Origin of the sequence: Dankookia sp. GCM10030260, assembly GCF_042666655.1 — a bacterium.
In the GTDB taxonomy this organism is placed as follows: Bacteria; Pseudomonadota; Alphaproteobacteria; order Acetobacterales; family Acetobacteraceae; genus Paracraurococcus.
The window spans coordinates 1-46,759 of the sequence record NZ_JBHTDE010000018.1 but is presented as its reverse complement, the minus strand read 5'-3'; the positions used below and the strand labels follow the sequence as shown (position 1 = coordinate 46,759).

The window sequence follows — 46,759 nt, the reverse complement described above, 5'->3', positions numbered from 1 at the left end:
ACGTATGCTGGCCAATGCCGGTGCCGGGACCCTGCTGCTCCTGCTCTGCCTGCGCGGTCCGGGCCGGCGCATCCTGCCGCACCGGGAGGAGTGGCGCGGTGTGCTCGCGCTCAGCCTGCTGATCATGGTGATCTTCCCCTTCGCGCTCATCGCCGGCGTCATGCTGGTCGGGCCGGGGCAGGCCGCCATCCTGAACTACACGATGCCGCTCTGGGCCTCGCTGCTCGCGGTGCCGGTGCTGGGCGAGCGACTGGACCGCCGCACCCTGATGGCGCTCGGCCTCGGACTTGCTGCCGTGCTGCTGGTGCTGGCCGGCACGATAGGACCTGAGGGTCCGAACGGCCTCGGCGTGGGGCTGGGCCTGGTGGCGGGCGCCACCTTCGGCGCCGGCACGGTGCTCAGCAAGAAGCTGCGCTTTCGCAGCCCCGTGCTGCTGATCACGGCTTGGCAGCTGCTGCTGGGAACGCCGCCAGCCTTCGTGGTGTGGCTGCTGCTGCACGACCAGACTTACCTGCACCCGGATGCGGGGCGCGGGCTGTTCGGCCTGTTCTACATGATCGTCTTCGCCAATGCGCTGGCCTACGCCGCGTGGTTCCCCGTTGTGGGGCGTCTGAAGGCCAGCGTCGCCAGCCTCTCGCTGCTGGTGGTGCCCTGCATCGGAGTCGCCAGCAGCGCGGTGCTCGTGCAGCGCGCGATCGGCCCCTTCGACGTGGCGGCTCTGGCCTGCGTGCTGGGCGCGATCGCCCTGGTAGTCCGGCGCGCCGCAGCACCTCCAGCGTTGGAGGCGCATCAGCAGGCCGAATGAGCGATGTCTGTCGTGCCACCAGACACGAGGATGCCGTCGAGATAGGCGCAAACGCAGCATTGGAGCTCTGCGAGGGGCACGAGCTTGGGGGGCGGTGAAAGCGATTTGTTTCGCTGCTTCGACCGATAAAGGATGGGCTTACTGAATGGAGGACCAGTACGCCGCCTGAAGATTGCTTTATTTCAACGCGTTAAAGCTTGAGGATTAAATCACGCTACCCTCAAGGTTCGGAGACTCCCCAGCGTTTCGAAGAGAAAACACGCCCTAATTCCGGATCAGCACCATCAAGGTAGCGGCTAAAATCGGCCGGAAACCCGCGCCTTAGCGCGGAGTCTAACTTAGAAAAGACAGGTTGTCGGGATAACGACTGGAGCAGCGGTAGGAACCGGGGAACAAAATTCTCTGGGCCGCTCGGCTGACCAATGATTTGGCAGCGCGAAGTGCCGCAGAGGTTGAAGAACTTCGCCGCGGCAGCGGCCGCACGCTGCGCTTCGAGTGGCGAAGTACTTGGGAGCAAGGCGCGTCGCTGGGCTGACTGCTCAGAGCTCCCAACGCGGGCTCCGCACCAGCACCTTTGCGCTGATGCGAGCCATGCTGCACTTCAGCCGCCGCCGCCTTGCACCAGCGGGCAGCCACCCTGAGCGATTGGCCGGTAGGCCTCCTCCAGTGGCACCTCGCGAAGCAGGCTGTAGACATCGTAGCGGCTCGCAGAGTCGGCCGGGGCCTTAACCTGGAAGACATACACCGGGCTGATTCGGCGACCGTCCGGCCGGATCTCGCCTCGGCCGAAGATCATGTCCTCTGTCGGCATTGCCTTCATGCGGGCGACCACGGCCCGGCCGTCTGTCGAGGCGCCGAGCGCCGCCACCGCCTTCAGGTAATGTGTCACAGCGGCGTAGACATTGGCCTGCAGGTCGGTCGGCATCCGCCCGCCCATCCGCTCGGCGAAGCGCCGGCCGAAGCTGCGCGTCCCGTCGTTCAGGTCCCAATACCAATTGCCGACCACGACGGCGCCCTGCGTCGCTTCCAGGCCGAGCGACACGATATCCGAGATGTAGACCGCCAGGCCGACCACGCGCTGGCCACGCCGGACCAAGCCAAATTCAGAGGCCTGCTTCATGCTATTGATGAAGTCGGCCTGGGAATTCGCCAAGGCGACCACCGCGGCGCGCGAGGCCTGCGCCTGCAGCAGTACGGCGGAGAAATCCGTCGTGCCGAGCGGATGGCGGACCGAACCGACGACCCGCCCGCCCGCCCGCGTCACCGCATCGGCGGACTGCTTCTCCAGGTCGTGCCCGAAGGCGTAATCGGCGGTGACGTAGAACCACGTGGCGCCGCCCTGCTGCACCAATGCGCGGCTCGGCACGTTCGACATCGACCAGGTGTCGAGCGAGTAGTGCACCAGGTTCGGCGAACAGAGGTCGCCGGAAAGCCGGCTTGACACCGCGGCAGTGGGTATTGCCACGCGGTTGGCGTTGCGTGCCACCTCGCCGACCGCCAGCGCCACCGCGGAATTGGGCAGGTCGATGATGGCGTCAACGCCCTCCGTGTCGAACCAGCGGCGGGCAATGGCGGAGGCAGTATCGGCACGGTTCTGGTGATCGCCGGAGACGATCTGCACGGGCAGGTCCGCCGCACGGCCGCCGAAATCCTCCACCGCCAGCTGCGCCGCGATGACGGAACCCGGCCCGGCGACATCCGCAAAGCTGCCCGAGAGGTCGCTCAGGATGCCGACGCGGATGGCGTCACGCCGTGGTCCGGGCTGCGGCTGCGCTTCGGCCGGCAGGCTGGTCGCCATAACCGCCGCCAGCGCGGCGGCCCTCAGGATGGAGCGTCGCATGATGTGTTTCCCCCTGTTCCAGCCGGTTCGATCAGCGGCGGTCGTCGCCGCCGGAGAAGCTGCCTTCCGCCATATCCGTGACGCCGGCCGCTGCCCGTGCCTGCGCCAGCATCGCCGCCGGGGGCCGGGCGTAGTGGCCGGCGCGGCTGACCCGGAGCCCGAGCGCGGCACGCGCCCCAGCCATGAACCCGGCGTAGCGGAACAGCGTGCCCAGCGCGTCCATCACCACGGCCCCATGGCTCGCCCGCAGCCCGTGGCGCCAGACGAATTCGTTGAGGAAGCCATCGCCCGGGATCACCACCTCGGCGCCCATCGCCACCAGCCGGCCGCAGGCGGCATCGAAGGCGCCCAGCAGCGGTCGGGCGGTCTCCTCGCCGCCCTCTAGACTGTACTCGTCGATCGGCGGCTGCATCGCCACCACCCCGGCCAGGCGTTCACGCAGGCCGTAGGCGCGGGCCAATTCCTCGTGCTGGGTGCGCTGGCTGGCTTCCAGCGAGACCAAGCCGAAGCGCTGCCCGAGCGAGCAGGCAACCAGCATACAGGTCTCCGACAGGCCGACGCAGGGAATGTCCACCAGCGACCGCGCGGCGCGCAGCGCCGGATCATAGAAGCAGCCGAGGGCGAAGGCATCATACCCCTCGCGTTCCGCGGCCAGCGCCGCCTCGACCACCTGCGCCTCGTTCAGGTATTCCAGGTAGCGGTGACGGATGGTGTGGATTGGCGCGAAGTCGCTGCCGTAGGTGCCGGGGCGCAGGCCATGCAGCACCACGCTGTCGCCCGCCGGCATCACCGCCTCGGCGTGGCGAGCCAGGGTGGCGCGGTAGACCGGGGCGTGGTCGAGGTCGCTGAAGCTCTGGTGCCAGATGCGCATCTCAGCGTCTTTCGCGGTCAGTCGGCATTGCCGCGCCGCGCCGCATGGCGTCCCGCCAGCCGGCCGAAGACCAGCCCCTTCAGTACTGAGGTCGCGCCGGTATAGGTGCGGTAGTAGGTGCCGATGATCTCGCCGGCGGCGTAGAGCCCTTCGATTGGCCGGCCGTCGCCGTTCACCACGCGCCCGTCGCTGTCCACCTTCACCCCGCCGAAGGTGAACACATTGGCCGAGATGATCGGATAGGCATGGAATGGTGGCTCGTCCACCGGTATTGCCCAATTGGACTTGGGCGGGTCCAGGCCGCGGGTCGCCAGCCCGTCCAGTTCCAGCGGGCGCCAGTCGCCTGGCACGCAGGCAGCGTTGTAGTCCCGCAGCGTCCCCGCCAGGGCCGCGGCCGGCACCGCCAGCTGCGCCGCCAGCGCATCCAGGCTGTCGGCGACGATCGGTGGCTGGTCCGTGCGGATGGCGAGGCGGACGTTCGGCACGCGCTGATGTCTGGCATCCAGCACCACCCAGGCGAGGCCATCACGCTGCTCGAAGATCCGCCGGGTGACGCTTTCATAATGTGCATCCACCGTGCCCGGCGCCTCGTCGGTGAAGCGTCTGCCGTCCTTATTCACCAGGATGCCATAGGGGAAGACGAAGACCGAAGGCTCGGAGACGCCGGAGCGCGGGTCGATCGGCTCCGCGTGGTAGCTGCCGAAGTCGCCCGCGGTGGCCGCGCCGACATCCAGCGCCATGCGGATACCGTCGCCGCGGTTGAAGTTCGCACCCTTGCAGATGGGCCGCAGAAAGGCGGCGCGCGGGCCGATATAACGGGCCAGCATCTCGGCATTGCCTTCGAAGCCGCCGCAGGCCAGCACCACCTGGCCGCCCAGCCGCAGCCGCCCTTCCTGCCCGCTGCGGGCGACCAGGCCTGTGACCCGGCCGTCCTCGTCCTGCTCCAGGCACTCCGCCGTGGTCTCGTACAAGAACTCGATGCCGAGCGCCTCGGCACGCGCCGCCAGCCCGTCCACCAGCGCCAGCCCGCCGCCCACCGGCAGCAGGCGTGGCTGGGACTTGGTGAGGAACTGGGTCGGCAGGAAATCGAAGCGCAGACCGAAGCCCTTGAGCCAGGCGATGGTCGGGCCGGCCTGGTCGGCGAACGTGGCGATGAATGCCGGCTCAGCCATCGAGAGGGCCGCGGCATAGGCAGCGCGCTGTCCCGGCGGGCGGGCGCTTTCGGCGATCAGGTCCGGGTCGAGGGTTCCGCTGCTGTTCTCGGCAAGGTGGCTCTCGAAATCGTCGGTGACCTCGGCCTCGCTCTTCATTCGCAGATAAGCTTCGGTGTAGCGGCTCTGGCCGCCGCGTTCCTCGGCTGGGGCGCGTTCCAGCACCGCGACGCGCGCACCGGCCTCAGCCGCGGCGACGGCGGCGGACAGCCCGGCAACGCCGCAGCCGGCCACGACCACCTCGAAACGCTTTTCGCGCATTCGACGTTCTCCCTTGGGTGGGAGCATGGCACGGCGGCGGTGCAGGTCAAATGCACCGGCACAGGCCCGGGCAGGGGCCGGAACGGCGGTCCTCGCGCGCGCCTCGGCCGGGGCACCAGGCTGCTGGCCAGCCCGGTGCATTGCTCCTCTGGGTGGTCGCATGGACGTAGGTCCGACGACCTGATTATATTTCCAAAGATGAGGCGGCCTCGAGAACAACGCCTCGGAGCGAGGCGACGATGGACGATTTCGATCAATCCCTCCAGGAGTTCCAGATCACGGCGCAGGCCCGGCGCTCCGCCGCGGGCTGGCTCGACGCCTTCGAGGCGGCGCTTGCATCCCGCGATGCCGCGCGGATCGGCGCCCTGTTCCATGCGGACTCCCATTGGCGGGACATCCTGGCCTTCACATGGCACCTGACCCCCGTCGCCGGCCGGGACAGCATCGCCGCGCGCCTCGCCGCGGAACAGGCGCGCACGGCCGCGCAGGGCTTCCACCTGCCGCAAGGCCGGAAGCCGCCCCGCCAGGTGAAACGCCTGGGTATCGACAGCGTCGAGGCGATCTTCGAATTCACCACGGCGGATGGCCGTGGCGCCGGCCTCATCCGCCTGTCGCCGTCGCCGGCTGGCGACGGTACGATGAAGGCATGGCTCCTCTCGACGACGCTCGAGGCGCTGCATGGCCACGAGGAGAGGATCGGTGAAAACCGGCCGACCGGCGCTGCCTATTCGCGCAATTTCGGCGGCGACAACTGGGCCGACATGCGCCGCAAGGCTGCTGCCTATGCCGACCGGGAACCGGCGGTGCTGGTGATCGGCGCCGCCCAGGCGGGTCTCTCGATCGCGGCGCGGCTGAACCAGCTCGGTGTCGATACCCTTGTCGTCGAGCAATTGCCGCGCATCGGTGACAGCTGGCGGAAGCGCTACCACTCGCTGGCGCTGCACAACTCGATCCACCTGAACCACCTGCCCTACATGGAATTTCCGCCGACCTGGCCGAAATACATCCCGAAAGACATGCTGGGGAACTGGTTCGAATTCTATGCCGACGCCATGGAAATCAACTGCTGGACGGGGACCGAATTCGTCGCCGGCACTTGGGACGAGGCGGCGAAATGCTGGACGGCCCGGCTGAAGTGCGCCGACGGTAGCGAACGCATCGTCCGGCCCCGGCACCTCGTCTTCGCCAACGGCGTCAGCAGCTATCCCATGCTGCCGGAGCTGTCGGGCCTTGGCGATTTCAAAGGACAGATCCTCCATTCCGAAGGCTTCGACAGCGGCGCGGGCTGGGAGGGAAAGAACGCGCTGATTCTTGGCACCGGCAGCAGCGCCAACGACATCGCGCTCGACCTGCACAGCCACGGCGTGAACACGACGCTCATCCAGCGAGGTTCGACGACCGTCGTGTCGATCGACCCGAGTGCCAGGCTCAACGAGGCGATCTGGGATGAGGGCGGGCCGCTTGAGGATTGCGACCTGATTGTCTCGTCTGCCACGCCCCCGCTGATCATCAAGGCCTATAAATCCGTCACGAAACGTATGCTCGAGCTCGACCGCGAGATGATCGAGGGCCTCAAGGGCATTGGCTTCAAGCACGATGTTGGCGAGGACGAGACCGGCCACCAGATGAAATACTTCCGGCGCGGCGGTGGCTACAACCTGGATGCCGGCAGCTCCGAGCTCATGATCAAGGGCCAGCTCGGCCTGCTGCAGTACGACCGGATCGAACGCTTCACCGCTGCGGGTGCGCTCCTCAAGGATGGCTCGACGGTACCGGCCGATCTCATCGTCCTGGCGACCGGCTACTACCCGCAGGAGGAGCTCGTCCGCCGGGCGATCGGCGACGCGATGCTGGACCGCATCGGCCCGGTCTGGGGCATTGGCGAAGACGGCGAACTGAACAACATGTTCAAGCGTACGCCGCAGCAAGGCTTGTGGTTCATTGCCGGCGGCCTGGCGCAATGCCGCATCAACTCGAAGTACCTCGCGCTGCAGATCAAGGCGATGGAGCTCGGGAAACTCGGCCCGCTCTGAAGCATTCGCCGCGTCGGGCCCAGCCCGGAGATCGGCCATCGGCTTGCTGGAGGTGGTGAGGCGATTGCCAGCCGGTTACTGGTGACCTGCAACTGGGTGGACGGCGGCACGTGGTGCCGAAGCACCGGCCCAGTGCCTCACCTGCCCGAAGGGTGCATGGCCCGCTTCGCCCGACGCCATTGCCACGCAAGGCCAGGCAGCTTTCCAATCCCGGCGCAATGCCGCATGCTTCCGCCCGGCCGAGGCGCGGCATACGCGTTCATGGGCCGAGAAGGGGGAAACGAGCAGCCATGAGCGAGCTGTCGCCACGCCAGCGCGCGCTGAAGGAGGCGTTCACCGAGGCGCGCGGCTATTGGAGTCCGGTCTGGGACCAGGTGCTCGCACTCGACCCCGCCTTCTTCGAGGCCTACCTGAACTTTTCCGCGGTACCCTGGCGGCATGGCGTGCTGGAGCCGAAGGTCCGCGAGTTCATCTACATCGCCATCGACGCCTCGACCACGCATCTGCACGCCGCGGGCACCCGCACGCACATGAAGAACGCACTGCGCCACGGCGCGACGCAGCAGGAGATCATGGAGGTGCTCCAGCTCATCTCCGTGCTCGGCATCCACAGCGTGACGGATGGCGTGCCCATACTGGTCGAGGAGATGACCGCCGCCGGGCGTGGGGCGGAGCTGCCGAAGCCTGGCGCAGGCGGCGCGCGCGAGGCGCGACTGAAGGCCGAGTTCACCGCCGCGCGTGGTTACTGGAGCGAGCTGTGGGACCACGTCCTCGCGCTCTCGCCGGATTTCTTCGAAGCATACATGCACTTCTCCTCGGTGCCCTGGAAGCACGGCATGCTGGCGCCGAAGGTAAAGGAGTTCATCTACATCGCGATAGACGCCGCGACGACGCATCTCTACGCGCCCGGCACCCGCGTGCACATCCGCAATGCCATCCGGCTCGGCGCGACGCGCCAGGAGATCATGGAGGTGCTAGAGCTCACCAGCGTGCTCGGCATCCACAGCACCACGCATGGCGTGCCGATCCTGCTGGAAGAACTGGAGACGGCCGGCAAGGGCTGACGACGAAGCTTAAGGGGGGAGACCAAGATGAAGATCAACCGTAGGGGCCTAGCGCTGGGCGCCGCCGGGCTGGCGCTGCCCGGCCTCGCCCGGGCGCAATCCGGCACCATCAAGTTCGGCTTCACCGCCGCGCTGACCGGCCCGTTCAACGAGTTCGGCGAGGGCATCAACCGCGGCGCTCAGATCGCCGTGGAGGAATGCAACAAGGCCGGCGGCATCAACGGCCGCATGGTGGAGCTGGCCGAGGTCCTGGATGACCAGCTGGTGCCCGACCGTGCGGTGCAGAACCTGCGCCGCATCCTGGACAACCGCGAGATCGTCGGGCTCATGTGCCCCTCGGGCTCGGGTCCCACCCTGGCGATCGCCGACATGGTCCAGGCCGATGGCCGGCCGATCATCAACCCTCAGGCCCAGACACCCGCGATCGTCTATCCCAATGGGCTGGATAAGCCGCCGCGGCCCAACCTGTTCTCCGTTTCCATCGGCAACCTGGTGGAGTCCGAGAAGCTGGCGGCGGCGCTGTCGCAGTTCAGCCGCATCGGCATCCTGCACGAGAGCACCGGCTATGGCGTGACCGGCGCCGACCTGGTCCGTAAGGCGATCACCGGCCGCAAGCCGGATGCCAGGGTGACGGTGGAAAGCTACAACCAGCGCGCGCAGGACATGACCGCCCAGCTGGTCCGCGTGCAGCGCGCGAATGCCGAGGCGATGCTGGTCATCGGCCTCGGTGCCGACTTCGCGGTGATCCGCCGCAACATGAGCCGGCTGAACATGAACCTCGCTCTCTATGGCGCCGCCGGCGCGGTGACGGTGCCCTATATCGAAGGCGCCGGCGACCTGGTAGCGGGCACCCGCGCGGTGAACCATGCCGCCTTTGGCCGCCGCCCGATGCACCCCGCGGCCCAGAAATTCGCTGATCTCTACCGGGCGAAATTCGGCACCGACCGGTGGTACGGCCCGGATGCCGCCAACCCGCTCATCTCGCTCGCCGGTACCGTAGGCAGCGGCTACGACTGCATCAGCCTGCTGATCGACGCGATCCGCCGCGCCGGCTCCACCGCCCCGCGCGACATGATCGGCGCGCTGGATCAGACCAGGGACTTCGAGGGTGCGACCGTCCGCCGCGTCAGCTTCACGCCGGAGAACCACGTGGCGCTGAAGCTGGAAGACCTCGGCACCTACGAGATGCTGAAGCGCGGCGACCGCGTGGTGCTGGAGCTGCGTGACTAGGCGATGGATGACTTCTTCTTCTCGCTGCTGCTGGCCGGGATCAGCGTGGGCGCGGTCTATGCGCTGATTGCGCTCGGGCTGAACCTGACCTTCTGGACCACGAAGACGCTGAATTTTGGCCAGGGCTCGCTGATGATGCTCTGCGCCATGCTCACCGTCTTCCTCTCCAGCCAGGGCCTGGCCACCGCGCTGGCGGTGCTGGGCAGCCTGGTCGCCGTCGCGGCGCTCGGCATGTTCATCGAACGCTGGACGGTACGGCCTGCCTTGCAGTCAAGCGGCGGCAGCATGGGCTGGGTGGTCTCCACCCTCGGCTTCGGCATCTTCCTGCAAGGCATGGCGGCGAAGTATTTCGGCTCGCAGGCCATGGCCTTCCCCGACGTGGTGTTCACCGCGCAGGATTTCGTCACCGTGTTCGGGCAGTACATCTCCCTGCAGTACCTGGTGGTGTTGGCGGTCGCCGTCGCGCTGATCCTGGCCTTCGAGCTGTTCATCCGCCGCACCGTCTGGGGCCAGGCGGTGCACGCCGTCTCGCTTGACCCGGAACTGGCGCTGGTGCAGGGCATCCCGGTGCGGCGGCTGATCCTCGGCTCCTTCATGCTTTCCTCGATCCTGGCGGGGGTGGCCGGGGTGCTGATCGCCCAGATCGGCGGCACGGTGGACCCCGCCTTCGGCTTCGACCTGGTGCTGCTCGGCTTCGTCGCCGCGGTGCTTGGTGGCATGGGCAGCTCGCTCGGCGCGCTGGCCGGCGGGCTGCTGGTGGGCGTCATCAGCAAGCTGGTGGGTGGCTACGTCTCCACCGCCGCGGAACACGGCATCGCCTTCGCGCTGCTGATGCTGGCACTGGCGGTGCGGCCGCAGGGCCTGTTCGGCCGGCCGGAGGTCAGCAAGGCATGAACGCGCTGCGATCGCGGCTTAGCGCGGCCGTCGCGGACTGGCGCGTGCAGGTGGCGCTGGTGCTGGCGCTGCTGCTGGCGGCGCCGCTGCTCTCCCCGGGGACCCTGCAGATCGCCAGCTTCGTACTGGTGGCCGCGATCTTTGCCCAGAGCATCAACCTGCTCACCGGCCTCGCCGGCCAGATCTCGCTCGGCCATGCCGGCTTCTTCGGCATCGGCGCCTATTCCACCGGCATCCTGGTGAAGACTCATGGGCTCGACGTCACGCTCGGCGTGCCGGCGTCGGTGCTGCTGGCCGGGCTGACCGGCTGGCTGCTCTCCTTCCCCGCCAACCGGGTGCGCGACGTCTACCTGGCGATGATGACGCTCGGCTTCGGCATGGTGTTCTTCGAGATCGTGCGGGAGTGGAACGAGCTCACCGGCGGCACCATGGGCCTGCCCGGCGTGCCCTCGGCGGCGCTGCGCACGCTCAGCATCCTCGGCATTAAGGTGGACGGGCTGCGCTACTTCCAGCTCGTCCTTGTGCTCACCGCGGGCGTCATGCTGCTGGTGCGGAACCTGACCCAGTCGCGCATCGGCCGCGCCTTCTATGCCATCCAGGTGAGCGAGGTCGCGGCCGGCAGCATCGGCATCCCCGCCGGCCGCACCAAGCAACTGGCCTATGCGCTCTCGGGCGCCCTGGCGGGGCTGGCGGGCGCGCTCTACGCTCATCTGGTCGGCTATCTCGGGCCGGAAAGCTTCGCCCTGCCGCGCTCGATCGAGGTGCTGGTCATCGCCATCGTCGGCGGGCTCGGCTCCATTGCCGGGCAGGTGCTGAGCGCGGCGCTGTTCACCTTCCTGCCCGAACGGCTGCAGGTCTTCGCCGAATGGCAGTTCATCGCCTATGGGCTGATCCTGACCTTCTCCCTGCTGGTGCTACCCCGCGGCATCGGCGGCCTGCTGTTCGACCCGCCGCGCTTCATCAAGCCGCGCGCCCTGGCCCGCGCCGCTGCGCTGCCCGCGGACGCCACGGCGCTGCGCCCGGACGGCGACGGCACCGCGCTGGACGCCGAGGGCATCACCATGCGCTTCGGCGGACTGGTGGCGGTGGACGATGTCTCGCTGCGGCTGGAGCCGGGGCGGATCACCGCGCTGGTCGGCCCGAACGGCTCGGGCAAGAGCACCTTCGTCAATGTCGTCACCGGCATCTACCGGCCGGCCGCGGGGCGGGTGCGCTTCGGCGGCCAGGACATCACCGGTCTGCCCGACCATGAGGTGGCCAGGGCCGGCGTGGTGCGGACCTTCCAGGACCCGCGCCTGGTGCCGCATTTCACGGTGCGGGAGAACCTATTGCTCGGCGCGCACCGCCAGCTGCGCCACGGCGGCCTCGCCGCCACGCTCGCCCTGCCCGGCGCCATCGCCGAGGAAGCCGCGCAGCTGGCGCTGGTGGAGGCGGTGCTGGCGCTGTCGGACCTTACCGAGGTGGCGGACCGACCGATCGACACCCTGCCCTATGGCACCCGCCGCATGGCCGAGGTGGGCCGCGCCCTGCTCGCCCGCCCGCGCGTCATCCTGCTCGACGAACCCGCGGCGGGACTGTCCGAGACGGAGATGGACCGGCTCGCGCAGCTGATACGCGACATGAAGGCGATGGGCCTCGCCATCCTGCTCATCGACCATCACATGGATTTCCTGGCGGAGCTGGTGGACGAGGTGGTGGTGCTGGACAGCGGCCGGATGATCTACCGCGGCGACATCGCCGGCATGCGCGGCGACGCGCAGGTGATAGCCGCCTATCTCGGCGACGAGGCCGCCCATGCTTGAGCTGCGCGATCTCTCAGTGCACTACGGCGCCGTGCGGGCGCTGGAAGGCGTCTCGCTCCAGGCCGCGCCGGGCGGCATCACCGCCATCCTCGGCGCCAATGGCGCGGGCAAGTCCTCCCTCATGCGGGCGGTCTCCGGCATCGCGCCGGTGGCTGCCGGCCAGGTGCTGCTGGATGGCCAGGACATCACGGCGCTGCCGCCGCCGGCACGGGCGCGGCTCGGCCTGGCGCATGCCATGGAGGGCCGCCGGCTGTTCCGGCAGCTGACGGTTGAGGACAACCTGCAGCTGGCCTGGAGCTTCGGCGCCCGCCGCGGCAAGCTGGCGGCATCCCTGGCCGAGGTCTATGCCCGCTTCCCCATCCTGGAGACCAAGGCGCGCATCGCGGCCGGGCTGCTTTCGGGCGGGCAGCAGCAGATGCTGATCCTCTCCTGCACCACCATCCGCAGCCCGCGCTTCCTGCTGCTGGACGAGCCCTCGCTCGGCCTCGCGCCGATCATCGTGCAGCAGATCTATGGCTTCATCACCGATTATGCCGCGCAGAGCGGCATCGTCGTCATCATCGCCGAACAGATGGCGACCCTGGCACTGAAGGTATCGCGCCAGGGCCTGGTGCTGCGGCGCGGCCGCGTGGCGCTGGCCGGCGCCGCCGAGGAACTGCTGCGCGGCAAGGACGGCAAGACGCTGGCCGCCAGTTACCTTTAGGGCGCGCCGGCCCTGACGTGGCTATTCCGGCTGCTCCATCAGCGCCAGGCCCTCCATGGCCAAGCCGTAGCCCAGCAGATCCTGCATGCGCTTCCGCAGATGCTCGGTGAACATCAGCCTGGTGTAGCGCAGCAGCAGCGTCGGCTTCTGTGCCAGCAGGCGGGCGTGTTCCCATGCGCGGTCGAGCACCTGCGTCTGTGGCAGCACCTCGTTCACCAAGCCGAGGGCGAGCGCCTCCTGGGCGGTCAGCGTCTGGCCGGTCAGCAGGAAGTAGCGGCCGCGGTTCATCCCCATCAGCAGCGGCATGAGTATGTGCATGCCGTCGCCCGGCAGCATGCCCGACATGAAATGCGCCGAATCCTGGAACTGCGCGGTGTCCGACGCCAGCACGATGTCTGAAAGCAGCGGGATCTCGCAATGCCGCCAGGCCGGACCGTTGATGGCGGCGATCACCGGTACCTCAATGTTCAGCAGGTTCATCAGCAGGGCCCGGCCTTCCCAATGGACACGGTCATAGGCCGCGGCGGTGATGCCCTGGGCCAGCGAGCGCGTCGCGGCCGTGGCGCGGAGGCCGGAGAACTCCTCCCCCGTACCGGTCAGGATCACCACGCGGTTGTCGCGGTCGCGCCCAACCTCGGCGAAGGCGTCGGGCAACTCGCCATGCGGCACCAAACCCCAGCGCAGCGGGCCGTCATCGGTGTGGAGGCGCATCTCCAGGATGCCGTCCTCACGCCGCATCCTGAGGCATGAGAACTTGTCGCGGTAGCTCTCGAGACGGCTCACGCTGCGAGTTCCAGGATTTCCATCACCTGCGCCGGTCCTTCAATGCGGCGCGGGTTGCGCGGAACCCAGGGCGTGGCCATGGCGCGTTCGGCGATGCGGGCAAAGGCGTCGCGCCCGATGCCGACCGCGTCCAGGCTGCGCGGCATGCCGAGCCCGGCGATCAGGGCATGCAGCGCCTCCGCCGCCTCCCCGCCCGGGCTGCCCATGGCGGCGGCCACCCTCGCCTGGCGCTCCGCATTGGCCGCGCGGTTCCAGCGCATCACCGCCGGCAGCATGATGCAGGAGGTGTGCCCGTGCGGGATGTCGAAGGCCGCGCCGAGGACGTAGCCGATGCCATGGCTGGCACCCATCGGCACGCCGGTCGCCAGCGGCGCCATGGACAGCCAGGAGCCCAGCTGACAGTCCAGCCTTGCATCGAGGTCACCCGGGTCCGCCTTCACCCGCGGGAGCCCGGAGGCCAGCAGCCCGAGGCCGTGCAACGCCTGCGCATCAGCGTAGGGCTGCGCCTCGGCGGAGCAGATCCCCTCGACGCAATGGTCCACCGCGCGGATGCCGGTGGAGAGGAACAGCCATTCCGGCGTCGCCAGAGTCATTGCCGGGTCGAGCACCACGGCGGCGGGGATGGTCCCGGGGTGGTGGAACACTTCCTTTATCCGGCTGCGCTCATCCGTCACGCCGGCGAAGGCGCTGAACTCGCCGGCCGAAAGGGTGGTGGGCACCGCCACTTGGCGCAGCCCCGGTGCCTGTAGTGGCGGGCCGCCGGGGCGCAGCCGGTCCATCGCCTCGGTGCTGTCGATGCCATTGGCAAGGCAGAGTTGCACCGCTTTCGCCGCATCGGTCAGGGAGCCGCCCCCGACCGTGACGATAAGGTCGGCGGCCGCCTCGCGCGCCATGCGGGTCGCGTCCAGCACCGCGCCGCGGGGCGAATGCGGCGGCATGCCCTGGTACTGCGCCGCGAACCGGTGGCCGAGTGCATCACGGACACGCGCAACATGGTCGGTATTCCGCGCCAGGGTGGCGCTTGCCATCACCAGGACGCGCGTCGCGCCGAGGCGCTCAGCCTGTTCGGCCACCGCCTGCGCCGCGGGCCGGCCGAATACCACCTCCTCCATCTGGCTGAACACCACGCGCCCATTCCGGGTCATCGGCATTTCCTCCCTTGGCTGGGCCCAGCATATCAATCTTCGTAGCCCCTGCACCACGCCGCCCTCGCCTGGTGGCGGCAGCAGCGTGAGGGCGCCGAGAGCCATCTCGCTTCGGCTGAGCCGATCGGCGGCCTGCTTCCAGCGTTCGGCTTGGGCTTTCTTCCCAAGGGCGGGCCGTAGCACCGGAGGACCTCGAACTCGACCGCTCCGTCGGAGCCGCAGATGCCGATTTGCGCGAAGGCGACGCCCGGGCCGAACCGAACCGTCATGCGCCGATTCAGCGACGAGTCCGCCATCGGCGCGCCGCCATTCCAGGCCTTGGAGGGGGCATTCCAGACCGGGGTGGCGGTGGCGAGCGAGGTCAGCACGTCGTCGGCGACAAATGCTCGCACGACCATGGGACGCAGTCTTACCTCATGGCAGGCGATGATAGACGGCCGGATTTCCGGCATCAGTCCTTCTTGGCTTTCCGCTTGGCTTTCTTCAGCCCAGCGAATGCGGACTCCTTCAGGGAAGGGCTGGCCTTGAACTTGACAGTCGCGCCGGCCTTAACCGCCACCTTCTCGCCCGTGCGCGGATTCAGCGCGGTACGCTTCGGAGTCTCGCGGACGATGAATGCCCCGAAGTCGGGCAGAGTGAAGCGCCCGGTCTCGATAATCTCGGACTTGATCGCCGCGATGATGTCCGCCGCGAGCCGGTTGGCTGTGATGGCCGGCATCTCAGCGGACTGGACGATGACGTCGGTGAGGAACTTCTTCGACATGTACACGGACTCCTGTAGCGCAGGCCCGTTTATGCGGCGTGAGTGATTTTGTCACGAGAGCGGAGCACGGATGGGAGCGAGATCCGCCCGGCCTACGTACGACACCCACGACCATCCCGGTCTGCACCCGCACCTGGAATATCCCCAAAATCGGGGATAAGTCTGTGAGCAACTGCTGGACGACTCCGGCCTGCTTGGCAGCAATCCTGAGGTTTTCGCAGGTGCCCCTGGTGTCGGCCCCTCCCCTTCGAGTGTGTGGGCAGATTCACGCTGTGTTCTGGCCTCCAGGTCGACATCAACGTCAGAGGGTCCTTTCGCGCTTCACTTCAGGCCGACACGGAGCGAATGGTCGGACGCGCGCAGGACCCACGGCCAGCGCGCGGCCCCGACCGGCATCTCGGCGGGGCTCGGGCTCGTAGCACCCGGCTGATCGGGTGTTGCACCAGGAGCCCCAAACATGGCCCTTTCCGACACCGCCGTCCGCATCCTCACCGAGGCTAGCCAGCATGCCCTCCGGCTGGCCACACCGCCCACGCACCTCCCCGCCGGCGCATTCACCGCGGTGCTCCGCAGCTTGCTCAAGGGCGGCTACGTCGAGGAATGCCCCGCCCCCTTCGAATACATCGGCCTCGGCTGGCGCCAGCAGGACGGCGTTTGGACCGCCCTGCGGGTGACCGACGCCGGGCTACAGGCGATCGACGCCGCTCCCCCGCCGGCAGCGCCCGAGGAGGCCAACAGCGCGCCGCCCACGGTATCTGCCGCCTCGGACGGGCAGCGGGCGCCAGAGGTCGTGGACGTCGCCCTTGAGGCCGCCATGGCGGCGCAGGCATCGACCATGCGCGCCGGCCTCCGCATCGCGGCCCAGCGCGTCCTCAGCGCCTGGGACGACGAGGCTAGCCAACGCGCCGACCTGCCCGACGCCATGGCCATGCTGCGGGGCCTCCTGACAAAGCCCGCACCAGCTGATCGCATCGCTTGCCCCCGCAAGCCGCGCGAGGGCACCAAGCAGCAGCAGGTCCTCGGCATGCTTCGGCGGACGGAGGGAGCGACGGTCGCCCAGGTGGCCGACGCCACCGGCTGGGCCAACCACACGGTCCGCGGTTTCTTCGCTGGCCTGAAGAAGCGCGGCATCGATGTCAGCGTGCTGGAGCGGGTCCGCCAGGTCGGCCCCGGCAAGGAGGGCGCCAAGGGCAGCTACACCGTCTACCGCATCGCCGAGGCGGGCTGATGCGGCCGGCGTTGCACGGTGCCGTCCGGCTGGCGGTAGGGCTCTACCGCGTTTCCACCGCCGAGCAGGGGCACAGCGGCCTTGGGCTGGAGGCGCAGCAGGCCAGCGTGCGGGCCTATGTCGAGGCCCAGGGCTGGACGCTGGTCGCCGAGTACTCGGACATCGCCAGCGGCAAGGACGACCGCAGGTCGGGCTTCCAGGCGGCACTGGCGCGGTGCCGGCAACTTTGCGCCGTGCTGGTCGCCGCACGCCTCGATCGGATCACCCGGCGCGCCCACACCCTTTCTGGGTTGCTGGAAGGCTACCAGATCCGGGCGGCTGACATGCCCGGCGCCGATGACCTGATGATGCGCATCTACGCCGCCATGGCGCAGAAGGAGCGCGAGCTGATCAGCGAGCGCACCAGGGCCGCGCTGGCGGCTGCCAAGGCGCGTGGAGCGGTGCTGGGCGGGGACAGGGGTTACCGGCCTGCCAGCGGTCCTGACGCTGCCGCAGCCGCCCAGGCGCGCCAGCAGGTGGCGGAGCGGGCCGCGCATCGGCTGGCCCTGGAGTTGGAGCGGCTGCAGGCCGAGGGTGTAACCGGCCAGGCGACGATGGCGCGGGCGCTGAACCAGCGCGGGGTGCAGGGGCCGTCAGGGCGCGGGGCGTGGACGCATACGACGGTGGCGCGGGTAATGGCCCGGGCGGCCAGCTCACTCAGGCCGCATACCATGGACAGACCACTGAGGGCAGTAGCCGGGCCTACTACCGTTCTCATGACCACCGGGCCTTCCTAGCTCTGCAGGATCTGTGGCGCTCAGACGCGTAGCGCTTCCACGACAGCGCGCAGGCCGGCCGACAGGTAACGGCGTGCCGGGTAATAGAGGTAGAGCCATTCTTCCGGTGCTCGCCACGTGGTGAGGCATTCCACCAGTTGCCCGCCCGCCAACCAAGGACGCGCGCGGTCTTCCCACACATAGGCGAGCGCCACGCCGGATCGCGCCGCCTCCACCATCAGCTCATGATCGTCGAGCGACAGCGGACCTGATGGCTCGAAGGACACGATCCTGCCCGCGCGGGCAAACTCCCACGGGTAAGCGGCGCCGCTCGGAAAGATGTTGCGAATGCAGACATGATCCTTGAGATCGGCCGGCGTGCGAGGAGGCGGGCGGCGCTCGAAATATGCCGGTGATCCGACGACGGCGAAGCGCAGTTGCGGCTTGATCTTCACCGCCGTCATGCCATCCCGCAGACTCTCACCAAGACGAATGCCGGCATCGAAGCCCTCCGCCGCGATGTCGACCAGGCGATCCGTAGCGACGATCTCGAGCTCAAGCTTGGGGTTCGCCGCCAGCAACGGACCCATGACCGGACCAAAGATGAAGGGTGCGATCGAATTCGGTGCGTTGATGCGCACCTTGCCGAAGGGCGTGTCGCGGTACTGGTTGAGCGCATCAAGCGCCGCGCCGATCTCGCAAAAGGCTGGCGATACCTGCGCCAGTAGCATGGCGCCGGCATCCGTCAGGGAGACACTGCGCGTCGTCCGGTTCAGCAGCCGAATGCCCACCCGCGCCTCGAGTTGGCTGACCGCGTGACTGATGGCCGAGGCAGTGACGCCGCGCTCCTCGCTGGCACGGCGAAAGCTGCGATGCCGCGCCGCGGCGTCGAAGGCCGCCAGTTCTGATAACTCCGTTGCTCGCATTGCTGAACATCACTCAGGACTATACCGACGATTGGTAGTCTAATCTTCCCAATGTAAAAGGTCGAGATTGCTCCTCACAGATGGCGCCAGTGCCGTCCCCCAGCAGAGGAGACAGATCATGGCCGACTTCATACCCCCCGCCGCGAACAGCGCCTCGCCCTTCGCCGACATGCGCGGCCACCACGTGGCAGTGCGCACGCCCGATCTCGAGATAGCCAAGCGCTGGTATGTCGAGAAGCTCGATTTCCGCATCGTCGCGGAATGGGATTATGCGGGCGAGAAGTTGGCGTATTTGGCGCCGGCGACCGACGACCATTTCTATGTCGAGATCCTGGGAGGCGGCGAATCAGCGCCGCGGGAGGTCCGGCCCTACACCAATCTCGGCGACAGCCTGAAATATGCCGGCTACCACCATTTCTGCCTGAACGTGGCGAGCGTCGACCGCACCGTCGAGACGCTGCGCGCACGCGGCGTGACGATCGTGACGGAGCCCTTCGAGCTTCCCGCCATCAGCCGACGTCTGGCCTTCTTCGCGGATCCCTTCGGCAATCTGATCGAGTTGGCGGAAGTGCTCTCCTGAGCCTCCGCCCTTCCGGCTTGCCGGCCGGTCGGCAGCGTAACGCGGCCGGCCTTCGCTTACTCTGAGGAGATACATTCCATGAAAGTCTGGTTCATCACAGGCGCTTCCCGCGGCTTCGGGGCCCTCGTCACCGATCGTGCTCTGGCGCAGGGTGACGCTGTCGTCGCCACGGCCCGCAACCCGAATGCGCTCATGGAGCGCTTCAGCTCGCACCCCAACCTGCTTCCCCTCGCCCTCGACGTGACCGACGAAGCGCAGGCGGCGGCCGCCGCCAGAGCGGCGATCGACCGCTTCGGCCGGATCGACATCCTCCTCAACAATGCCGGCTTCGGCCTCATGGGCGCCGTCGAGGAGGCCAGCGCCGCTGAGATCGAGGCAATCTACCGCACCAATGTCTTTGGGCTGCTTAACGTCACCCGCGCGGTGCTGCCGCATATGCGGGCGGCGCGCGCAGGCCGCATCCTCAACATCTCTTCGATCGGCGGCTATCGTGGCGGGGCAGGCTTCGGAGTTTATTGCTCGACCAAGTTCGCGGTCGAGGGGCTCTCCGAGGCGCTGCATGCCGAACTGGCGCCGCTCGGCATCCATGTCACCGTGATCGAGCCCGGGTATTTCCGGACCGACTTCCTCGACGCATCGTCGCTCTCCGTCAGTCCGGCCCGCATCGCCGACTATGACGCGAGCGCCGGCAGGGTGCGCAGCGTGGCAACCGACCTCAGTCATCAGCAGCCGGGTGATCCCGCCCGCCTCGCCGAGGTCCTCATCGCGTTCGTGGAGACGCCGGAACCGCCACTGCGCCTGCCACTCGGCAGCGACACCGTGGCGGCGATCGAGGCGAAGCACGAGGCCGATCGTGCGATCCTCGCAGCCTGGCGCGCCGTAGCGGTGTCGACCGATTTTGCGACCCCTTGATGGAGCGGACAGGCCGTCATGGCGGCGGCTGCCGATCGAGAACGTTCACTGCCCCCCTGTTCACCACCGAGCAACGGTCGTTGGTCCGTGGTGAACAGCCCTGTCGTCAGGCGATGCGCCAGTCGGCGACACCAAGATCCTGCCTATCAAACAGCCGCGCCCAGCTGTCCTTCGGCGCCTTGGCCTCGGGCTTGCGCGCGGTCCCCCTGATCATCTTGTCCAGCAGCTGCCCGACCAGGCCCAGAGCATCCACCTAGTCGTCGTGCTTGGCCGCCGGGAAGGTCAGCAGCTCGGCCTCAAATGCTTTCCGCCAGGGCGCGTGCCGCAGCAGGTGCTCGCCCTGCTGCATCCGTCTGAGCGCGCCTCCGTCGCCCCTGCCGCTGAGGGAGCTGGCTCGCAGGCTCACACGGTCCGCGGCTTCTGCGCTGGATTGAAGAAGCACCAGGGCATCTTGGTCGCGGCCGTCGGGCGGGTTCGGCTGGTCGGGCCCGGCGATGAGGGTGCCAAAGGCAGCTAGACTGTGTACCGCGTCGCCGAGGTGGGCTGAGGCTTTGGGCCTCCCGAGCGTTCTTCCGCCCGCACTGCGCGGTGCTGGGGCTCTGGCAGCCAACGACAGCCTCCACGTCGTGATCGCCCGAAGTCTGACGTGCCGCCCCACTTCGGGTTATCAGGAGCGGCATGAGTAACACGTTGCTTCACCCAAATGGGGCGCTTGCTTCCGGGCCGGAATACGAGGTCAGGGTCAGGTACGTGGCCCGGCCGCCAGCTCCCTGGACGTGGACAATCCATATCGAGGGACATCCGGAGCCAGCCTATGTCTCGCCCGACCGTCACCGCAGTGCGGAGGAGGCTTGGGAGGCGGGGCGCACCGCACTCATGCGGCTGGTTCAGCGCTAACCCGGTGTCACTCCCCGAGCGGCCGGGACGGCCTCCGGCGTCGTTCGACGATCGCGGACCGCTGGGGTGCCTCGATCGTCCTGGAAGACGGGCTTCTTCCTTTGCCACCCCGTTGCGCGTACTGCGTTCGGGCGCGAGGGTGCGCCAACAAAGCAGCGGTATGGCTTGCAGCAGGGGAGCGGACGACAGTTATGACTGGAACGCGACGTGGATTACTGGCTGCGAGTGCAGCGCTCTCCGGCACCGGCCTATGGAGCAGCACGGCGTGGGCGCAGGCCGCACCAGTTCTACGCCTCGGCATCCTGGGTGACCTCTCCGGGCCCTACCGCGACCTCTCCGGCCTCGGCACGATGGCTTGCGTGAGGCAGGCCATCGCAGACTTCGCTGCCGCCGGTGCACCACTGCAAGTTGAGGTGCTGCATGCTGACCATCAGCATAAGGCAGATATCGGCGCCGCGATCGCCCGGCAGTGGTATGACCGAGAAGGCGTCGACGCGATTCTCGAGGTGAACAACTCCTCCATCGCACTCGCTGTTGCCGACCTTGCCCGCGAGAAGGACAAAGTCTTTCTCGCTACTGGTCCGGCGACGGCCGACTTGCACGGGTCGCGCTGTGGCCCAAACCACGTCCACTGGACATATGATACCTGGATGCTCGCCCATGGCGCCGGCACCGCGACGGTGCGGGCGGGCGGCGACAGCTGGTTCTTCCTGACCGCCGACTACGCCTTTGGCCATTCGTTGCAGCGCGACACGGCGCGGGCAGTGGAGGTGGCCGGTGGCAAAGTGCTTGGGCAGGCGCGCTATCCCTTTCCGCAGACCACCGACTATTCCTCCTTCCTGCTCCAGGCACAGGCCTCGCGCGCCAAGGTACTTGGGCTCGCCAACGCCGGGACGGACACGGTGAACAGCGTCAAGCAAGCGCACGAATTCGGCCTGACGCGGCGGATGAAGCTGGTGGGGCTACTCTGTTTGCTGGGTGATGTCCGCGCCATGGGCGCCGAGGCCGCGCAGGGTCTGCTGCTGACCGAGCCCTTTTACTGGGACCTCGATGACCGCACGCGCGCATTCACGAAGCGCGTGCTGCCGAAGATGCCGTCCAACATCTATCCAAGCACCAATCATGCCGGCGCCTACTCGGCGGTGCTGCACTACCTCAAGACAGCAGCTGCCATGGGTCCAGCGCAAGCGAAGGCCTCCGGCCGTGCTGCCATCGAGCAGATGAAGGCCTTGCCGACCGACGACGATTGCTTCGGTCCGGGGCGGGTTCGGGAGGACGGCCGCAAGATTCACCCTGTCTACCTGTTCGAGGTGAAGCCGCCCTCCGAGGTGAAGAGTGACTGGGACCTCTATCGTCTTACCGGAACTATAGAGGCTGAGCAGGCTATGCGCCCAATGAGCGAGGGAGGTTGTCCGCTCGTACGGACCTGAGGCGCCTTTTCGGCAAGGTCGGCCGGCAAGAACCCGCGCTTTCCAGCGGATCAGTCAGCTCGGTCCCGACAAAGATGCGCAAAAGGCAGCTACACCGTCGACTGCGTCACGTTATGGAACGACCCAGGCGGATGGCGTGGAGGTCCGAAACTCATTGAGATCTGATGGTAGGGTTCTGAAGGTTGCCGCGAACAACTATGGCGCCCGGCGGAGTCCGGGCTGCCAGGCGGCGGCCCTGCTGGGAGGACACAATCAATGACCACGGTCTCCATCGGCCGTCGCTCCGCTCTCGGTACCGCGCTCGCCGTCACGACGCTCGCGTGCCCGGCTATTGGCCAGGGACGCTTCCCCAATCGCCCCGTCCGATTCCTGATTCCTTGGGCGCCCGGTGGCACGCTCGACGGCTTCATGCGCCTGCAAGCAGAGCTGTTCCAGCAGGACACCGGCCAGACGCTGGTTATCGAAAACCGCCCCGGCGCCCGCGGCACGCTGGCCGCGCAGTTCCTGCTCAACCAGGCGCGGCCTGACGGCTACACCATCGCCCACCACCATCTCTCCGTGATCCGCCACCCCTTCCTGACGCGGCGGCCCACCTGGGATCCGGTGAACGACTTCACCTATATCATGCAGCAGACCGGCTTTGTCTTCGGCCACGTGGTGCACCCGGCATCTGGCTGGAACACGCTCGCTGACATGTTCGCTGAGGCACGCCGACGCCCGGGTGAACTCACCTACGGTACCTCCGGCATCGCCACCTCCAACCACCTGGCCATGGAGGAGCTCTGCGAGAAGGAAGGCGTGCAGATGACGCATGTGCCCTACCGCGGCACGTCGGAAAACATCACCGCCGTGCTCGCGCGTCAGCTGGACTGCATCGCTAACTCCAACTCATGGGCTCCGGTGGTCGAGACGGGACAGTTGCGGTTGCTCGCGGTCTGGACGAAAGAGCGACTACGCAGCTTTCCCAATGTCCCGACGCTGCTCGAGCTTGGCTACGGCATGGTGGTGACTTCGCCTTACGGCGTAGCCGGACCCAAGGGCATGGATCCGGAGGTGGTCGAGACGTTGCACCAGGCATTCCGGAAGACGCAGTTCCATCCGCGAGTGCAGGAGTTCATGGCAACTAACGATATGCCAGACGAGTACCTTGGACCCGCTGACTACACTGCCTTCGCGCGCGAGCGCGCCGCGTACGAGCGGCGAATGGTCACCCGGCTGAATCTCTCGATCGATTGACCTGCAAACTAATCAGCTGATGGCGTGGTAGCTGGCGAGGCGGAGTAGCCGACCCGGCCTGTGCCTCACCCGCTGGAGGCGCGGCGCAAAGAGGTACGGGGGCGTGAACAGCGGGCTGTCGTGCCTGCTCGTCGGAGAGGCAGGTAGGGAATTTGCCAGCTGCGCCCCGCAGGCTCACTTCAGGTGTTGGGCGAGATGCTTGTTCATCTCGAACATGGTCACCTTGTCCTTGCCGAACACCTTGCGGAGCTTGTCGTCGGCTAGGATCTCGCGGCGATTCTCCGGGTTCTGCAGGTTGTTGGCCTTGATGTACTCCCACACCTTGCTCACCACCTCGCCGCGCGGAAGAGGGCCTGTGCCGACGACTGCACTCAGTTCCTCCGAGGGCTTCAAGGGTTTCTGCAGTGCATTCGGCTTGCCGCCGTCCGATTTCGCTGCGGGCTTCTTTGGCTTTTCCGCTGTCTTGGTCGCCATGTGGCCTCCGGGTCTCGTTGCGGCCGATTCGCGTCGGCATTCTCGCACAGGGCCATGCGCCGGCGGCAGCCCAATCAGCTGAGAATGCGATTGCGCAGAAGCTCCGGAACGTCGGCCTGCCCGTCATCGTTCGGCCAACCGCCATCATGAGCACCATCGCAGCGCCGATTTACTGCACCCGCTGCTGCATCAGGGGTGAAGAGTGTTTAGTCGTCGCTCGCTCCGGCAAAGCCTCAGCACTCGAACATACGTTACCAATGCAGCAGGTAAGGAGGTAAAAAGGATGCCCTCGGCCACGTCGCTTCTTCGTGCCCACGATGTGTGCTCTCCAGCTGCACCAAGCGAGCGGGTGGTATGCCTTGCTCAGGCCGGTTCGTCGCACCCACATCGCACAACGCGTCGACGATCCCGATCGCTGCATTCCAGTACTCGTCCTGCACCCGAGCATCTGGAGCGCTACGCGCCAATCGGGTGAGCAGGCGCGCAGCATAACCCGCCAAGTTGACACCATCATCGACCGACAGAGAACATTCGAGCAGACGCTGATCATGGTCTTTGCGGAGCCAACGCCAGAGCCGCCCAAGCGCGAAACCCGAGGTCGATGCAGACAGCGTGGGCTCGGTCAAACCGCAATCTAATGTTCTAGCCAGGGTCCCGTTGGTCAAGAATCGACGCAGGACCTGCGCACGCAGACCGTCATGTCCATCGTTGGTACCGATTATACGCGGCGCAAACGCCTTGAGGCGCTGCCGAGCCTTGTGGGGCATGTTGCCGTTGATACGGACAGCGAAGGCCTGGATTAGCGGCGAAGCGCATCCCGGCGAGTCGGAGTGCTCCTCTCCCGCCAGGAATGCCACGAGCGACATCAGGCACATCTTGCCGTCGCCTGGATTGCCAATCGTGCCGCTAACGAGTTCGACCCGATCGAGGGCCCGCTGCAGTCTGAGATCGAGCTCCATGGGATGCTCCCCTAGCTGCTGCCGATCGCCGCTCGCGTCGCGGCGGCGGGTGATATCGGCGACTTGGGGCACCGCATGGCTGGATTCGAGGTACTCCCGCAACATTGAAATGTCATTGCGTACCGCGAAGCACCAGCTCGCCTCAGCCGTCGGATCCTTTTTAGGGTGGCAGCAGGAGATAAAGTCGCAACAGCCTACCGAAGGCCGGAAAGGAAAAGCGCATATGGGCGATGAGTTGGTGCTGTTAGAGCAGGCGCCGGAGGGTTACGCCGTTCTCACCCTGAACCGCCCGACAGCGATGAATGCACTGTCGGCCGCGCTGCGTGAGGCGCTTGCGGACGCGGTCACCCAGCTCTCAGCAGAGCCATCCTGCCGAGTCTTAATCATTACCGGCAGCGGCCGAGCATTCTGTGCCGGGCTGGACCTAAAGGAGCTTGGTTCGGCCGGTGAAGCGCCAGCGCTCGGGAGCAAAGGTGCCGATCCGGTGGCGGCCTTAGCAGGCTTTACCGGCCCTGTCATCGCCGCGGTCAACGGCGCGGCGATTACCGGTGGCTTCGAACTGGCGCTGGCGTGCGACATCATCCTGGCTTCGGACGAGGCGCGCTTTGCCGACACCCATGCCCGGGTCGGGGTGCTACCTGGCTGGGGACTATCGCAGCGGCTGCCACGGATCATTGGACCGGGCCGCGCCAAAGAAATGTCGCTGACCGGCAACTTCGTCGGAGCGCGGCAGGCCGAAGTGTGGGGTCTGGTGAACCGCGTCTTGCCGGCAAGCGAGCTGCTCCCGACGGCGCGCTCAATGGCCCACGACATACTTTCCGCACTGCCGGAGATGCTGCCCGCGATGAAGCGCTTGATCGACGATGGCTATGCTCTGCCCTTCGGTGAAGCAATGGCGCTGGAGAGGGAGCGCAGCCTGGCGCATCGGGCGCAGGTAACAGGGGCTGCAGTTGCTCAGCGCCTCAGTGGCGTTTTGGTGCGGGGGAAGGCGCAGTCGGATAGCTGACCCCGCTCCGCGCTACTTGTCAGCTAAAGGCCGGATTGCGCAGGAACTCCATGGTATCCACCTACCCATCGTCGGATGCCATCGCGCGGCCGATTGCCATCACCAGCGCGACTTCGGCGTCGATCTGCTGCTCCGGCCGGTGCTTCGTCGGGTAGAGGTTGCATTGCTGAGCGTCAGATTCGGTATACGTACCTGTTACCGCTGATAAGCCGTCCGAGCAGGAAACCAGCGCAGGCCGCTACGCCGATCGCGGTCAAGGGACGCTCCCGAACGACATCCAGGTATCGATCGAGTTCCTGGCCGTAGCGGTCGGCCGTCCTGGCAGCGGCATCCAATCGTGGTGTGGCAGGCTCGGCAGAGAGCCGCTCCACCTCCGCGCGGAGATGTTGCACCTCAGACTGTGGCTCAGTTGTAGCCGCTTCAGCCGCATCCTCAGCCCTGCCGGCTGCATTCCGAACGCTGCCGACCGCCTGGTCGTAGGTCCCCTCCACCTGAAGCTTTGTGTCTCCGGTGAGCCGGCCCGTGGCTGCCTCGACCTTGCCCTTCGCTTGCTGAGCGGAACCGGCGATGCGATCTGGATCCACGATGATGCTTCCTCCATTTGCGGAATGTCCGGCGATTACACTGGACGATTTCGACCCGCTAACGTTACAGACTTGGCTTGGTTCTTCTGGGTCACTGGTGACCATTCGGACTACGCGGCAAGCCACTCCTTCAGCTTCGACCAGCGGCGTCGGGTCTGCTGGCCGCGGACGGCGATGGACAGCGCCTTCCGCTGGCCGACCAGCACCACCAGCCGCTTGCCGCGGGTCACGGCGGTGTAGATCAGGTTGCGCTGGAGCATGGGGTAGTGCTGGGTGGTGACCGGGATGACCATTGCCGGGTACTCCGAGCCCTGGCTCTTGTGGACGGTCGTGGCGTAGGCAAGCACGAGCTCGTCCAGCTCGCCGAAGCCGTAGGCGATCTCCCGACCCTCGTAGTCGACCACCAGCTCGCCATCCTCCATGTCGATCCGAGCCACGATGCCGAGGTCGCCGTTGTAGACCTCGCGCCGGTGGTCGTTGGCCACCTGCATGACCTTGTCGCCCGGGCCGAAAGTCCAGCCGAAGCGCTCGACCCGCACCTCACCCGGCGGGTTCAGCGCCTTCTGCAGCTCGATGTTGAGCGACCGCGCCCCGAGCCCGCCGCGGTTCATCGGGCAGAGCACCTGCACGTCGCGGACCGGGTCGAGCCCGAAGCGGCCGGGGATGCGGTCGCGGACCATGGCCAGGAGCTTCTCCAGCCCGGTCTCCGGGTCGGCCGCCTCGACGAAGTAGAAGTCGGAGCCCTCCTGCGGCTTGAGGTGCGGCATCTTGCCGCGGTTGATCAGGTGGGCGTTGGTGACGATCCGGCTGCCGGCGGCCTGGCGGAACACCTCGGTCAGGCGCACCACCGGGGCCGCGCCGGAGCTGATGATGTCGGCCAGCACCTGCCCCGGCCCGACCGAGGGCAGCTGGTCCACGTCGCCGACCAGCAGCAGGGCGGCGCCTTCAGGCAGCGCCTTCAGCAGCGCCCGCATGAGGGGGACGTCCACCATGCTGGTCTCGTCCACCACCAGCAGGTCACAGGCGAGCGGCTGCAGGTCGGTGCGCTTGAAGCCGCCCTCCTTCGGGTTGGCCTCGAGCAGGCGGTGGATGGTGGTGGCCTCGCGGCCGGTACTCTCGGCAAGGCGCTTGGCGGCACGGCCGGTCGGGGCGCAGAGGGCGATCTCGGGCCCTTTGGCCGCCACGATCTTCAGGATCGAGTTGACCAGGGTGGTCTTGCCGACGCCCGGGCCGCCGGTGATGACCAGCACCTTGGACGCGAGCGCCAGGCGCACCGCCGCCCGCTGGCTCTCGGCCAGGATCAGGCCGGTCTTCCCCTCCACCCAGGGGATGGCCCGCTCGGCGTCGATCGCCGGCCAGGGCGGCGCGCCGACGGCCAGGTGCCGCAGCCGCTCGGCGATCTCCCGCTCGGCCCGGTACAGGCCGGCCAGGAATACGCAACGCTGCCCTTCCAGGGTGTCGGCCACCACCTCGCCGGCCTCGAGCTCCAGGCCGAGGGCGGTCCGGACCAGCTCCCCCGGGATCTCCAGCAGGCTCAGGGCGAGGTCCACCAGCTCCGCCTCGGGCAGGCCGCAGTGGCCCCCCTCCATGGCCTCGGCCAGGGCGAAGGAGATGCCGGCCCGCACCCGGATCATGGCCGTGCGCTCGATGCCCAGCCTGGCGGCGATCTGGTCGGCGGTGCGGAAGCCGATGCCGCGGATGTCGCGGGCGAGGCGGTAGGGGTTCTCGCTGACCAGCCGCACGGCCTCGGCGCCGTAGGTCTTGTAGATCCGCACCGCCCGCGAGGTGCCGACCCCATTCGAGTGGAGAAAGAGCATGATCTCACGGATCACCTTCTGCTCGGCCCAGCCGGCAACGATGCGTGCCGCCCGCTTCGGACCGATGCCGGTGACCTCGCGCAGGCGGTCCGGCTGCTGCTCGATCAGGTCGAACACTGCCTCGCCGAAGGCGGCGACCAGCTTCCTGGCGTTCACCGGGCCGATGCCGCGGATCATGCCGGAGCCGAGGTACTTCTCCATACCCTCCAGCGTGGTCGGCGCGGTCGCCTTCAGGAAAGTGGCCTTGAACTGCAGGCCATGGGTGCGGTCGTTGACCCAGGTGCCCGAGCCGCTGACGAACTCGCCGGCCGAGATCAGGGCGGCATGGCCGACCACGGTTACGGGGTCGCGCTGGCCACGCACCTTGACCCGCAGCACGCAGAAGCCGGTGTCGGCATTGTGGAACGTGACCCGCTCGACCAGGCCGGCCAGGGCTTCGGTCGGCGGGCCACGGCCCGTCGCAGACGAGGTGGCTGGGACAGGTTGCTCCAAGTGAGTCTCACACGCTGAACTGCTGGGGAAGTCCCGCCCTCCTGGCTTGGCACGGGCGCACCGCTGAGGGAATGGTAGCTCGCCCTGGCACCGCCTGGCGCCGCCCCGTTCGGTCCTGCCGGCGGGGCTCTGGCCGGTGACGAGCCCCGACGGTCGGGGTTCGTCCAGGAGATCCCGGTCATGCCACCATCCGACATGCCTCGCCCGGCGGAGCGCCGCGCATGAGCCCGGAAGCGAGGGCCTACCGTCGCGCCCAGCGCGCCCGCTATCCCCGGGACTGGAAATGGATCAGCCGGTGGGTAATCACCCGCGCCGAGTATCGCTGCGAGGCGTGCGGCGCTGAGCAGGGCAAGCCGCACCCGGTCTCAGGCTCGAAGGTCATCCTCGGCACCGCCCATCTAGACCACCGGCCCGAAAACGTCTCGCCGGACAACCTGCGGGCATGGTGCCAGCGTTGCCATCTCCGCTACGACCACCCGCATCACCTGGCGCAGATCAGGGCCAATCGGCTGGCGCGGCTTGCTGCGGTACCACCGGGCGGCCTGCTGGCCCTTATGCTCGGCACCGCGCCCGACCGCGGTCCGTGAGCTAGTCCCAGTGGTGCCGGCCTCGCGCGGCGGTGCGGCGTCAGCTACCTGCTGCCGCGATCGGTGCCGCTAGGATGGCGGCATCAGCGGATGACGAGCGCGCAGCGTTGACCCTGCTGCTGGCTTCAGCCGTTGCCCAACGGAGGAGGCCCGCCGAGCCGGCCGGTGAAAGTCGGTACACGCCGCGGGCTTGCCGCTCGAACCAGCCGTAGACGTTCCTGAGCAGGATCGCAGCAGCATCAGGTGCGACCTCCCGCAGGTCGCGCGGCCGCTTCGGACCTGCGCATAGTGCCTCGGCGCAGGCCAGGGCGCGCTGGCGGTAGGCCGTCATGACGGGCTGCCGCGACGAGCCTCCGACGGCCGGATCGCCGCGCCTGCGCTGGTGCTCGCTGAGCAGGAGGGAACGGCGCTTGGCGTTTGTCCGCGGCCGGTAGGGGCCGGGCTCGGCTAGCACCTCGACCGAGCGCCGCGCCGGGTCGACCGCGAGGAGGCCGAAGCCGAGCAAGCGGCATAGCCGGTGGGTACGGCCATCACGGTCACGTCCACGGCGGGTGGCTCGCACCGCGAGCCAGACCTCGTCGGCCGCGGCGAGACGGTCGACCCCCTGCAGGATTAGCTCCAGCGTCAGTCCGAGCTTGAGCTCGGTGATGACCAGGAAGGGCGGTTCACCGGGCCGGACGGCGACGATGTCGCAGCCGCAGACCTCGCCCTTCGCCTCGTAGCCGAGCCGCTCGAGGTGTGCCTTGACCGCGGCATAGAGCGAGGTCTCCAGCGTGCGGCCAGGCTTGGTGCTCGGCATTCCGGCTTCCCGATCGGTGGGCCGACAGCACAGCGCGCCAACACGCCCTTGACTAGGCGAGTCGCGGCGGGCTGGCTAGGCTGATCATAAATGGGGAGGAACGGCTGCTCATGCCCAGCATCACCCGCCGGAGCCTAGTCGCGGCTGGCTTGGTAGGCGCGCCGATCGTGACCCTCGGGCAGGGCAGCTGGCCGGGCGAACGGCCCATCAGCTTCATCGTACCCTTCCCGCCCGGCGGCGGCACCGACGTGATGGCCCGAGCGATGGTGCCCTATCTCGAGCGATACTTGCCCGGAGCACGCTTCGTCGTGCTGAACCGTCCGGGGGCCGGTGCCGAGATCGGCTACACCGCGCTGGCCAGCGCCCCACCCGATGGCCTCACCGTCGGCGTCGTCATCGTCCCGAGCCTGCAGACGATCACCATCGAGCGCACGCCGCGCTACCGGCGGCAGGACTTCGCCTTCCTCGGCAGCGTCGTGGACGATCCCGGCGGTTTCTTCGTCGCACCCGACAGCCCGCTGCGCGGCCTCACCGAGCTTGCCGCCTACGCTCGTGCCAACCCGGACAAGGTCGCGGTCGGCACCGCCGGCATCGGCTCCGACGACCACCTGCTGATGCTGGGCTTCGAGCGCCTGATCGGCACCCGTCTCGTGCATGTCCCCTTCGCCGGCCAGGCGCCGACCATCACGGCGCTGCTCGGGCGCCATATCATGGTGGCGGCGATGAACATCGGGGAAAGCCTGGAGCTCGTGAAACAGGGTCAGGTCCGCCCGCTGGCCCAGGCCGCGCCGGCGCGAACCGCGTTGGCCCCGGACATCCCTACCTTCCGCGAGCAGGGCTTCGAGCTCACGGGCGGCGTCGTGCGCGGGCTGGCGGTGCCGGCGGGCACGCCGGCGCCCCTCCGCGCCCGGCTCGAGGCGGCGCTGCTCGCCACCATGGACGATCCCGCCTGGCAGGCCGAGGCTGGTCGGCTGTACCAGCCGTTGCGCCGCATGGACGGCGCCGGCTTCACCCGCCTGGTCGAGGCGGAAGCCGAGCGCCTTCGCCTTCTCTGGCAGGACCGGCCCTGGAAGGACTGACCCATGACACGCCGCCTGATCGACCTCTCGACCCCGGTCACCACCGGGCATTTCCGCTGGCCGGTCGAGCGCCGACTGCACAAGTCGCATGCCGAAGGTGCCGGACAGGCGACCTGGGCCGGCTGGATCGTGCACGGCTTCACCCACATGGACAGTCCGCGCCACGTGGACCCGGACGGCTTCACGACCGACGCCATCTCCCTCGACATGACAGTGGGCGAGGCAGCGATCCTCGACCTCTCCGAGGTGCCGGAGAACACGGCCATCACCGGCGAGCGGATCGCGGCGGCCGGGGCGCATCTCCGGCGCGGCGACATCGCCATCCTGAAGACCCGCTGGGACGAGCGGGCCGACATCGCCACGCCCAATTTCTGGGCCCGCGCGCCATGGATGACGGCGGAGGCCGCGATCTGGCTGCGCGAGGCCGGTATCAAAGCAGTCGGGTTCGACTTCCCGCAGGACTACTGCATCCGGTTCTTCCTGACCGGCGAGGCGCGCCCACCCCTGCCCGAGCACGTCACGCACTACCACCTGCTTCAGCGGGGCGTGATCATGTTCGAGTATCTGCGCAACACCGGAGCCTTGCGGGCCTCGCGCAGCCTTGTGGTCGCCCTGCCGGTCAAGCTCCCTGACAGCGACGGCGCCCCTGCCCGGGTCATCGCGATCGAGGAGGACGTGGCATGAGGCTTGCCGGCGACGTCGCCCTGGTGACCGGCGGCGGCGCCGGCATCGGCGAGGCGATCGCGCATCGCCTGGCACGCGACGGCGCGGCGGTGTTGGTAGCCGACCTGCTGCCCGACCGTGCAGAGCGCGTGGCCGCCGAGATCACGGCCGCCGGGCTGCGCGCCGTCGCCTTCGCCCTTGATGTGGCGGAGGAAGATCAGGCTGCCGCCGCGGTGGCGGAGGTGGAGGCCCGCTTCGGGCCGCTGCGCCTGGCGGTCTGCAATGCCGGCATTACCGACCGCGTGCCGGCGCTCGAGATGTCGAGGGCCGCCTTCGAGCGGGTGATCCGCACCAATCTCACGGGCTGCTTCGTCACCGCCCAGGCCGCGGCACGTGCCATGGTGCGGAATGCCGAGGGAGGACGCATCGTCACCACATCCTCGGTCTCAGGCCAGTTCGCGGGAACAGGGCGGGTGGCCTATGGCGCGAGCAAGGCCGGCATCATCAACCTGACCCAGGTACTGGCGATGGAACTCGCGCCGCACGGTATCCTGGTCAACTGCGTCGCGCCCGGCCCGACCCAGGTCGCCCGCACCGCGCATGGACCGAGGCAGCGGGCAGCCTTCCTCAACCACATGGCCTTGCAACGCTACGCGATCCCGGCGGAGATCGCGGCAGCCGTGGCTTTCCTGTGTTCCGATGAGGCTGGCTTTGTCACCGGCCACGTGCTGAACGTGGATGGGGGCTTCGCCGCCGCCGGGGTGCTCTACGATCCCGCCGACGGGCCATGAGGCCCGACCCGCTCCACGGTGACCCAGTCATAGCGGCTGGGCACCTGGGAGTACGCACAGGTGCCTAGGCCAGGGGGCGGGCCGACATCAGTCGAGTGTCGCCCCAGAGATCTCCACCAGCCTCTGCCAGACCTTCTCCTGCTCGCGCATATACGCGCCGAAGGCTGCGGGCGAGTCATCCGCGACCGGCGTGAAGCCGATCGGCTCCATGCGTTTCCGGAACTCATCCGACCGGACGATCTGGGTGATGGCGCGATGCAGGAGGCCGATGCGGCTCTCGGGCGTGCCGGCTGGCGCGTTGATTGCGTACCAGCTCTGCATATCGATGCCGGAATCCGGCAGCAGCTCGCGCATCCCCGGCACGTCGCGCAGCTCCGGGACATAAGTGATACGCTCGGCGCTGCCGACCGCCAGGGGGCGGAACTTGCCCTCGCGCACATTCGGCATCGCGGCCGGGATCACGTCGAACATCATGTCGATGTTGCCCGCATATAGGTCCTGGAAAGCTGGGCCACCCCCGCGATAGGGCACGTGGGTGATGTCTACATCTGCTGCGCGCTTCAGCGATTCGATGGCCAGGTGACTGACCGTGCCAGTACCGGATGACCCCATGGTGAGCTTGCCCGGGTCGCGCTTCGCTGCTGCGATGAGCTCGCCGAACGTCTTCCAAGGCCGGTCCGAGTTCACAATCAGCAGCACCGTCCCGGTGGTCACCCGGGTGACCGGCGCCAGATCACGCGCCGGGTCCAGCGGCATCGAGCGGCGGTACAGGAACTTGTTGGCGCACAGGATAGAGGCCGAGCCGAGCAGCAGCGTGTATCCGTCCTTCTCTCCCTTGGCGACGACATCAGCACCCAGGTTGCCACCAGCCCCACCGCGGTTCTCCACTAACACATTCTGTCCAAGGGTGGTTTGGAGCCGCTCGGCCAGGAAGCGGCCGGTCAGGTCCACGGCGCCGCCCGGCGCGAAAGGCACGACGATGCGAACCGGGCGCGTGGGGAAGTCAGGGGCCTGGCTCTGAGCAGCCGAGAGACCCGGAAGGGCAAGGGCAGTACCCCCAATCAAAACGCGTCGGCTGATCATCCTCGTACCTCCGGCGTGGCTGCGCGATAGCACTGGTCTTGTAACGCGCAGCAGCAACCAACCTAAAGACGAAGGGTTGCTCGTGCTGGCTAATGCAGCCGGCCACGCGGCGCAGAAGGATCAAAGGACCCCAAGAGCGCCTTGGACGTGGACGTCGGCGTTCGCCGCCTCCCCGCCGCTGCTGTAGGTCAGTCCATGATGGACGATCGCACCCGCTGACGTGGTCGCAGCCGGACGGCGTTCCCAGGACGAGCTGGCAAGACAGGCAGCGCGGCCTCAGGTTTCGGGACGACGATCTGGCTGCCCATGATGGCCCAGAACCGCTCGCCGTAGCGGTCAGAGCCCAGCACGGCGAGCGCGGCGCGGGCGTACACGGCGCAGTCCAGCGCCTCGTTGTCCCGCAGCTTGCGCCACTCATTCCGGGCAAAGCCGTTGCGGGTCTTGTGGGTCACCAGCTGCTCGGCCACGAGCTGCTTCACCAGGCTGCCATCCAGCCAGTCCGGCAGATGCACCCAGCCCTGGGGGTAGCCGATGCCGTCGCCACGGCTGAGCCAGAGCCGGCGGTAGAGGTCCAGCTTGTAGGTGCTGACCGCGACGGTCCACAGGTTGAGGCCGCGCTTCAGCTTGCGCCCGGCCTCGGTGACATCCACCAGGGTTGGCCCCGTCACTGGGCTCGAGCGGTTCCAGCCCTCGATGCCCTTGAGCGGCACTAGGCGTGGGTCGCGCAGCCGGCGCAGCTGGGTGTAGACCCCGGCGGTGTGGTTGCCGCCGGTGTCGACGCCGACTTTGGCGATCCGCAGCTGGCCACCATCCAGGCGCTCCCAGCTGCGACCCAGCAGCGCCGCGAGGGCGTCCCAGGGCCCGGGGTCTGCCGGGCTGCCTTCGATCCGCTCGTGGTGGACCAGCCAGCTCTCGTAGCCAGGCCCCCAGGCCCAGACATAGACCTCCAGCCGGGCCGGAGCGCTCTGGTTGTCGACACCCGCGGTCAGCGCCACGGCACCGTTCGGCACCAGGCCCGGCACCATGGGCTCCCGGCGTTCGATCAGCCGCTCATAGTCCGGCGCATCGCCGCGCTCCTGCCAGGTGTCGCCGAGGACGGTGTTGTGAAACGTCTTCAGGGCGCCGGCATCGCCCTGTGCCGCCTCCCAGTCCCGGGCCGCTTGCGCCCAGGAGAACCAGCCGACTGGGCTGTAGAGCGCGCTGAGGTGGAAGCCGATGGCATAGGGATCCTTGGCCGCGGCCGTGGGCCGCCATTGTCCATGGGCCAGCAGGGCGGTCTTGTGCTGCTCGCCAATGCCGCCGTCGCAGGCCTCGCAGTGGTACCGGGCAGTGTCGGGCTGACCCCGCACCCAGATCAGGCGGGCGAAGCGCAGAGATTGCATGTGGCCGCAGAAGGGGCACGGGACGAAGTATCGCTGCTGGTTGGTGGCGAGGTACTCCCGCTCGATCCGCGACACGCCGGTGGTGGTCGGCGTGGAGACCAGCAGCGTCTTGCGCCGCCAGCCAAAGGTCCGCGCCCTGGCCTCGGCCAGCGCCACCGGGTCGCCCTCGCCCTCGACATCACCGGGGTAGGCGTCGATCTCGTCGAGGAACAGGAAGCGCGCCGACATGGACCGCAGGCCGACGGCGCTGTTCGCCCCAGTCATGACCAGCTGCCCGCCCGGAAACTCCTTGCTGAGCTGGCGATTGCCGCTGTCCCGCGACCGTGCCGGCGCCACCCGCTCCCGAATGGCCGGCGTCTCCTCCACCAAGGGGTCGATCCGTTGCTCCGAGAACCGCTTGGCCAGCTCGGTGGTGGGCTGCACGGCCAGCATCGGCCCTGGGGCGTGCTGGATGACGTAGCCGACCCAGTTGTTGCCGCACTCGGTGCCGCCGACCTGGGCGCCCTTCATCAGCACGACGCGCCGGGCCGGATGGGTCGGCGAGAGCACGTCCATGATCTGGCGCAGGTAGGGCGTCCGGCTGGTCCGCCATGGCCCGGGCTCGGCCGAGCCCCGGCTGCCCAGCATGCGGTGTCGGTCGGCCCAGTCGGAGACCAGCAGCGCCGGCTCCGGCGCCATGCCGGCATACCAGGCCGCAATGATCTCCGCCGCGCCCTCGAAGTTGGCAGCGGCGTCCAGCGTGTCACTCGACAGCGACACGGGCGCCGTTCCTTTCCGCCAGGTGGATCCGCAGCCGCTGGTCCAGCAGCAGTTGCAGGCGGTGGGCATCGACGGCCAGCTCGGCCGCCAGCTCGGCGGCGATCCGGGCCGGCCAAGCCAGGATGGCGTCGCGCTCCTCCCGGGCCAGCCGGTGCACCAGCAACAGAGCACGCGCCTTGTCCACCAGTCGGCCGCGGCGCTCGTCGATCTCCAGCCGGCGCCCTTGTGCCTTCAGCACCTCGTTCGCCGTGCGGGCATCGTGGAAGGTTGCCCCACCCGGGCGCGCGCCTGCCAGGCTCGGAGCGCCGAGCGGGTCGCCAGCTGCAGGTTCACCGCTCTCCGTGCCAGCCTGCGGTAGCGAGGGGCCAATCAGGCGGGCGGGATCAGCACTCGCGGCCAGCTGGGCCCGCAGCTTCTCGACATCCCAGCCGCCGCCCGGCTCGGGACGGATGCGTCCGGCTTGCGCTGCCTTCTGCAGCGCCGTGTGCGACAGGCCGAGCCGGCGTGCCGCCTCGCGCTGTGAGCCTACCAGTGCCGCATCCTGGGTCGGGGTCATGGTGGGATCCGTAGCCCCTGCACATCACAATAGAACCAACAAACTACGTGCTTGGCGGCTGCTGCGGGAAGCGCAAAGGCGACGACTACCAGCTGGTCGGGTTGCGGCCCATGCTGCACTCTTCTGCAGCCTGCGAGGAGATGTCGCTTGCCCACAGCGCCGCTACCACCTGCTCAGCGTACGACCGTGGTCTTCGATCTTGGCGGCGTACTCGTCGACTGGGACCCGCGCTACCTCTACCGCAAGCTGTTCCCCGGCGATGAGGGCGGGATGGAGCGATTCCTCGCCGAGGTCTGCACCAGCGAGTGGAACCTGCAGCAGGATGCTGGCCGAAGCTGGGCCGAGGCAACGGCGGTGCTGAAGGAGCAACACCCTGAGCAGGCGGCGCTGATCGACGCCTTTCATCACCGTTGGCCCGAGATGATCGCCGGCCCGATCGATGGCACCGTGGAGATTCTGAGCGAGCTGAGGGCGGCTGGAACGCCGTTGTATGCGCTGACGAACTGGTCGCACGAAACTTTTCCGGTCGCGCTGGAGCGGTTTGAGTTCATGAGCTGGTTCCGCGGCATCGTCGTGTCCGGCCGGGAGAAGCTGATCAAGCCTGACCCGCAGATCTACCAGCTGTTGGTGGAACGGCATGGGCTCCGGCCAGACGACATCGTTTACATCGACGACAACGTGCGGAATGCGGCGGCCGCCACCTCGCTTGGCATGCACGGCATTCACTTCACCGGGCCGGCGGCGCTACGGGACGAGCTGATCTCGCTCGGTCTTCTCCAGCAGAGCCGGTGACGTTCCCTCGAAGCCGCTGCGCCCACCAAGTGCCCACCTGATGTCTGCTCGGGCCCAGAAGGCGGCGGCTCGACCCCATCATGTCGCTACCTCAAGCCCGCGCGCAATGGCGACGGCCTCGATGGTACCGCCATCGCCGGCCAGGACGGCGCGGCGGCCAGTCAGTTTCTGCCACCGGCGAACCGCGACATCGGCATATCGCGGGTCGATCTCGAGCCCATGGCAGCGTCGGCCCGTGACTTCGGCCGCAATCAACGTCGTCCCGCTGCCGAGGAAGGGATCATAGATCGCATCACCGGCCGCGCTGTTGTTCAAAATCGGCCGGCGCATGCACTCGACCGGCTTCTGCGTGCCGTGCACGGTCGCGGCATCCTCCTCTCCGGAAGCGCCAATGGCCCAGAGCGTCGCCTGATCGCGGGCACCCTGCCAGTGCCCGGTGCGGCCGCGGCGGACCGCGTAGAGGCAGGGCTCGTGCTGCCAGTGGTAGTCGCCACGGCCTAGCACGAAGCGAGGTTTGGCCCAGACGATCTGACTGCGGACCACGAAGTCGGCTGCCTCAAGACTCTCGATCACCACCCGGGCATGCACACCGGCATGCCAGACATAGGCCACCTCGCCCGGGAACAGTGCCCAGGCCTGTCGCCAGTCGGCACGGTCGTCATTCGCCACCCGGCCGGTGCGAGCTGTGGCCGAGACACCGGCGGTATTGCGCCACGCGGGGTCGTATTCGACGCCGTAGGGCGGGTCGGAAACCAGCAAGTGGGGTACAGTTCCACCCAGGAGGCGGGACACGTCTCCGGCCGCCGTGGCGTCGCCGCAGAGCAGGCGATGCTGTCCCAGCTGCCAGAGGTCGCCGGGGCGGCTGACCGGCACCTCCGGAAGTTCCGGATGGGCGTCATCCGGATCGCGGCCTTCCAGACCATGGACGAGGTCGTCGTCGTAGGCGAGCAGTCGGTCGAGCTCCTCGGCGCCGAAGCCGACCACCGAAAGATCATACCCGTCCTCGCGCAGACCTCGCAGCTCTTGCGCCAGCAGCAACTCATCCCAGCCAGCGTTTAGGGCGAGCTGGTTGTCGGCGAGGCGGTAGGCCCGGAGCTGCGCCTCGGTGAGATGGCCGAGCTTGATGGTCGGAACTGCATGGAGCCCCAGCGTACGCGCCGCAAGGACCCGGCCATGGCCCGCAACCAGCACGCCGCGCTCGTCGACCAGCACTGGCACGGTGAAGCCGAACTCGGCGATCGACGCCGCAATCTGCTGCACCTGCTGGCTAGAGTGAGTCCGAGCGTTAGCGGCGTAGGGAAGCAAACCAGCGATCGGGCGCGTCTCGACGGCGACTGCCTGCCAGGGACCTTGGGGCATGGGAAAACCTGCTGGCTAATGGGGTGAACGGCGAAGCGACAGAAACGGCGACCGGCAACGCCGCGCCACTCTGAAGTTGCCACGCCCGCATGGCGCCGACCGCCGCGTAAGGCGCCGTCTGCGCTGGGCGGCAACCTGGCAACCTGGATTCGAGGTCTGCCGGTAGCCAAGTGTCGCGCCTCGAAACCCCCGCAGTTCCAACATCGCCAGGAAGGAACCGAGAAGGTGATGGCAGAGATGAACAGGCCGGCACGGTCGAGCTCATCGGCCTGCTGCGGCACCGAGGACGAGCCTGAACATGCAGGCTGCTGCGCGTTCGTCGGTCGCAGGCTCACCTTCGAAGGCCAATGCCAGTCTCACGCGGAAGCCCGGCTGAACCTGCCGAATGACGGTGAACCAGCGCCAGCCTAGCGGCGGCACCCGCTCGGGATATCCGTATGGCCACTCGCCTGGGACGTGCGGCCGCACCCGGTGCTGTCGATGCGGATGGGCCTGAAACCAAAGCCGATCAGCCTCGCTGGCGTCTACTGCCGCGATCATGGCGGAGTCTGTTTCTGTCACCGGATGACCTGCCGGCGAGAGTGCCGCAGTGTCGCACAGTGCCGCATCTTCCATAGAGCGCGCGCGGGTGTCGCGTACGGATATGCCCTCACTCGATTCGACCGTCCCCTCTTTTCGCAAGTACGTTGTGAATATGCGGCACTGTGCGGCACTATCGGACTGAAAGCCGCGGAATTCCTCAGATCTGACCGAGCTCTCAGTGTCGCACCTTCGATGTGCGTCACTCATCGGCCGGGCTTCCTGAACCAGGCCCGGACACCGTTGGATTTTTTGACCTGCCATTCGAGCCGTTCCAGAACAGCCGCGATGCGTCGTTGATCGGCGGTGCCTAGTCTTGGTGTGTCGATCAACAATGCACCGCGCGCCACATTCAGAATGGTAACAGGCGGCTTCTGTGGGTCCGTAATCCTGGCCCAGCTATCCAACCATTCTTCGATGGCTTGCTCCCAAGCGTCCACCTCGTAGCGAGCGTCTTGCTCCGGCCGGATATGTGTTGCTTCGAAATCGCTGTCGGGCCACCAGGGATTCCCTTGCTGATACAAGTGGGCCGCTTCAGCCAAGAGTTGATCCCGGTCACGGGCCAGAGCGTCAATGTCGATCTGGCCCACCTTCACTGGCCAAAAGCGCCGGCCGCCGGTCGCATCGCGCAGGTACGACGTTTTATTTGTCGTACCGATGAAAACGCATTGGCGAGGCTCAACTACCTCCTTGCGGCCGTAGCTCGGCCGGTAGCGTTCTTCGGTACGGGTGATGAACGCCTTTAACGCCGCCGCTTCGGCTTTATCCAACGCAGACAGTTCCGCCACCTCAATCAGCCATTTGCCGTTGAGGTGCTGCGACACGTCCTTTCCGCTGCTTCGGATGTCAGGCAGGCTGTCGCTGTACCAGCGGCCGGCGAGAGTCGCACAGGCAGTCGATTTCCGTGCGCCCTGCGGCCCCTCAAGCACCAGCATGTAGTCGGCCTTACAGCCAGGCTTGAGTACTCGTGCCACCATGGCGATCAAGAACATGCTGCCGATGCCAGCAGAATATCGGTCGAAATCAGCACCGAGATAGGTATGCAGCCAAGCTTTGACGCGCGGCTGTCGATCCCATTGCAAAGCAGCAAGATAGTCCCGCACCGGGTGGAAATCGCACTCTTCCGCTCGAAAATCCACGGCTTGGTGCGTGGTGTCCTTGCCCATCCGTCGCAGACCATGCCGCTGAAGCCACTCTTGCGCCTGCGACACGTCGCTATCATTGACCGGGCGTGGCAGCCCGGCAGCAAGTCCGTTTGGCAGTCTCTTTCTTAGGATCGGGACCCGTAGCATCTGGTCGAAAGCGAAGCAGTCACGCAGCTCCACCTCACCTCTCAGCGCTGTCATGGCGTTGGCGAGGTTGTTGAGTGGGTTGCCTTTCTCGTCGCGCAGGAGGTGCTCTGTCCAATTTGGCGTATCGGTTGCGGTGCGCTTGTCGGGACTGAGTGCCACTGTTTTGGCGAACTGCGCCTTCGATGCCGTTCCGTCCCTCCAACCGAACTCGTTAGGTGGACACCTGAGCCATTCACAGAGCGCGAACGCGGCGGCCTGCGGTGTGGGCGCGCCACCAAACTCCATCACTACGTCGATCGGTGACATGCACTTGCGTGGCCCGAAATCCTGCACCCCATCGGGGTGAAGGCTCAGATCCTCCTCGTAGGCGCGGCCGAGATCGGCTGAGCTAACCCGAAAGGCGCCCGTCGCCTGCTGCTTTGCCTTTGGAAATAGCAACGGTACCCAGCCGCTGAGGTTATCGAGGGCCGCCTGATTTACTGCACGGAAGAAATCGGGATCTGTGACGCCGCTACGCTGTTGGCTGGGGAACCTACGTGCGTCGGCGGAGGTGTCGGGTCCATCCCGCTCGGCAGAGCCGCCTGCTGCCCCACTCGTGGTCGCGTCGTGCTTCTTTTTCGGAACGGCGCCGGCTTCCCGCAGTAGGACGCTGGCCGCGGTAAGAAACTTACTCAGCCCAGCCTCAGTCACATGAGGTAGGTCAGCTAGCGGCACCAAATCGGGCGCACTGTTAGGCCACTCGTATGCGCTTCTAGTATCGGGGTGGATGCCATAGCCGACGAATTGCTGGCCGGTGCCGAGGATCTCAACCTGCATTTTAGTCCCGTCAGATAGGAACAGCTCAGAGGTTTGTATCTTCGACAACGGCGTACGTGTTTGATAGGCCAGTAACACTTTTGGCGGCCGGCCGATGCGTCGCAGCGGCGTGTGGCCCAGTATAGTCACCGCCAAGGCTTCGATCCGCTCCGCTAACTCCAACACTGGTATATCAAGGTCAGCGCCCACCAACTCGCCACATAGCAAGCCGGTGTTCGTGCAGCCCGGCTCTAAAGTTGGCCATTGGCGCACTTCAGCTTCATCTGCGCCGGCGCATACACGCCGCCAATCCTCCATGACCGGTCGCTTGCCGGCCGACATGATGCGCATATCTGGCCCGGAGATCGGCACCGGTTTGTAGCCATTCGCCAGCAATCTTAGCCGCAATGCTGTAAGCTGGTTGCAGCCGAGCGAGATGGTGCCGTGCACAGCTAGGTCGCCCTACGCGGAGTTGGAAGCTCCACCGTTCCGACCTTGGCAGGACGGGGAATGCACCCGTTCTGCCATTCTCGTTCGTTTACCCAGGACACCCTCGATCGGCGATCAAGAACACCATTCGCCCGCCGCTCAGCCGCACCACTTTTGCAAGGAGCTGATACCACGTCGCTTACCTCGCAGACAAAGAACCTTCTGCGAGGATAGGTGCGCGCACTGGGCGTTAATCAGGTGTGCGATATTTTTTTGGGCGCTTTGATTATCGCTCAGGTTTATCGCGCAACAGCTCAGCGTAGATCAGCGGCAGATGCTTTCGGATCGTCGCTGTCTTTGGGAACTTCGTATGCGTACCGCGCTGATTGTTGTTGAGCCATTTGAGTACGGCCCTCGCCAGAACGGACCAGTTCGGCACACCTCTTGGACTCCTCGCCGCGAGTTTGCGCACATCATCCCAGTGTGCTCTGAGGCAAATCTTGATCGGCGGCTTAGCAGGGGGCTGTCCACGCGGGCGTTTGGCGGACGCGGGTGGATTGCCGGTTATCTCGGGCGCCTCGCAGGCGATGTCTGTCACAACAGCGGCGGGCGTTTCAGGCCGCGAAACCGTGACATCGATGAACGTTCTGTCCCCGGCTCTGATCATGTTTCGCGCTGCATCAAACCGCAGCAGCGTCGACCAGACTGCGCGAAGCTTCGAGCGAGCGTCGCTGAGTGTGGGTGCGACCTGCAAGCCTTCAATGACAACTCTGCCAGCCGCAAAGCTCGCGCGAAGGTCGCTCTCCAAAGCCTTCCAGGCTCGCTTCTTCGTTGCAAGTTTCAGGTTCTGACATGGGGAACTTACATTCGTTCGGATAACCGGCTTTTCGTCGCGCCGAGGATCGACCCAGCCGTCGTCCATCCAACCGCTCCGAACTACTGTTCGAGGTTGCGGCGCGATCGCCCAATCCTTCAACCTGCGCCACTCGGTGACCAGAGTGGGAGCGCCGTAAGCTTCAAACGCCAGCAAGAGAGGAAGGCCTTTCGGCTTAGCCGGCACTACGTGGGCGCCCACATATGAGCGCGACTCCGTCCCATGGTTCGGCTTCTAGTTTATCCAGCGACTGCTATGCGGTCGAGTCCGGGGGCAAACCATCTCTTCGACCCCAAGCCCCGTGCCGGGAGGGGAGGGTTCACTCGCACCTTCCGCCGCACCTGCGTGAGATCTGCGCCATCCTGGCCGCCGGTCTTGTGCGGCTCCGTTGCCGCACTGCCGTCGAACTCGCCCGCGACGCCGGCGGGGCCGCGGCAGAGGGAGAGAGTTCGCTACACTTCACCGCCGACCAGAGCGTGCATGCGGACCCCTTGGAGAGGGCCTCCGCATGACACGACGCCGACCCGTAACTGAGCCATTACCGACCACGCCGGTCATCCCCGCCATCCCGCCGGCGCAGGTGCTGTCGCGCCTCGCCGCCCTCCAGACCACCCTGATCGCCGACCTGAAGCAGCAATGGCGCGAGCTGTTCGGCAAGGAGCCGCCGCCGTTCAACAAGGCCTACATCCAGAGCCGCTTGGCCTATCGCATCCAGGAGCTGGCCTATGGCGGGCTGAAGCCCGAGACGCGGGCCAGGCTGGAGGCGCTCGGCGAGCAGCTGGACGGCGGCAACATCGTCCTCCGCCGCATTCGTGCCGACGGCCGCCCCCTGCCCGGTACACGGCTACTCCGCGAATACGACGGCATCCAGCACGTCGTCACCGTCCGAGCCGACGACTTCGAGTTCGAGGGCCGGCCGTACCGCTCTTTGTCCGCCATCGCTCGGCATATCACCGGCACGCGCTGGAACGGCTGGACGTTCTTCGGTCTGAAGGGGAGGCCCGAGGCATGAGCCGCAGAAAGCTGCCCGAGACGGCAATGCCCGCCACGGTCAAGAAGCTCCGCTGCGCGGTCTATACCCGCAAGAGCACCGACGAGGGGCTGGAGAAGGAGTTCAACACCCTGGATGCCCAGCGCGACGCCTGCGAGGCCTACGTGGCCTCCCAGCGGGCCGAGGGCTGGGTGCTGGTGCGTGACCACTACGACGATGGTGGTTTCTCCGGCGGCACTCTGGAGCGGCCGGCGCTGCGGCGCCTGCTGGCCGACATCGAGCAGGGCCGCATCGACATCATCGTGGTCTACAAGATCGACCGGCTCAGCCGCTCGCTGATGGATTTCGCCAAGCTGGTCGAGACCATGGAGGCACATGGGGTGACCTTTGTCTCCGTGACGCAGTCCTTCAACACTACGACCAGCATGGGGCGGCTGACGTTGAACATCCTGCTCTCGTTTGCCCAGTTCGAGCGCGAGGTGATTGGCGAGCGCATCCGGGACAAGGTCGCAGCGTCGAAAGCACGCGGCATGTGGATGGGAGGTAAGGTGCCGCTTGGCTATGACGTGGTGGCCAGGAAGCTGATCATCAACGAGGACGGCGCCGCGCGGGTGCGGCAGGTTTTCGAGCTCTTCGTCGAAACTGGCTCCGGCACCGAGACGGCGCGGCGGCTTCAGGCGGAGGGCATCACCAGCCGGTCCGGCCGGCTGCTCGACAAGGGCGATGTCTACAAGCTGCTGAACCTGCGAACTTACGTCGGCGAGGTCAGCCACAAGGGGCAGGTCTTTACCGGCGAGCACCAGGCCATCGTGCCGCGGGAGCTGTGGGATCGGGTGCAGGCCGTCATGCAGGTAAGCCCGCGGACCAGGGCCGCGCAGAACCGGCAGCATGCGCCGGCGCTCCTGAAGGGGCTGATCTACGGCGTGGACGGGCGGGCGCTGTCGCCGACCCACGCGCGTAAGAACGGCCGGCTCTATCGCTACTACGTTGCCCAGCGGGTCCTGAAGGGCGACGCCGCCGGCGACGACAGCATCGTGCGCCGGGTGTCGGCCGCGGAGATCGAGAAGGCCGTGGTAGATCAGGTTCGGGCGCTGTTGCGGCAGTCGGAGGTGGTGGTCGGTACTTGGGTGGCCGCACGGGCAGAGGCGCCGGACCTGAAGGAGGGCGAGGTCCGCGAGGCCCTGCACCGGCTCGACCCGTTATGGGGCGAACTGTTCCCCGCCGAACAGGTGCGGATCGTCCGGGCGCTGGTGGAGCGGGTGGTGGTGGGGCCCGCGGGAGCAGATATACGCCTCAGGGTGGGAGGACTAGCCGGACTGGTCCGAGATCTGCGTGCCATCGCGCCTGGGGCGTTGAGGGCGGCGGCATGACCACTGCGACCAGCATCACGGTCCGGGTACCGCTCGCCGTCAGGCGGCGGCCAGGGCGAAAGACGGTGGTGATGCCAGTGCGGTCGGGCGGCGAGATCCGGGTGCCTACCCGCGCCGATCCAGCGCTGGTGAAGGCGCTGGCGAGGGCGTTCCGGTATCAGCGGCTGCTCGACGAGGGACGCTATGCGTCTATCAGTGAGATGGCACAGGCGGAGCGGATCGAGCGGGGATACCTCGGCACGGTGCTCCGGCTGACCCTGCTGGCGCCAGACATCGTCGAAGCGATCTTGGACGGGTGTCAGTCGCAGGTTCTGGGGCTACCGGCGCTGCTGGAGCCGTTCCCAGCGGGCTGGGCGGATCAGTGCCAAGTTTTTAGTGCTGGCTGGACAAGTCCGCGCTTCAAGAGCAACTGATTTAGAAAGGTGCTCGGCCGAGTTGCATACACCCGCTTCGTCGAAGCGTGGTCGCGCCGATGTGGAATCGACAAGAGGAAAGCGTGCATGACGCGAAGGGCAAAGGTCGATGTCGAGGGCGATCTGCGCCGTCTTATTCTCGCCAGGCTTCCCGTCAAAAGGCCCGAATACATTTCGAAATTGGAAGTACTGCCCATCGGGGATCTGCTCATCAGGCACTTTAACTGGGTAAGTCGGTTGATTCCAGCCCAGCGCCGTGAGGTACTGCGCTCGTAAGAACTCGGCAACAATCCCGTGTACCTACAGTTTAAAGCCGATATCGACAGACTGCTTGGAAAAATCGCCATTGGCGCAGACCTTATGCCGCACCTAAGCACTCAAATCGGAATCGGGTACGAGGAGGACAGGCAAGGTCGGCCCGGAAAGCGTTCGCTGGACCTTCTGCTAAACGATTGGGGCGTCCACCATTTGCACTTCGGGCACACGCTTCGGCCGGACGGCTTCGTGGAGCGTCCAAAAGACAAATCGGAACTGCTTTTTGTTATCTTTCGGGCCAACACTGCTTTCGTCCTAAACGTATTCACACATGACGATTGGATCCGTGAAGATGTGGTTCGGATCGCTGTGCGGAATTGGCCGACCCGCAACCTGTTCTCGCGGCTTAACGGTGCAGTTGGACTGGAGCGCCCAATTTCTGAGGACGATCGCAAGCAACTCCGCAACGCCCACGGGAATGCTCTGATCGAAATCGATGGCGAGGTGTTCATGGGGCGGGGACTTTCAGCCGCCGGCACATCCACCGAAGCTACCATAAGGGCCGATCGGCTCCGCAAATGCCTGGACGCGTACTGCGCGGATGAGAGCATGATCGTCTCTGCCATGAAGGCGCAAGCCGACAACCTTAAACGGCGTATTCCCAACCGTCCGACTTTCGAACTGATCGAGGCGCTATCCGAACTAGGGTATGGGTTTGCTTTGCGGGAACAGAAGTCCGGCGCGACACTTTGGGTAGGCTGACCTGCCGCTCGCCGGCTCAGCTTGGAATGACGCCTACGCATTACGTTGCCCAGCGCGTCCTGAAGGGCGACGCCGCCGGTGACGCCAGCATCGTGCGCCGGGTGTCTGCGGCAGAGATCGAGGCGGCGGTGGTGGATCAGGTGCGGGCGCTGCTGCAGCAACCCGAGATCTTGGTCGGCACCTGGCTCGCAGCACGGACCCAGGCGCCGGATTTGAAGGAAGGCGAGGTCCGGGTAGCTCTAGCCCGGCTCGACCCACTATAGGGCGAACTCTTCCCGACAGAGCAGGCGCGGATCGTCCGGGCGCTGGGCGAGCGGGTGGTGGTCGGGCCGGTGGGTACCGATATCCGGCTCCGGGTGGAGGGACTGGCCGGCCTTGTCCGTGACCTCACGGCGATCGCGCTTGGAGCCCTGAGGGCGGCGGCATGACCCAAGCGACCAGCATCACG

At 67.0% G+C, this 46,759-nt stretch carries 44 protein-coding genes; 24 read left to right on the top strand and 20 right to left on the bottom strand.

Annotation, left to right across the window (positions count from 1 at the left end):
- On the top strand, positions 1-805 hold an 805-nt coding region (locus ACFQS7_RS27355), incomplete at its 5' end, for a DMT family transporter (protein ID WP_380070327.1).
- 601 nt (positions 806-1,406) lie between these two features.
- Here the strand turns inward: ACFQS7_RS27355 and ACFQS7_RS27350 are convergent.
- From ACFQS7_RS27350 to ACFQS7_RS27340, 3 genes are read right to left on the bottom strand one after another with little or no spacing between them, the layout of a single operon-like run.
- Positions 1,407-2,645, bottom strand: a complete 1,239-nt coding sequence (locus ACFQS7_RS27350; protein WP_380070326.1) for an ABC transporter substrate-binding protein — start codon at positions 2,643-2,645, stop codon at positions 1,407-1,409.
- Positions 2,646-2,676: 31 nt separating this feature from the next.
- On the bottom strand, positions 2,677-3,516 hold the full coding sequence (locus ACFQS7_RS27345; protein WP_380070325.1) for an aspartate/glutamate racemase family protein: 840 nt from the start codon (positions 3,514-3,516) through the stop codon (positions 2,677-2,679).
- A gap of 17 nt (positions 3,517-3,533) precedes the next feature.
- Positions 3,534-4,988 carry an FAD-dependent oxidoreductase gene (locus tag ACFQS7_RS27340; RefSeq protein WP_380070324.1) on the bottom strand — a complete coding sequence of 485 codons (1,455 nt, stop codon included), beginning with the start codon at positions 4,986-4,988 and terminating at the stop codon, positions 3,534-3,536.
- A 239-nt stretch (positions 4,989-5,227) separates the two neighbouring features.
- Here ACFQS7_RS27340 and ACFQS7_RS27335 point away from each other — a divergent pair, with 239 nt between their 5' ends.
- The 6 genes from ACFQS7_RS27335 to ACFQS7_RS27310 all read left to right on the top strand — a co-directional run bounded on the left by ACFQS7_RS27335 (position 5,228) and on the right by ACFQS7_RS27310 (position 12,714).
- Positions 5,228-7,021, top strand: a complete 1,794-nt coding sequence (locus ACFQS7_RS27335; RefSeq protein WP_380070323.1) for a flavin-containing monooxygenase — start codon at positions 5,228-5,230, stop codon at positions 7,019-7,021.
- Between the two features lie 290 nt (positions 7,022-7,311).
- Positions 7,312-8,085 carry a carboxymuconolactone decarboxylase family protein gene (locus tag ACFQS7_RS27330; protein WP_380070322.1) on the top strand — a complete coding sequence of 258 codons (774 nt, stop codon included), beginning with the start codon at positions 7,312-7,314 and terminating at the stop codon, positions 8,083-8,085.
- A 27-nt stretch (positions 8,086-8,112) separates the two neighbouring features.
- On the top strand, positions 8,113-9,315 hold the full coding sequence (locus ACFQS7_RS27325) for an ABC transporter substrate-binding protein (protein WP_380070321.1): 1,203 nt from the start codon (positions 8,113-8,115) through the stop codon (positions 9,313-9,315).
- A 3-nt stretch (positions 9,316-9,318) separates the two neighbouring features.
- Complete coding sequence (locus ACFQS7_RS27320) at positions 9,319-10,209, top strand: branched-chain amino acid ABC transporter permease (protein ID WP_380070320.1); 891 nt, start codon at positions 9,319-9,321, stop codon at positions 10,207-10,209.
- Positions 10,206-12,011, top strand: coding sequence for an ABC transporter permease subunit (locus tag ACFQS7_RS27315; RefSeq protein WP_380070319.1), 1,806 nt, complete (start codon positions 10,206-10,208; stop codon positions 12,009-12,011). The genes ACFQS7_RS27320 and ACFQS7_RS27315 overlap by 4 nt, the downstream gene beginning before the upstream one ends.
- Entirely contained in the window at positions 12,004-12,714 is a 711-nt protein-coding gene (locus ACFQS7_RS27310) for an ABC transporter ATP-binding protein (RefSeq protein ID WP_380070318.1), read from the top strand. Before ACFQS7_RS27315 ends, ACFQS7_RS27310 begins: the two co-directional genes overlap by 8 nt.
- 21 nt (positions 12,715-12,735) lie before the next feature.
- Here the strand turns inward: ACFQS7_RS27310 and ACFQS7_RS27305 are convergent, their stop codons facing one another.
- Genes ACFQS7_RS27305 through ACFQS7_RS27290 form a run of 4 tightly spaced genes read right to left on the bottom strand, consistent with a single transcriptional unit; the run spans position 12,736 to position 15,405 of the window.
- On the bottom strand, positions 12,736-13,497 hold the full coding sequence (locus tag ACFQS7_RS27305; protein ID WP_380070317.1) for an enoyl-CoA hydratase/isomerase family protein: 762 nt from the start codon (positions 13,495-13,497) through the stop codon (positions 12,736-12,738).
- Positions 13,494-14,642: an iron-containing alcohol dehydrogenase gene (locus ACFQS7_RS27300; RefSeq protein ID WP_380070316.1), complete on the bottom strand. Its 1,149-nt coding sequence runs from the start codon at positions 14,640-14,642 to the stop codon at positions 13,494-13,496. The genes ACFQS7_RS27305 and ACFQS7_RS27300 overlap by 4 nt, the downstream gene beginning before the upstream one ends.
- A gap of 32 nt (positions 14,643-14,674) precedes the next feature.
- Entirely contained in the window at positions 14,675-15,094 is a 420-nt protein-coding gene (locus tag ACFQS7_RS27295) for a hypothetical protein (RefSeq protein WP_380070315.1), read from the bottom strand.
- Positions 15,094-15,405, bottom strand: coding sequence for an HU family DNA-binding protein (locus tag ACFQS7_RS27290; RefSeq protein WP_380070314.1), 312 nt, complete (start codon positions 15,403-15,405; stop codon positions 15,094-15,096). The genes ACFQS7_RS27295 and ACFQS7_RS27290 overlap by 1 nt, the downstream gene beginning before the upstream one ends.
- A 457-nt stretch (positions 15,406-15,862) precedes the next feature.
- Here ACFQS7_RS27290 and ACFQS7_RS27285 point away from each other — a divergent pair, with 457 nt between their 5' ends.
- Both ACFQS7_RS27285 and ACFQS7_RS27280 read left to right on the top strand, forming a co-directional pair.
- Positions 15,863-16,633, top strand: a complete 771-nt coding sequence (locus tag ACFQS7_RS27285) for a DUF3489 domain-containing protein (protein WP_380070313.1) — start codon at positions 15,863-15,865, stop codon at positions 16,631-16,633.
- Positions 16,633-17,409, top strand: a complete 777-nt coding sequence (locus ACFQS7_RS27280; RefSeq protein WP_380070312.1) for a recombinase family protein — start codon at positions 16,633-16,635, stop codon at positions 17,407-17,409. Before ACFQS7_RS27285 ends, ACFQS7_RS27280 begins: the two co-directional genes overlap by 1 nt.
- 20 nt (positions 17,410-17,429) lie before the next feature.
- Here ACFQS7_RS27280 and ACFQS7_RS27275 read toward each other — a convergent pair whose 3' ends face one another.
- Positions 17,430-18,314 (bottom strand): LysR family transcriptional regulator, encoded by an 885-nt coding sequence (locus ACFQS7_RS27275; protein ID WP_380070311.1) that lies wholly within the window; start codon positions 18,312-18,314, stop codon positions 17,430-17,432.
- A 118-nt stretch (positions 18,315-18,432) separates the two neighbouring features.
- On the opposite strand from ACFQS7_RS27275, the gene ACFQS7_RS27270 reads away from it, so the two are divergent.
- A complete protein-coding gene (locus tag ACFQS7_RS27270; protein WP_380070310.1) occupies positions 18,433-18,894 on the top strand; it encodes a VOC family protein in 462 nt (153 codons plus the stop codon).
- A gap of 78 nt (positions 18,895-18,972) precedes the next feature.
- Positions 18,973-19,806, top strand: coding sequence for an oxidoreductase (locus tag ACFQS7_RS27265; RefSeq protein WP_380070309.1), 834 nt, complete (start codon positions 18,973-18,975; stop codon positions 19,804-19,806).
- Between the two features lie 106 nt (positions 19,807-19,912).
- Here the strand turns inward: ACFQS7_RS27265 and ACFQS7_RS27260 are convergent, their stop codons facing one another.
- Entirely contained in the window at positions 19,913-20,059 is a 147-nt protein-coding gene (locus ACFQS7_RS27260; RefSeq protein WP_380070308.1) for a hypothetical protein, read from the bottom strand.
- A gap of 835 nt (positions 20,060-20,894) precedes the next feature.
- On the opposite strand from ACFQS7_RS27260, the gene ACFQS7_RS27255 reads away from it, so the two are divergent.
- Both ACFQS7_RS27255 and ACFQS7_RS27250 read left to right on the top strand, forming a co-directional pair.
- Positions 20,895-22,133, top strand: a complete 1,239-nt coding sequence (locus tag ACFQS7_RS27255; protein ID WP_380070307.1) for an ABC transporter substrate-binding protein — start codon at positions 20,895-20,897, stop codon at positions 22,131-22,133.
- Between the two features lie 255 nt (positions 22,134-22,388).
- Complete coding sequence (locus ACFQS7_RS27250) at positions 22,389-23,369, top strand: Bug family tripartite tricarboxylate transporter substrate binding protein (protein ID WP_380070306.1); 981 nt, start codon at positions 22,389-22,391, stop codon at positions 23,367-23,369.
- A 174-nt stretch (positions 23,370-23,543) separates the two neighbouring features.
- On the opposite strand, the gene ACFQS7_RS27245 is transcribed toward ACFQS7_RS27250, so the two are convergent.
- The gene (locus ACFQS7_RS27245) at positions 23,544-23,843 is read right to left on the bottom strand and encodes an SWIB/MDM2 domain-containing protein (RefSeq protein WP_380070305.1); all 300 of its coding nucleotides are present in this window, start codon (positions 23,841-23,843) and stop codon (positions 23,544-23,546) included.
- 251 nt (positions 23,844-24,094) lie between these two features.
- Complete coding sequence (locus ACFQS7_RS27240) at positions 24,095-24,907, bottom strand: hypothetical protein (protein WP_380070304.1); 813 nt, start codon at positions 24,905-24,907, stop codon at positions 24,095-24,097.
- 4 nt (positions 24,908-24,911) lie between these two features.
- Here ACFQS7_RS27240 and ACFQS7_RS27235 point away from each other — a divergent pair, with 4 nt between their 5' ends.
- The gene (locus ACFQS7_RS27235) at positions 24,912-25,808 is read left to right on the top strand and encodes an enoyl-CoA hydratase (RefSeq protein WP_380070303.1); all 897 of its coding nucleotides are present in this window, start codon (positions 24,912-24,914) and stop codon (positions 25,806-25,808) included.
- 173 nt (positions 25,809-25,981) lie between these two features.
- Here ACFQS7_RS27235 and ACFQS7_RS27230 read toward each other — a convergent pair whose 3' ends face one another.
- Together ACFQS7_RS27230 and ACFQS7_RS27225 are read right to left on the bottom strand one after the other, a co-directional pair.
- Positions 25,982-26,392, bottom strand: coding sequence for a CsbD family protein (locus ACFQS7_RS27230; RefSeq protein ID WP_380070302.1), 411 nt, complete (start codon positions 26,390-26,392; stop codon positions 25,982-25,984).
- Positions 26,393-26,502: 110 nt separating this feature from the next.
- Complete coding sequence (locus ACFQS7_RS27225; protein WP_380070301.1) at positions 26,503-28,701, bottom strand: ATP-dependent RecD-like DNA helicase; 2,199 nt, start codon at positions 28,699-28,701, stop codon at positions 26,503-26,505.
- 221 nt (positions 28,702-28,922) lie between these two features.
- Between ACFQS7_RS27225 and ACFQS7_RS27220 the strand changes: the two genes are divergently transcribed.
- Positions 28,923-29,288, top strand: coding sequence for a hypothetical protein (locus ACFQS7_RS27220; RefSeq protein WP_380070300.1), 366 nt, complete (start codon positions 28,923-28,925; stop codon positions 29,286-29,288).
- Positions 29,289-29,328: 40 nt separating this feature from the next.
- On the opposite strand, the gene ACFQS7_RS27215 is transcribed toward ACFQS7_RS27220, so the two are convergent.
- The gene (locus tag ACFQS7_RS27215) at positions 29,329-30,087 is read right to left on the bottom strand and encodes a DUF2161 family putative PD-(D/E)XK-type phosphodiesterase (protein ID WP_380070299.1); all 759 of its coding nucleotides are present in this window, start codon (positions 30,085-30,087) and stop codon (positions 29,329-29,331) included.
- A gap of 110 nt (positions 30,088-30,197) precedes the next feature.
- Here ACFQS7_RS27215 and ACFQS7_RS27210 point away from each other — a divergent pair, with 110 nt between their 5' ends.
- Genes ACFQS7_RS27210 through ACFQS7_RS27200 form a run of 3 tightly spaced genes read left to right on the top strand, consistent with a single transcriptional unit; the run spans position 30,198 to position 32,620 of the window.
- Entirely contained in the window at positions 30,198-31,166 is a 969-nt protein-coding gene (locus ACFQS7_RS27210) for a tripartite tricarboxylate transporter substrate binding protein (protein WP_380070298.1), read from the top strand.
- Positions 31,167-31,169: 3 nt separating this feature from the next.
- A complete protein-coding gene (locus ACFQS7_RS27205; protein WP_380070297.1) occupies positions 31,170-31,850 on the top strand; it encodes a cyclase family protein in 681 nt (226 codons plus the stop codon).
- Positions 31,847-32,620: an SDR family NAD(P)-dependent oxidoreductase gene (locus ACFQS7_RS27200; protein WP_380070296.1), complete on the top strand. Its 774-nt coding sequence runs from the start codon at positions 31,847-31,849 to the stop codon at positions 32,618-32,620. The genes ACFQS7_RS27205 and ACFQS7_RS27200 overlap by 4 nt, the downstream gene beginning before the upstream one ends.
- Positions 32,621-32,707: 87 nt before the next feature.
- Here ACFQS7_RS27200 and ACFQS7_RS27195 read toward each other — a convergent pair whose 3' ends face one another.
- The 3 genes from ACFQS7_RS27195 to ACFQS7_RS27185 all read right to left on the bottom strand — a co-directional run bounded on the left by ACFQS7_RS27195 (position 32,708) and on the right by ACFQS7_RS27185 (position 36,400).
- The gene (locus tag ACFQS7_RS27195) at positions 32,708-33,703 is read right to left on the bottom strand and encodes a Bug family tripartite tricarboxylate transporter substrate binding protein (RefSeq protein WP_380070295.1); all 996 of its coding nucleotides are present in this window, start codon (positions 33,701-33,703) and stop codon (positions 32,708-32,710) included.
- A 188-nt stretch (positions 33,704-33,891) separates the two neighbouring features.
- On the bottom strand, positions 33,892-35,844 hold the full coding sequence (locus ACFQS7_RS27190) for a phage terminase large subunit family protein (RefSeq protein WP_380070294.1): 1,953 nt from the start codon (positions 35,842-35,844) through the stop codon (positions 33,892-33,894).
- Positions 35,828-36,400 (bottom strand): elements of external origin, encoded by a 573-nt coding sequence (locus ACFQS7_RS27185; protein WP_380070293.1) that lies wholly within the window; start codon positions 36,398-36,400, stop codon positions 35,828-35,830. Before ACFQS7_RS27185 ends, ACFQS7_RS27190 begins: the two co-directional genes overlap by 17 nt.
- A gap of 186 nt (positions 36,401-36,586) precedes the next feature.
- Here ACFQS7_RS27185 and ACFQS7_RS27180 point away from each other — a divergent pair, with 186 nt between their 5' ends.
- A complete protein-coding gene (locus ACFQS7_RS27180) occupies positions 36,587-37,192 on the top strand; it encodes an HAD family hydrolase (RefSeq protein WP_380070292.1) in 606 nt (201 codons plus the stop codon).
- A 78-nt stretch (positions 37,193-37,270) separates the two neighbouring features.
- On the opposite strand, the gene ACFQS7_RS27175 is transcribed toward ACFQS7_RS27180, so the two are convergent.
- The 3 genes from ACFQS7_RS27175 to ACFQS7_RS27165 all read right to left on the bottom strand — a co-directional run bounded on the left by ACFQS7_RS27175 (position 37,271) and on the right by ACFQS7_RS27165 (position 42,568).
- Positions 37,271-38,551 (bottom strand): site-specific DNA-methyltransferase, encoded by a 1,281-nt coding sequence (locus ACFQS7_RS27175; protein WP_380070291.1) that lies wholly within the window; start codon positions 38,549-38,551, stop codon positions 37,271-37,273.
- A gap of 785 nt (positions 38,552-39,336) precedes the next feature.
- Positions 39,337-41,667, bottom strand: coding sequence for a VapE domain-containing protein (locus ACFQS7_RS27170; RefSeq protein WP_380070290.1), 2,331 nt, complete (start codon positions 41,665-41,667; stop codon positions 39,337-39,339).
- A gap of 265 nt (positions 41,668-41,932) precedes the next feature.
- A complete protein-coding gene (locus ACFQS7_RS27165) occupies positions 41,933-42,568 on the bottom strand; it encodes a hypothetical protein (protein WP_380070289.1) in 636 nt (211 codons plus the stop codon).
- A 460-nt stretch (positions 42,569-43,028) separates the two neighbouring features.
- Between ACFQS7_RS27165 and ACFQS7_RS27160 the strand changes: the two genes are divergently transcribed.
- From ACFQS7_RS27160 to ACFQS7_RS27140, 5 genes are all read left to right on the top strand, one after another.
- Positions 43,029-43,532 (top strand): DUF2924 domain-containing protein, encoded by a 504-nt coding sequence (locus ACFQS7_RS27160; RefSeq protein ID WP_380070288.1) that lies wholly within the window; start codon positions 43,029-43,031, stop codon positions 43,530-43,532.
- Complete coding sequence (locus ACFQS7_RS27155) at positions 43,529-44,881, top strand: recombinase family protein (protein WP_380070287.1); 1,353 nt, start codon at positions 43,529-43,531, stop codon at positions 44,879-44,881. Before ACFQS7_RS27160 ends, ACFQS7_RS27155 begins: the two co-directional genes overlap by 4 nt.
- Entirely contained in the window at positions 44,878-45,294 is a 417-nt protein-coding gene (locus ACFQS7_RS27150) for a hypothetical protein (RefSeq protein WP_380070286.1), read from the top strand. The genes ACFQS7_RS27155 and ACFQS7_RS27150 overlap by 4 nt, the downstream gene beginning before the upstream one ends.
- A gap of 294 nt (positions 45,295-45,588) precedes the next feature.
- Complete coding sequence (locus ACFQS7_RS27145; protein ID WP_380070285.1) at positions 45,589-46,311, top strand: hypothetical protein; 723 nt, start codon at positions 45,589-45,591, stop codon at positions 46,309-46,311.
- A 26-nt stretch (positions 46,312-46,337) separates the two neighbouring features.
- Complete coding sequence (locus ACFQS7_RS27140) at positions 46,338-46,574, top strand: hypothetical protein (protein ID WP_380070284.1); 237 nt, start codon at positions 46,338-46,340, stop codon at positions 46,572-46,574.
- Positions 46,575-46,759 lie beyond the last annotated feature (185 nt).

What these genes read in the sequence shown, in the direction of transcription:
- ACFQS7_RS27205 (WP_380070297.1), top strand. Translation starts at nt 31,170, where the DNA reads ATGACACGCCGCCTGATCGACCTCTCGACCCCGGTCACCACCGGGCAT.
- ACFQS7_RS27265 (WP_380070309.1), top strand. Translation starts at nt 18,973, where the DNA reads ATGAAAGTCTGGTTCATCACAGGCGCTTCCCGCGGCTTCGGGGCCCTC.
- ACFQS7_RS27215 (WP_380070299.1), bottom strand. Translation starts at nt 30,087, where the DNA reads ATGCCGAGCACCAAGCCTGGCCGCACGCTGGAGACCTCGCTCTATGCC.
- ACFQS7_RS27270 (WP_380070310.1), top strand. Translation starts at nt 18,433, where the DNA reads ATGGCCGACTTCATACCCCCCGCCGCGAACAGCGCCTCGCCCTTCGCC.
- ACFQS7_RS27165 (WP_380070289.1), bottom strand. Translation starts at nt 42,568, where the DNA reads ATGGACGACGGCTGGGTCGATCCTCGGCGCGACGAAAAGCCGGTTATC.
- ACFQS7_RS27295 (WP_380070315.1), bottom strand. Translation starts at nt 15,094, where the DNA reads ATGCCGGAAATCCGGCCGTCTATCATCGCCTGCCATGAGGTAAGACTG.
- ACFQS7_RS27155 (WP_380070287.1), top strand. Translation starts at nt 43,529, where the DNA reads ATGAGCCGCAGAAAGCTGCCCGAGACGGCAATGCCCGCCACGGTCAAG.
- ACFQS7_RS27220 (WP_380070300.1), top strand. Translation starts at nt 28,923, where the DNA reads ATGAGCCCGGAAGCGAGGGCCTACCGTCGCGCCCAGCGCGCCCGCTAT.
- ACFQS7_RS27210 (WP_380070298.1), top strand. Translation starts at nt 30,198, where the DNA reads ATGCCCAGCATCACCCGCCGGAGCCTAGTCGCGGCTGGCTTGGTAGGC.
- ACFQS7_RS27185 (WP_380070293.1), bottom strand. Translation starts at nt 36,400, where the DNA reads ATGACCCCGACCCAGGATGCGGCACTGGTAGGCTCACAGCGCGAGGCG.
- ACFQS7_RS27175 (WP_380070291.1), bottom strand. Translation starts at nt 38,551, where the DNA reads ATGCCCCAAGGTCCCTGGCAGGCAGTCGCCGTCGAGACGCGCCCGATC.
- ACFQS7_RS27235 (WP_380070303.1), top strand. Translation starts at nt 24,912, where the DNA reads ATGTCATTGCGTACCGCGAAGCACCAGCTCGCCTCAGCCGTCGGATCC.
- ACFQS7_RS27140 (WP_380070284.1), top strand. Translation starts at nt 46,338, where the DNA reads ATGACGCCTACGCATTACGTTGCCCAGCGCGTCCTGAAGGGCGACGCC.
- ACFQS7_RS27200 (WP_380070296.1), top strand. Translation starts at nt 31,847, where the DNA reads ATGAGGCTTGCCGGCGACGTCGCCCTGGTGACCGGCGGCGGCGCCGGC.
- ACFQS7_RS27340 (WP_380070324.1), bottom strand. Translation starts at nt 4,988, where the DNA reads ATGCGCGAAAAGCGTTTCGAGGTGGTCGTGGCCGGCTGCGGCGTTGCC.
- ACFQS7_RS27160 (WP_380070288.1), top strand. Translation starts at nt 43,029, where the DNA reads ATGACACGACGCCGACCCGTAACTGAGCCATTACCGACCACGCCGGTC.
- ACFQS7_RS27325 (WP_380070321.1), top strand. Translation starts at nt 8,113, where the DNA reads ATGAAGATCAACCGTAGGGGCCTAGCGCTGGGCGCCGCCGGGCTGGCG.
- ACFQS7_RS27250 (WP_380070306.1), top strand. Translation starts at nt 22,389, where the DNA reads ATGACCACGGTCTCCATCGGCCGTCGCTCCGCTCTCGGTACCGCGCTC.
- ACFQS7_RS27345 (WP_380070325.1), bottom strand. Translation starts at nt 3,516, where the DNA reads ATGCGCATCTGGCACCAGAGCTTCAGCGACCTCGACCACGCCCCGGTC.
- ACFQS7_RS27300 (WP_380070316.1), bottom strand. Translation starts at nt 14,642, where the DNA reads ATGACCCGGAATGGGCGCGTGGTGTTCAGCCAGATGGAGGAGGTGGTA.
- ACFQS7_RS27335 (WP_380070323.1), top strand. Translation starts at nt 5,228, where the DNA reads ATGGACGATTTCGATCAATCCCTCCAGGAGTTCCAGATCACGGCGCAG.
- ACFQS7_RS27350 (WP_380070326.1), bottom strand. Translation starts at nt 2,645, where the DNA reads ATGCGACGCTCCATCCTGAGGGCCGCCGCGCTGGCGGCGGTTATGGCG.
- ACFQS7_RS27310 (WP_380070318.1), top strand. Translation starts at nt 12,004, where the DNA reads ATGCTTGAGCTGCGCGATCTCTCAGTGCACTACGGCGCCGTGCGGGCG.
- ACFQS7_RS27245 (WP_380070305.1), bottom strand. Translation starts at nt 23,843, where the DNA reads ATGGCGACCAAGACAGCGGAAAAGCCAAAGAAGCCCGCAGCGAAATCG.
- ACFQS7_RS27320 (WP_380070320.1), top strand. Translation starts at nt 9,319, where the DNA reads ATGGATGACTTCTTCTTCTCGCTGCTGCTGGCCGGGATCAGCGTGGGC.
- ACFQS7_RS27240 (WP_380070304.1), bottom strand. Translation starts at nt 24,907, where the DNA reads ATGTTGCGGGAGTACCTCGAATCCAGCCATGCGGTGCCCCAAGTCGCC.
- ACFQS7_RS27285 (WP_380070313.1), top strand. Translation starts at nt 15,863, where the DNA reads ATGGCCCTTTCCGACACCGCCGTCCGCATCCTCACCGAGGCTAGCCAG.
- ACFQS7_RS27255 (WP_380070307.1), top strand. Translation starts at nt 20,895, where the DNA reads ATGACTGGAACGCGACGTGGATTACTGGCTGCGAGTGCAGCGCTCTCC.
- ACFQS7_RS27150 (WP_380070286.1), top strand. Translation starts at nt 44,878, where the DNA reads ATGACCACTGCGACCAGCATCACGGTCCGGGTACCGCTCGCCGTCAGG.
- ACFQS7_RS27280 (WP_380070312.1), top strand. Translation starts at nt 16,633, where the DNA reads ATGCGGCCGGCGTTGCACGGTGCCGTCCGGCTGGCGGTAGGGCTCTAC.
- ACFQS7_RS27290 (WP_380070314.1), bottom strand. Translation starts at nt 15,405, where the DNA reads ATGTCGAAGAAGTTCCTCACCGACGTCATCGTCCAGTCCGCTGAGATG.
- ACFQS7_RS27275 (WP_380070311.1), bottom strand. Translation starts at nt 18,314, where the DNA reads ATGCGAGCAACGGAGTTATCAGAACTGGCGGCCTTCGACGCCGCGGCG.
- ACFQS7_RS27315 (WP_380070319.1), top strand. Translation starts at nt 10,206, where the DNA reads ATGAACGCGCTGCGATCGCGGCTTAGCGCGGCCGTCGCGGACTGGCGC.
- ACFQS7_RS27195 (WP_380070295.1), bottom strand. Translation starts at nt 33,703, where the DNA reads ATGATCAGCCGACGCGTTTTGATTGGGGGTACTGCCCTTGCCCTTCCG.
- ACFQS7_RS27330 (WP_380070322.1), top strand. Translation starts at nt 7,312, where the DNA reads ATGAGCGAGCTGTCGCCACGCCAGCGCGCGCTGAAGGAGGCGTTCACC.